The organism is Streptomyces roseofulvus (assembly GCF_039534915.1).
Classification (GTDB): Bacteria; Actinomycetota; Actinomycetes; order Streptomycetales; family Streptomycetaceae; genus Streptomyces; species Streptomyces roseofulvus.
Genome location: NZ_BAAAWE010000001.1, coordinates 3,679,634 through 3,735,316, shown reverse-complemented (window position 1 = coordinate 3,735,316; position 55,683 = coordinate 3,679,634). Strand labels below are relative to the sequence as shown.

Genomic DNA, 55,683 nt, shown 5'->3' with positions numbered 1-55,683 from the left:
GCCAGGGCGGCCGCCTTCGCCAGCGAGGTGAACCCCTGGTCCAGGTTGTTCTGGGCGATCGCGAGCACACCGAAGTACGTCGCGGAACCGGGCAGCAGCGGCCCGATCGCCGCCGTCACGTACGGCAGCGACGACGTGTGGTGGTAGCGGGCCATCAGCTGCCCGAACAGACCCACGAGCCCCGACGCCGCCGCCGTCGCCATCACCGCCGAACCCTCCGCGGTGATCGCGATCGACGCGTACACCACCCACGCCACCCCGCCGTTGAGCGTCGCGAACAGCACCGTCGCCCGCGACTGCTGCAGCAGGATGGCGAACGTCGCGCACAGCACCATCGACGACAGGATCTGCGTCACCGGCCGCTCGACCGGACTCAGCGCCCCCTCCGGATTGAGCTGGGCGTCGAACTGCACGGCGACGTACAGCACCGACAGCACGCCCACCACGATCGCCACGAAGAAGTACGCGACCTCCAGGAGCCGCGCCGAGGCCGTGATGTAGAAGCCGGTCAGACCGTCCTGCACCGCCGCGACCAGCGCCCGCCCCGGGATCAGCGCGAACAGGCCACCCGTGATCACCGCCGAGGGCCGCAGATCCGCGTGGAGCAGCGTGAGCAGCACCCCCATCGCGGCCGGCGGCATCGCCGCCACCAGGAACTGGTAGAACTCCGGCAGCCCGCGCCCCGCGCACAGCCACGCCAGCCGGTCGCCGAGCACCGCGCCCAGCGCCGCCACGAAGAAGACCCACGGCCCGCCGCCGAGCAGCGTCGAGGCCGCGCCCGCGAGCACGCCCGCCGCCGCCGTCAGCACCCAGCCGGGGTACGGGTGCCGGTTGCGCCGGATCTCCGCGAGCCGCCGGTACGCCTCCTCCGGCGACACCTCGTGCGCCGGCGCGTTGATGTCCGCGAGCAGCTGGTAGACCGCCGCCAGACGGGTGTAGTCGGTGCCCCGGCGCCGCACCGTCCGGTTCGCCGTCACCGGATCGTCCACCAGCGACGGCTGGTGGGTGATCGACAGCAGCGTGAACGTCACCGTCGGCTCGCAGCGGTCCAGACCGTACGAGCGGCAGATCGCGAACATCGCCGCCTCGACGTCCTCCGCGCCCTCCCCGCCCGCCAGCAGCAGCTCCCCGATGCGCAGGCTCAGGTCGAGCACGCGCGGCACCGACGGCCCCGTCTCGCCCTTCGCGTCGGCCGGCTCCGGCACCACCGGCCGGTCGCCCACGGGCAGCCGCAGCATCGTCCGCATCCGGTCCTGCCACGGCGCGTTGTGCGGCAGCCGCGACAGCGGCACCCCGTAGGCCGGGGTGAAGGCCGGCGGGGAGTCCTTCACGGAGTACGTCGACGGCGCGGCGAACGCCGAACCCTCGGGCTCCGGCGCCGGCTCGGGGGCCAGCCCCTCCGGCACCACGAACGCCGAGCCCTCCGGCTCGGGAGGCGGCTCCGGCACCAGCCCCTCCGGCAGCGCGAACTCCGAGGTCGCCTCGTCCGACAGGGGCTTCCGGTCCTCCGGAGCCTCCTCGGGGCCCTCCGGCTCCGCCACCACTCTCTCCGCCTCACACCCAGGGAATCGTGGATTCCAGTATGAGTCTCCGACGGACGTGCGAAAGGCGGATGCGCGAAAGGCGGTACGCCGGGGAAGCACGGAAGGCGGTGCACCCCGAAGGGTGCACCGCCTTCCGCGAAGTCCCGAGGACCAGGGGCGTCAGTGAGCGCCCTGCTCCTTCGCGCGCGCGATCGACTTCTCGATCTCGGCCTCGGCCTCGGCGCGGCCGACCCAGTCGGCGCCCTCGACCGACTTGCCCGGCTCCAGGTCCTTGTAGACCTCGAAGAAGTGCTGGATCTCCAGGCGGTCGAACTCCGGCACGTGGTGGATGTCGCGCAGGTGCTCCATGCGCGGGTCCGTCGCCGGCACGCACAGCAGCTTGTCGTCGCCGCCGGCCTCGTCCGTCATGCGGAACATGCCGATGGCGCGGCACTTGATGAGGCAGCCCGGGAAGGTGGGCTCGTCGAGGATGACCAGCGCGTCGAGCGGGTCGCCGTCCTCGCCGAGCGTGTTCTCCACGTAGCCGTAGTCGGTGGGGTAGGCCGTCGACGTGAAGAGGCGACGGTCCAGACGGATGCGACCGGTCTCGTGGTCGACCTCGTACTTGTTCCGCGATCCCTTGGGGATCTCGATGAGAACGTCGAACTCCACGGTGGGGCTCCTCCTGAATCAACACAAGTGAATGCTCGCGACGACGCGCGGTGATTAAGTGTCTCTCACGTACGTACGTGATCGCGAAAGGGGCTGGTCAGCAATGCCGGAGCCGAGGGTGTGGCAGCTCACGGCGGGCTCCGCCGTGCTCGGTCTGGCTCTCGCCGCCGCGGCGGCGACCGCGGCAGGCCCCTGGGACGGAGGCCAGCGTACGGCCGAGCGGGCCCGCGCCGCCGCCCCCGCGGCGGGTGGCGAGCGTCACCCCGGGCACCCCGCCCCGGCCGCCGCCCCCGCCGCCCCCGCCGCCCCGAAGCCCGCCGAGCCCGCCCCCGCGCCCAGCGCCCCAGGCGTCCTCGCCGCCCTGTCGGGACCGGCCGCCCCCGCCGCCCGCCCCGCCGACCTCGCCCGCACCCTCGTCCCCCTGCTGGCCGATCCCGGCCTCGGAACCGTGCGCACCGCCTCCGTCGTCGACACCGCCACCGGGAAGCAGCTGTACGGGGAGGGCGCCGGCACCCCGATGACCCCGGCCTCCACCGTCAAGATCGCCACCGCCGCCGCGGCCCTCTCCGCCCTCGGCACCGACCACCGCATCGCCACCACGGTCACCGCGACCCCCGACGGCACGGCGGTCACCCTCACCGGCGGCGGCGACCCCACCCTCGACGCGGCCCGGCTGAAGACCCTCGCCGCCGACACCGCCCGCGCCCTCGAGAAGCGCGGCCACACCTCCGTACGCCTCGCCTACGACACGAGCCTCTACCAGGGGCCCGTGCTCCACCCCATCGGGCCCAACGAGAACCTCGCCCCCGTCACCGCCCTCATGACCGACGAAGGGCGCCTCGACGACAGCGACAGCGGACCCGCCCCCCGCTCCGGCGACCCCGCCCTGGACACCGCCACCGCCTTCGCCGCCCACCTCGCCGACGCCGGCGTGAAGGTCACCGGCGCCCCCGCGCCCGGCCGCACCCCGAAGGGCGCCCCGCTCGCCCGTACCCACTCCGCCCCCCTCGCCGACCTCGTCGAGCGCACCCTCACCCACAGCGACAACGACCTCGCCGAGGCCCTCGCCCGGCAGACCGCGCTCGCCCGCGAGCAGCCCGCGTCCTTCCGCGGCGCCGAGAAGGCCGTCCGCGACCAGCTCGGCACCCTCGGCCTGCCGCTCGCCGGCGCCCGCTTCGCCGACGGCAGCGGCCTCGACCGCCGCGACCGCGTCTCCGCCGCCCTCCTCACCGGCCTCCTCACCCGCGCGGCCGACCCCGGCCGGCCCGAACTGCGCCCCCTCCTCACGGGCCTCCCCGTCGGCGGCTTCACCGGCACCCTCGCCGGCCGCTTCGGCCAGGCCCCCGCCGGCGCCGGACTCGTCCGCGCCAAGACCGGCACCCTCACCGGCGTCAACACCCTCGCCGGCACCGTCGTCACCGCCGACGGACGCCTCCTCGCCTTCGCCTTCCTCGCCGGCCGGACCCCCTCCCCGGACCTCGCCCAGCCCGCCCTCGACCGCCTCTCCGCCGCCCTCACCGGCCAGAAATGAGCCCCGCACCCGGCCGGAACCGCCCCCGCGCGACCCGCCGGACAGGGCCCGATCCGGCGCCGAACCCGTACGGTTGACGCATGACGAGCATCGGTGGTGCAGGCACGTCCGGAATGGTCGACTGGAACCTCGCGGTGGCGACCGCGACCAGGCTGGTCCGCCCCGGCCCCGACGTCGGCCGTGACGAGGCCCGCGCCGTCGTCGCCGAGCTCCGCCGGCACGCCAAGGCCGCCGAGGAACACGTCCGGGCCTACACCCGGATGCTCCCCGAGGGCGGCACGGACCACGACACGCCCGTCCTCGTCGTCGACCGGGCGGGCTGGATCAAGGCCAACGTCGCCGGCTTCCGCGAACTCCTCACCCCGCTCCTCGGCAAGATGCAGGAGCGCCGCGCCGCGGCTCCCGGCAGCGCCGTCCTCGGCGCCGTCGGCGGCAAGGTCACCGGCGTCGAGCTCGGCATGCTGCTCTCCTTCCTGGCCTCCCGCATCCTCGGCCAGTACGAGACCTTCGCCCCGGTCACCCGCGACCTCCCCGGCGCCCCCGAAGGCGGCGGACGGCTCCTCCTCGTCGCCCCCAACATCGTCCACGTCGAACGCGAACTGAGCGTCTCCCCGCACGACTTCCGCCTCTGGGTCTGCCTCCACGAGGAGACCCACCGCACCCAGTTCACCGCCGTCCCCTGGCTCCGCGACCACCTCCAGGGCGAGATCCAGTCATTCCTCGCCGCCACCGAGGTCGACCCCGGCACCTTCGTCGAACGCCTCCGCGACGCCGCCCAGACCCTCGCCGGCGGCCGCCCCGAGGCCGAGGAGGGCGACCCCGCCCCCTCCCTCGTCGAACTCGTCCAGACCCCCGAGCAGCGCGAGATCCTCGGCCGCCTCACCGCCGTCATGTCGCTCCTCGAAGGCCACGCCGACTACGTCATGGACGGCGTCGGCCCCCAGGTCGTCCCCTCCGTCGCCGAGATCCGCGAGAAGTTCCAGCAGCGCCGCGCCCGCGGCGCCTCCCGCCTCGACCTCGCCCTCCGCAAGCTCCTCGGCCTCGACGCCAAACTCCGCCAGTACCGCGACGGCGAACGCTTCGTCCGCGCCGTCGTCGACCAGGTCGGCATGGACGGCTTCAACCGCGTCTGGACCTCCCCCAACACGCTCCCCACCAAGAGCGAGATCGCCGCCCCCGCCGACTGGATCGCCCGGGTCCACCGCCGGGCCGACTCCTGAGGCGAGGCCGAACCGTAGGGCAGACTCCTGGGGCAGGAGCGCCGGACGGCACGACGACACCGGGGAACGCCTCACCAATCACCCATCCGAGGGACCCTGGGGGCGGGGTGAGGCGTGCAATGCTCGGGTAAGGGCCACGTTTCTGTCACCATCGACGCACTCTGAGTGACCGAACACCCCATTCCGACCGTTAAGACTCCGACCGAGGCACCCCACCCCATCCACGAAGGGCACCGAACCATGGGTCCCCATCCTGCGGTCGCGGCGATACGCCTGGCGGTCCGCCGCGTACTCCACGACGTCCTCACCGAGCACCCCACCGACCCCGCCGCCCCCCGCGACACGCACCCCCTCGTGCTCGTCGCCTGCTCCGGCGGAGCCGACTCCATGGCGCTCGCCTCCGCCCTCGCCTTCGAGGCGCGCAAGCTCCCCGTCCGCGCCGGCGGCATCACCGTCGACCACGGCCTCCAGGACGGCTCCACCGTCCGCGCCGACGAGGTCGCGGGCCGCATGACCGCCCTCGGCCTCGGCCCCGTCGAAGCCGTCTCCGTCACCGTCGGCCGGGAGGGAGGCCCCGAGGCCGCCGCCCGCGACGCCCGCTACGCCGCCCTCGACGCCGCCGCCGAACGCCACGGCGCCGCCGCGATCCTCCTCGGGCACACCCGGGACGACCAGGCCGAGACCGTCCTCCTCGGCCTCGCCCGCGGCTCCGGCATCCGCTCGCTCTCCGGCATGGCCGCCGTCTCGGGAACGCAGGGCCGCTACCGCCGCCCCTTCCTCCAGCTCGACCGCCAGACCGTCCGCAAGGCGTGCATCGCCCAGGAACTCGCCGTCTGGGACGACCCGCACAACAGCGACCCCGCGTACACCCGGTCCCGCCTCCGCCACGAAGGCCTCCCGGCCCTGGAGAAGGCCCTCGGCAAGGGCGTCGTCGAAGCCCTCGCCCGAACGGCCCAGCTCTCCCGCGACGACGCCGACGCCCTCGACACCTGGGCCGCCGACGCCGAGACCGCCGTACGCGACGAGGCCGGCGCCCTCGAATGCGCCAAGCTCCACGGACTGCCCCCCGCCGTACGCCGCCGCGTCCTGCGCCGCGCCGTGATCGCCGAGGGCGCCCCCGCCGGCTCCCTCTTCGCCCGCCACATCGAGGAACTCGACCGGCTCATCACCGGATGGCGCGGTCAGGGCGCCATCAACCTGCCCGGCCGCGTCGAAGCCCGCCGCCAGGGTGGCAGACTGGTCATCCGGCAAGGCTGACGCACGCTGCAACGAAAGTGACCCGGGTGAACGAGAAGGACATGGGCACCGACCTCCAGTCGGTGCTCATCACCAAGGAAGAGATCGACGCCAAGCTGGCCGAGCTGGCCGCGAAGATCGACGCGGAATACGCGGGCAAGGACCTGCTCATCGTCGGAGTCCTCAAGGGCGCCGTGATGGTGATGGCGGACCTGGCGCGCGCCCTGTCCACCCCCGTCACCATGGACTGGATGGCCGTCTCCTCCTACGGCGCGGGCACCCAGTCCTCGGGCGTCGTCCGCATCCTCAAGGACCTCGACACCGACATCAAGGGCAAGCACGTCCTGATCGTCGAGGACATCATCGACTCCGGCCTGACGCTGTCCTGGCTCCTGTCGAACCTCGGCTCGCGCGAGCCGGCCTCCCTGGAGGTCTGCACCCTGCTGCGCAAGCCGGAGGCCGCCAAGGTCGCCATCGACGTCAAGTGGATCGGCTTCGACATCCCCAACGAGTTCGTCGTCGGCTACGGCCTCGACTACGCCGAGAAGTACCGGAACCTCCCCTTCGTCGGCACGCTCGCCCCGCACGTCTACGGCGGCTGAGCGGTCCCCGTGTCCGGGGAACCCGCACCGCCTTCCCTCCGTTGAACCACGGGAAGGCGGTCGCGGGCGACGATGCTGAGGTACCGTCCGAAGAACAGCTTTTCTCACACCGCTTTTCACACCGCTTTTCTCACAGAGGCATTTACCTACGGGCAGGAGGGACGGGGCGTTCTCGCTCCGTATGGATGGACGTGAAGCGATACTTCCGTGGGCCGGTCATGTGGATCGTGCTGGCCGTCCTCGCCGTGGTCGTGCTGATGCAGGTCGTCGGCTCGTCCGAGGGCTACAAGACGGTGGACACCGGCAAGGTCGTCCAGGCGATCGACAAGAACCAGGTCAAGCAGGCAAAGCTCACCACCGGTGACGAGCAGTTGATCAAGATCGAGCTCAAGGGCGACGTCAAGATCAACGACAGCAGCAAGATCCAGGCCAGCTACATCGGCAGCCAGGGCGTCGACATCGCCGACAAGCTCCAGGAGAAGTTCGAGGCCGGACAGATCGAGGACGGCTACACCGTCTCCCCGACGAAGCAGTCGCCCTTCGTCTCGATCCTGCTCTCGCTCCTCCCCTTCGTCCTCATCGTGGTCGTCTTCCTCTTCCTGATGAACCAGATGCAGGGCGGCGGCAGCCGGGTCATGAACTTCGGCAAGTCCAAGGCGAAGCTCATCACCAAGGACACCCCGAAGACCACCTTCGCCGACGTCGCCGGCTCGGACGAGGCCGTCGAGGAGCTCCACGAGATCAAGGAGTTCCTCCAGGAGCCCGCCAAGTTCCAGGCCGTCGGCGCCAAGATCCCCAAGGGCGTCCTGCTCTACGGCCCGCCCGGAACCGGCAAGACGCTCCTCGCGCGCGCCGTCGCCGGCGAGGCCGGGGTGCCCTTCTACTCGATCTCCGGCTCCGACTTCGTCGAGATGTTCGTCGGTGTCGGCGCCAGCCGCGTCCGCGACCTCTTCGAGCAGGCCAAGGCGAACGCCCCGGCCATCGTCTTCGTCGACGAGATCGACGCGGTCGGCCGCCACCGCGGCGCCGGCCTCGGCGGCGGTCACGACGAGCGCGAGCAGACCCTCAACCAGCTCCTCGTCGAGATGGACGGCTTCGACGTGAAGGGCGGCGTCATCCTGATCGCCGCCACCAACCGCCCCGACATCCTCGACCCCGCCCTCCTGCGCCCGGGCCGCTTCGACCGCCAGATCGCGGTCGACCGTCCCGACATGCAGGGCCGTCTGGAGATCCTCAAGGTTCACCAGAAGGGCAAGCCGGTCGCGCCCGACGTCGACCTCGCCGCCGTCGCCCGCCGCACCCCCGGCTTCACCGGTGCCGATCTCTCCAACGTCCTGAACGAGGCGGCGCTGCTGACCGCCCGCTCGGACAAGAAGCTGATCGACAACCACATGCTGGACGAGGCGATCGACCGCGTGGTCGCGGGCCCGCAGAAGCGGACCCGGATCATGTCGGACAAGGAGAAGAAGATCACCGCGTACCACGAGGGCGGCCACGCCCTGGTCGCGGCGGCCTCGCCCAACGCCGACCCCGTCCACAAGATCACCATCCTGTCCCGCGGCCGCGCCCTGGGCTACACGATGGTCCTGCCGGACGAGGACAAGTACTCCACCACGCGCAACGAGATGCTCGACCAGCTCGCGTACATGCTGGGCGGCCGCGCGGCGGAGGAGCTCGTCTTCCACGACCCGACCACGGGCGCCGCGAACGACATCGAGAAGGCCACGGCCACCGCCCGCGCGATGGTCACCCAGTACGGCATGACCGAGCGGCTCGGCGCCATCAAGTTCGGCGGCGACAACACCGAGCCCTTCCTGGGCCGCGAGATGTCGCACCAGCGCGACTACTCGGAAGAGGTCGCCGCGCTGGTCGACGAAGAGGTCAAGAAACTCATCGAGACCGCGCACAACGAGGCGTGGGAGATCCTTGTCGAGAACCGCGACGTCCTCGACAACCTGGTCCTGGCCCTCCTGGAGAAGGAGACCCTGGGCAAGGAGGAGATCGCCGAGATCTTCGCCCCGATCGTCAAGCGCCCGGCCCGCCCGGCCTGGACCGGCTCCGCCCGCCGCACCCCGTCCACGCGTCCGCCGGTCCTCTCCCCCAAGGAGCTGGCCCTGACGAACAGCGCGAACGGCACGGCCCCGGTGGACACCACCAAGGGCATCGACATCGCCCCCGAGGACACCCCGGAGCCCTGAGCCCCGGCCCCCGGAATGGAAGCCGCGCCCCCACAGGTTCTAGCCTGTGGGGGCGCGGCTTTTTTCGCGCCATGTCAGACCAGACGGAACGAGGCACAGATGACCGACCCGGTGACGCTGGACGGCGAGGGCACGATCGGCGAGTTCGACGAGAAGCGCGCCGAGAACGCCGTACGAGAGCTCCTCATCGCGGTCGGCGAGGACCCGGACCGCGAGGGTTTGCAGCAGACGCCTGCACGCGTTGCACGTGCGTACAGGGAACTCCTGTCAGGGATGCGACAGGAGCCCGAGGATGTCCTGACCACGACGTTTGACCTTGGTCATGACGAAATGGTCCTCGTGAAGGACATTGAACTCGTAAGCTTCTGTGAACATCATCTCCTCCCGTTCCACGGGGTGGCCCATGTGGGCTACATCCCGGCGGAGAGCGGGAAGATCACGGGCCTGTCCAAGCTGGCTCGTCTGGTCGATGTCTATGCCCGCCGTCCGCAGGTGCAGGAACGTCTCACCACTCAGGTGGCGGACTCGCTGATGCGCATTCTCGAGGCGCGCGGGGCGATCGTGGTGATCGAGGCCGAGCACATGTGCATGTCGTTGCGCGGCATCCGCAAGCCGGGCGCGAAGACGACGACCTCGGCGGTGCGCGGGCAGCTTCGCGACGCTACCACCAGGGCCGAGGCCATGTCCCTGATTCTGGCACGTTAGGGGCGAACCGCCCGCCGTGCTCCCTACCGTCCGCGGTATGGGATACGGCCTTGCGAGCAAGATGCTCGTCAATCTGGTCGGAGGCCGCGTTCAGGCGAGGAACGTGGCCTCCGGTGACATCGTGTGGACCCTGGACGGGGACCGGACGGTGCGGACCACCGTCACCGGCGTGGCCGCCGTCAAGGCGCGCCACGCCGTCGAGGTGGTCACCGACCACACGGCGTTCCTCGCCGGCCCGGACCTGCTGCTGCGCACGCCGGACGGGTGGACCCATGCGGCGGACGCGGCAGGGGCGGCGGTCGCGTGGACGCCCGCGCGGAAGCTGTGCCGGGAGCGGCTGACGATCCGGCCGGGGTACGACTTCGGCTACTTCGTGGGTGCCACGTGCGCCGACGGTACGGTCGGCAAGAACTACGTCTCCCTCGTGGTGAACGAGGAAGCTTTCGCGAAGCGGTACGCGACCGCGCTGAAGGCCTGCACCGGGCTGCCCGCCCGTCTGGAGGCGGTCAGCCGGCCATCAGGCTTTCTGCAGCGGGACCTTCCCGGCTTCCGGGTCAGGGTGGTCTCCTCGTACCTCTCCGACGCTCTGCGCCACTACGTGGGCGGAGACGCTCACCACCTGCGGCAGGGTTTCCCCCGGGTGGTGCTCCGCGACATCGACACCTTCAACGGATTCCTCGACGGTTACGTCGAGGGCGACGGCTGCCGGATCAAGGCCTGGCCGGGCAGGATGATCGTGAGTGCCAACGCCCCCTTTCTGGCCGAGCTCGCCCGCGTCATCGGGGCGCGGTTCACTCCGAGGTCCCAGGGCGCCTCCCAGCTCGTGGTCTCGGACCGCTGGCAGACCCGTGGCACCTTCACGCCCGAGCACCACCCCCTGCACCCACCCGAGTCGTCCTGGGCCCAGATCCGCGAGGTCCGTCCTCGTCCCGCACTCGGCGCGAAACCCTTCACCTTCTACGGCTACCGCCTGGCCCCGTACCCCACCTTCCTGGTGAACGGGCACCTGGCCCGGGAGCCCTGGTAGGGGTCAGGCGGCGGGGGCGCGGCCCTTGTCGTCGTCCTCGGGGAGCTTGCAGACGCGTTCCAGGAAGAGGGCGGCGGCGATGACGCCGAAGGCGGCGACCACCGCGGCGGCGGCGTAGAGGGCCTGGTCGCGGCGGGCGGGGACGTCGAGGGAGCCGAGGAGGAAGACGCCCACGCCGCCGTAGAGGCCGGCGACGAGGGCGGCGACCAGGGCGCTGGCCTGGCCGAAGACGACCGCGCGGGCCGCCATCAGGGGTTCGACGCCCTTGGCGCCGGGGCGGCGCTCCCGCTGGGCCCTGAGGCGGGCCCGGATCGAGAGGGCGGTGGCGGTGAGGACCACCGCGATCACGGCGAGGACGACGGGCGCGGCGAGCGGCACGCTGGGGAGCGTGCCGACGGAGTCCCAGAGGCGCGCGGCGCCCCAGGAGAGGATGCCGGCGACCACGAAGAGTCCGGCGAGCACCTTGAGCCGCAGTTGTTTCACCGGGTGTCCTTCACGTGGTCGCGGGTGGTCTGCCACGTAGCGTAACGACTACTCGGGGAGACGGAGTTCCAGCTCGGTCCGGGGCGTCACGCCGGCGCGGTCGACGGCGGCCAGCAGGGCCGCCACGGGGCCGTGGCCGGGGAGCTGGGCCTCGGGGTCCACGTCGTGCCAGGGGGCGAGCACGAAGGCGCGCTGGTGGGCGCGGGGGTGCGGGAGGGTGAGGACGGGGTCGTCGGAGACCACGTCCGCGTACGTGATGATGTCGACGTCCAGCGTGCGGGCGCCCCAGCGCTCGTCCCGGACGCGCAGGAACGCTTCCTCGACGGCCTGGGCGCGCTCCAGGAGCGAGGAGGGCGGGAGGGTGGTCCGCACCACGGCGACGGCGTTGAGGTACGAGGGCTGGCTGCCCGGCTCGACGCCCCAGGGCTCGGTCTCGTAGACCGGCGAGACGGCCTTGACGCGCAGGCCGGGGGTGTCGGCGAGGGCGTCGACGGCTCCCTGGAGGTTCTCCAGGCGGTTGCCGAGGTTGGCGCCGAGGGCGAGGACGGCCCAGTGCGGGTTGGAGAGGGTGCTGTCGGCGGCGTCGACGGCCGCGACGACCGAGGCGGGTACGGGCTGGACGGTGGGGTCGCTCTGGGTCGGCTTCATCGTCGGCTCCGGGTGATCGTGACGGTGACGTCGTCGAAGGGGACGGTGATGGGGGCGTCCGGCTTGTGGACGACCACCTCCACCTCCTGGACGCCGGCGTGGCTGAGACACTGCTGGGCGATGCGCTCCGCGAGCGTCTCGATCAGATCGACGGGTTCGCCCTGGACGACGTCGACGACCTCCTCGGCGACGACGCCGTAGTGGACGGTCTTGGTGAGGTCGTCGTCGGCGGCCGCCGGGCGGGTGTCGAGGCCGAGGACCAGGTCCACGATGAAGGTCTGCCCCTCCTCGCGCTCCTTGGGGAAGACGCCGTGGTGACCTCGGGCCTTGAGGCCGCGCAGCGCGACACGATCCACGCGAATCACTCCTGCTGTCGTAGTTGCGGAGGCACGCAGCCGGGTGCGGACGGCCGGGTGTCCTCCATCGAATCTACCTGCGGGCACCGACAGCGCTTGCTGTCGGGGCTGTCAGGCGGAGGGTCCGGGGTCGGCGTCACCGGCCGCGGGGGGCGTGCCGTCGTCCGCTTCCGCGATGACGGGGGAGGCGTGGTGCGACCAGATCCGCCAGCCCTCGGGGGTCCGGCGGAAGGCGTTGGTGGCGACGACGAGCTGGCCGACGAGGGGGCCGAGCTCGGCGCCGTCCTCGGCGGGGCCGCCGCTGAGGATGTTCTCGGTGCAGGTGACGAGGGCGGTGTCGCCGGAGAGGGAGACGCGGACGTCGGTGAGGAAGAACTGGATGTAGTCGGTGTGCGCCATGATCAGCGCGTACGAGCGGAGCACCTCGCCGCGGCCGGTGAGGACCGGCCAGCCGGGGTGCACGCAGGAGATGTCGGTGGTGCCGTCGTCGAGCCAGAGCTGTTCGAGCCGTTCGAAGTCGCCTTCCTCCATCGCCGTGTAGAAGGCGGTGTTGGCGGCCTCCACGGCGTCCCGGTCGGCGGCGCGTCCGGGCTCGCGCCCGCCCGTCACCGGGCTCCTTCGACGGCGCGGGCGACGCGGACGGCGTCGGCGGTGGCCCGGACCTCGTGGACGCGGACGGCCCAGGCGCCCTCGTGGGCGGCGAGGGCGGAGACGGCGGCGGTGGCGGCGTCGCGCTCGCGGGCGGGCGGCGGGGTGGCGCCGGGTTCGCGGGTGAGGACGTGGCCGAGGAACCGTTTGCGGGAGGCGGCGACGAGGAGGGGGCGGCCCAGGGCGCGCAGCTCGGGGAGGTGGGCGACGAGGGCGAGGTCGTGGGGGGCGAGCTTGGCGAAGCCGAGGCCGGGGTCGATGACGATCCGCTCGGGGGCGATGCCGCCGTCGACGACGGCCTCCATCCGGGTGCGGAGCTCGGTGACGACCTCGGTGACGACGTCGTCGTAGACGGCGAGGCTGTTCATGTTCTCGCTGAAGCCGCGCCAGTGCATGACGACGAAGGGGACCTCGGCGGCGGCGACGGCGGGGACCATGCCGGGGTCGGCGAGGCCGCCGCTGACGTCGTTGACGAGGGAGGCGCCGGCCGCGACGGCGGCGGCGGCGACGGAGGCCCGCATGGTGTCGACGGAGACGGTGACGCCTTCGGCGGCGAGGCCGCGGACGACGGGGACGACCCGGCGGAGCTCCTCGTCCTCGTCGACGCGGGTGGCGCCGGGCCGGGTGGACTCGCCGCCGACGTCGACGAGGTCGGCTCCCTCGGCGACGAGGTCGAGGCCGTGCTTGACGGCGGCCGTGGTGTCGAACCAGCGGCCGCCGTCGGAGAAGGAGTCCGGGGTCACGTTGACCACGCCCATGACCGCGCAGCGGTCCCACTCGGGGAGGCCGAGGGGGGCGCCCCGGTCGATCGTCGTACTCATACGACCAGCGTAGGGCCCGTCGCGGTGAGGGGCGGTTTCAGGCCGCGCTGACCTCGTGCTCGCGGGTGCCGCGCGGGGTGACGACGTGGGCGCAGGGGCGGGGGGTCCTGGCGGGGCGGCGGCGGGCGAAGGGGCGCGGCAGGGCGAGGGTGAGGAAGCCTTCGGCCTGCATGGCGGCGAGGCCGATGCGGGGGAGGTCGCGGCCGGCGCGGTAGACGACGAAGCGGGGTTCCCAGCGCGGCTGGAACTTGGCGTTGAACTTGTAGAGCGACTCGATCTGGAACCAGCGGGAGAGGAAGAGGAGCAGGCCGCGCCAGACCCGGAGGACGGGGCCGGCGCCGATCCGTTCGCCGCGGGCGAGGGTGGAGCGGAACATGGCGAAGTTGAGGGAGACGCGCCGGATGCCGAGGGCGGGGGCGGCCTGGAGGGCGGCGACGATGAGGAGCTCGTTCATGCCGGGGTCGGCGGAGCGGTCGCGGCGCATGAGTTCCAGGGACATGCCGTCGGGGCCCCAGGGCACGAAGTGGATCATGGCTTTGAGGTCGCCGTAGGGGCCTTCGGGGCCGCCGTCCGGGTCGGTGAGGTGGGCGGTCGCTATGACGGCGTCGCCGTCGCCGGGGGCGCCGATGCGGCCGAGGGCCATGGAGAAGCCGCGTTCGGTGTCGGTGCCGCGCCAGTCGGCGGCGGCCCGGCGGACGAGGTCGAGTTCGTCGGCGTCGAGGTCGCGGACCCGGCGCACGCGCGTGGTGTAGCCGTTGCGTTCGATCCGCTTGACCATCTGGCGGACGTTGCGCATGGCGCGGCCGGAGAGGGAGAAGGCGTCGACGTCGATGACGGCCTCGTCGCCGAGTTCGAGGGCGTCGAGGCCGGTCTCGCGGGTCCAGACCTGGCCGCCGGTCTCGGAGCAGCCCATGACGGCGGGGGTCCAGGAGTGGGCGCGGGCCTCGTCCATGAAGCGTTCGATGGCGCCGGGCCAGGCCTCGACGTCGCCGATGGGGTCGCCGCTGGCGAGCATGACGCCGGAGACGACGCGGTAGCAGACGGCGGCCTTGCCGCTGGGGGAGAAGACGACGCCCTTGTCGTGGCGGAGGGCGAAGTGGCCGAGGGAGTCGCGGCCGCCGTGCCGGTCGAGGAGGGCGCGGAGGGCGGTCTCGTCCTCGTGGGTGAGGCGGGCGGCGGGGTGTTCGGGGCGGAGCGCGAGGTAGATCGTGGTGAGGGCGGTGAGCATGCCGAGGGCGCCGAGTGAGTAGCCGACGGTCCAGTCGGCGCCGTGGGTGTAGGCGACGGGGCCCTCGACGCCGAAGAGTCCGAGGAGGACGTGTTCGAGGCGGTCGGTGAGGCTGGGGTCGCCGACGACCCGGCGGGGGTGGGCGCTGACGACGACGAGGCCGAGGGCGAGCGAGCCGGCGCCCATGACGACGAAGTTGGCGAGGGCCCGCCAGCGGCTGCGGGGGTCGGGGAGGGCGGCGAACTGGTCGCGGTGGCGCAGCAGCAGGGCGAGCAGGGCCAGCGAGAGCAGCGAGCCGAGGACGGAGTGGCGCCAGACGAACTGGGCGGCGGCGCCGAGGGGGAGGAGCAGGACGACGGCCCGCCAGGCGCGGCGCTTGTGCCGCTTGAGGCCGTGGGCGAGGAGGAGCAGGAGGACGCCGGCGCTGAGCGAGACGGCTGCGGAGAGCGGCCCGAGGGTGCCGGGGAGGACCTCGGCGAGGGCGTGGACCCGGCTGGCGCGGAACCGGGGGAAGACCCCGGCGGCGATGTCGACGAGTCCGATCAGGGTGCAGGCCGTACCGACGAGGGAGGGGACCTTCTCGGGGGCCGGGCCGCTCAGAAATCGGCGGACCCGAACCGGAACCGATGATGTTTTGTCCCCATCTACCGTGACAGACATCGCTTCCCGCGCTTCCCGTTCTTCTGTGGTCGTTTTCCGGCCCTGTTCGGGGCTCCCCTTAGGACGGGGCTGCGCGGGGGCGGGTTCATTCGGGCACAGGAAAATTCTCAGGAAGTCGTCGGGACGTCCGGGAAGTCAGTCTCAGGAAGGTTCGGACGGCTCATGGGTCTCACCAGCGGCAAAGCCCTCGTCACGGCGGTGGCGGTGGCCGTCGCGCTGTTCTCGGTCACGGTGGTGCTGTGGCCCCGGCTGGCCCGGCGGGGGTGGCGGCCGGTCTGCGGCAGGGTGGGGCTGCTGCTGGCGACGCAGCTGGCGCTGTTCGCGGCGGTGGGCCTGGCGGCGAACCGTTCCTTCCTCTTCTACGGCTCGTGGGCGGACCTGTTCGGGCAGGAGCAGGAGATGGGGGTGGTCGTCGACCACGGCGCCGCCTCGAAGGACGTCCGGGTGGTGGGGACGCGCGCCCTGGACGTCCCGGGCGGCGCGCGGCCGGCGGTGGGCGGGCAGATCCAGCAGGTGGTGGTCCGGGGCGACCGGTCGGGGATCACCTCGCCGGCCTTCGTCTATCTGCCGCCGGAGTACTTCCAGGAGCGGTACGCGAAGCGGTCCTTCCCGGCGGCGGTGGTCCTGACGGGGTATCCGGGGACCGCGGAGAACCTGATCAAAGGGCTGAAGTACCCGCGGACGGCCTACCTCCAGGCGCAGGAGGGGAAGATGCAGCCGATGATCCTGGTCATGCTGCGGCCGACGGTGGCGCCGCCGCGGGACACCGAGTGCGTGGACGTGCCGGGCGGGCCGCAGACGGAGACCTTCTTCGCGGAGGACCTGCCGAAGGCGGTCTCGGCGGCCTACCGGGTGGGCTCGAAGCCGCGGAACTGGGGGTTCATGGGGAACTCGACGGGCGGGTACTGCGCGCTGAAGATCGCGCTGAACCACCCGGACCGGTTCGCGGCGGGCGCGGGCTTCTCGGCGTACTACAAGGCCGCGGAGGACGTGACGACGGGCGACCTCTTCCGCGGCGACCAGGGGCTGCGGCACCGGGCCGACCTGCTGTGGAGCCTGGACCACCGGCCGCAGCCGGCCTCGTCGTTCCTGGTGACGACGTCGAAGACGGGCGAGGGGAACCTGAAGGGGACCCGGGAGTTCATCCGGAAGGTGAAGAGCCCGGCGCGGGTCTCCTCGATCACGCTGGAGAGCGGCGGGCACAACTTCACCACCTGGAACCGGGAGATCCCGCCCGGCCTGGTGTGGATGAGCGGGAAGCTGCGGGCGGACTGACCCCTACGCGGCGGCGCGCCGCAGCGCCCGGTGCACCCCGGCGGGGGTGAGGGTGCCGAGCGGCCGCCCGTCCGCGTCGGTGACGGTCAGCCGGCCGGAGTCGTCCTGGAGGAGCAGCGCGAGCGCGTCCTTGAGGGTGGCTCCGAGCGGGACGCCGTGGGGTACGGGGGCGGGGGCGCCGTCCGTACGCGCGCGCGTGCCGGGCGTCCCGTCCGGGCTCCCGGCGGGGTCGTCCGGCAGCGGGTCGAGGTCGCCGGCCGTGACCGGGGTGACCGCCAGCCGCTTGAGGGCGCGGTCGCCGCCGACGAAGTCGGCCACGTACGGCGTGGCGGGGGAGGCGAGGACGGTGGCGGGGGTGTCGAACTGCTCGATGCGGCCCTGGCCGTAGACGGCCATGCGGTCGCCCATCCGGACGGCCTCCTCGATGTCGTGGGTGACGAGGAGAACGGTCTTGCGGACGGTGGCCTGGAGGGCGAGGAACTCGTTCTGCAGCCGTTCGCGGACGACCGGGTCGACGGCGCCGAACGGCTCGTCCATGAGGAGGACGGGCGGGTCGGCGGCGAGCGCGCGGGCCACGCCGACGCGCTGGCGCTGTCCGCCGGAGAGCTGCGCGGGGTAGCGGGGGCCGTGCACGGCCGGGTCGAGTCCGACGAGTTCGAGGAGTTCGGCGGCACGCGCGCGTGCGGCGGCCTTCTTCCAGCCGAGCAGGGCCGGGACGGTCGCGGTGTTGTCGAGGACCGTGCGGTGCGGGAAGAGCCCGACCTGCTGGATGACGTAGCCGATCTTGCGGCGCAGGGCGACCGGGTCGACCCCGGCGACGTCCCGGCCGTCGACGAGGACGCGGCCGGCGGTCGGTTCGACCAGCCGGTTCACCATCATCATCGTGGTCGTCTTGCCGCAGCCCGACGGGCCGACGAGCGTGACGAGCTCACCCTCGGCGACCTCGAAGGAGAGGTCGTCGACCGCGGTGGTGCCGTCCGGATAGCGCTTGGTCACCTGTTCGAACCGGATCATGCGCCCATTCTGGCCCCTCGTCACCCGGCGGGTGTGAAGGCGGTGTTGCGGGAGGGTGGCGGATCGGCGGCGCGGGCCCGGGATCGGCCCCGATCGTCGGTGGCGGCGGCTAGGGTCGCCATACACACGTTCTAACGGCGGCAACCTGGGGGAGGTCCGGATGAGCGCGCCGAACTGCCTGGTCGCCAACGACTGGATCTGCGCGGAGTACCTGCGCACCCGCCGCGAGGAGCTGACCGACGCCCTCGTCCAGCACATCGGCCTCACCGCCGCCTCGGTGGTGATCGCGCTGCTGGTCGCCGTGCCGCTGGCCCTCCTCGTCCGGGCCCGGCCCCGCCTGGCCGCCCCCGTCCTCGGGCTGACGACGCTGCTCTACACGGTGCCGTCGCTCGCCATGTTCTCGCTGCTGCTGCCCGTCTTCGGGCTCTCCTCCGCGCTCGTCGTCACCGGCCTGGTGCTGTACGCGCTGACGATCCTGGTGCGCAACACGCTGGCCGGCCTGGAAGCCGTCCCCGTGGAGACCCGGGAGGCCGCCCGCGGCCTCGGGTTCGGGCCCTGGCGGCTGCTCTGGCAGGTCGAACTGCCCCTCGCGCTGCCCGTCCTGATGGCCGGCCTCCGGATGGCCACGGTCTCCACGATCGCGCTCACCACCATCGGCTCGGTCGTCGGCCGCGGCGGCCTGGGCAATCTCATCGAGGACGCGCTGCCCACCTTCTTCAAGGCGCAGGTGCTCGCCGCGTCCGTGCTGTGCGTGCTGCTCGCCGTCACCGCCGACCTGCTGCTCCTGGGCGTTCAGCGGCTGCTCACGCCGTGGTCGCGGGCCCAGGGCGCGCCGGGAGGTGGCTGAGGTGGGGGTCGTGACGGACGCGTGGGCCTGGCTCACCACCGGTGCGCACTGGACCGGCGAGGAGGGCGTCGCCGCGCGCCTCGCCGAGCACGCGTACGTGAGCCTGCTGGCGCTGCTGATCGCCGGCGCGGTCGCGCTGCCGCTCGGTCTGTGGCTCGGCCATGTGGGGCGCGGGGGCGCGCTGGCGGTCAACGTGTCGAACGTGGGGCGGGCGGTGCCGGTCTTCGCCGTCCTCGCCCTCTTCATGGTCTCCCCGCTGCGGAACGCGGGCTATGTGCCGACCGTGACGGCCCTGGTCCTCTTCGCGGTACCGCCGCTGCTGACCAACGCGTACGTGGGCGTGCGCGAGGTCGACCGGGCGGCGGTCCGCGCCGCCCGTGGCATGGGGATGACCGGCGGCCAGGTCTTCCGCCGGGTCGAACTGCCGCTGGCCGCCCCGGTGGTGATGACCGGGATCCGGTCCGCCGCCGTGCAGGTGGTCGCCACCGCGACGATCGCGGCCATGGTCGGCCAGGGCGGCCTCGGCCGGATCATCACGGCCGGCTTCGCGCTCTACGACACCGCCCAGGTGGTCGCGGGCGCCGTCCTGGTGGCGCTGCTCGCGCTGCTGGTGGAGGGCGTGCTGATCGGCCTGGACCGGCTCCTCGTGCCGCGGGCGCCCCGCCCGCCCCGGACGTGACGTACTTCAGGACACCGAGAGCGAAGGACTGAACCCGTGAACAGGATCTCGCGCGCCGCCGGCGCGCTGCTGGGCACCGCCGCGCTGGCCGTCTCGCTCGCCGCGTGCGGCGGCGACAGCCTGGAGCAGGGCAAGGAGAAGACGTCCGGGGGATCCGGCGGCGGAAAGGGCTCGCTGGTCGTCGGCGCGGCCGCGTTCACCGAGTCGAAGGTGCTCGCCGAGCTGTACGCGCAGCTGCTGCGCGACGAGGGCTACGCGGTCTCGGTCACCACCGTGAAGAACCGGGAGCTGTACGAGCCCGCCCTGGAGAAGGGCGAGATCGACGTCGTACCGGAATACGCGGCGACGCTCGCGGAATTCCTCAACGCGAAGACGAACGGCCCCAAGGCGCCCGAGGAGAAGCCGGTCGCCTCCGGTGACGTGAACGCCACCGTGGCGGCACTGCGGAAGCTCGCGGAACCGCGCGGGCTGAAGGTCCTCGAAGCCGGGGAGGCGGTCGACCAGAACGCCTTCGCGGTGTCGAAGGAATTCGCGGAGAAGAACGGACTGAAGAGCCTTTCCGATCTCGGCGCGGCGAAGCTGAAGGTGAAGATCGCGGCGGGCGACGAATGCGCGGTCCGCCCCTTCTGCGCCCCGGGGTTGAAGAAGACCTACGGGGTCGACGTCGCCGGCGTCGACCCCAAGGGCGTCGGCACCCCGCAGGCCAAGCAGGCCGTCAAGGACGGCGTGGACCAGCTGGTCCTGACCACCACCACGGACGCCACCGTGGACGCCTTCGGCCTGGTCTTCCTGGCGGACGACAAGCACCTGCAGAACGCGGACAACGTGCTGCCGGTGGTGAACGCGAAGGAGGCCGGGGCGCCCGAGGTGGCCGCCGCCCTCGACAAGATCACCAAGGTGCTCACCACAGCGGATCTCGCCGAACTCAACCGCAAGGTCGACGCCGAGCGGGCCAAGCCCGAGGACGTCGCCGCCGCCTATCTCAAGGAGAAGGGGCTGGTCGGCAAGTAGTCGCCCGAGAGGGGAAGTCGGCCCGAAGCGGAAGCGGAACGCGGTCTCTCCGATTCCGTTGTCGAGAAGTGGCCAAGAGATTGCCGGGCCGACCCCCCACTCCGTGCCTACGCACGGTAAATTTCAGGCCATGCCACGTGGACGCCACCGCCATTCCCCGCCTCTGCACAAGCTGATGCCGCCTTCCGCGGTCGCCGGCGCCGCGGCCGTGTGCGCCGCGGCGGCCTGGATCCCCGGGGAACTCGTGGTCGTCCGGCTGCTCGCGACGGCGGCGGCGGCCGCCGCCGTCACCGGCGCCGTCCTCATGCGCGGCTGGGACCGCAGCGCCGGCCGCCAGGTCGCCGAGCTGACCCGGGCCCGCACCGCCGACCAGTGGAAGGCCGAGGAGCGCCTCGCCGAACTGGAGGCGGACCTGGAGGAGTCCCGCGCCCTGCGCATCCGCCTGGACGCCAAGCTCCGCGCCAAGCGCGTCGAACTGGCCGGGCTGCGCGGCGAGCACGCCGACCTGCTCCGCCGCTACGCCACCGCCGAGACCGAGCGCGCCAGCGCCCTGGAGGGTCAGCGCGTCCTGGCCCAGGCCAGTGCCGAGGCCCCCAAGGAGCTGCCCGCCGCCGGCTCGACGCCCACCCCGGAGGCGTACCGCCGCGCCGCCGAGGCCCTGCGCGACCTGCCCCGCAACGCCGCCGCCCAGCGGGCCCGGCGCACCGCGGAGGCGGCCCGCGCCCGCGACCTCGCCGAGCGCGCGGCCGAGACGGAGGAGCCGCGCGGCCGGCACGCCGCCGGCGAGCAGCACGCCCGTTCGGCGGGCCAGGACGCCCCTGCGGCCCTCGCCCCGGCCGCGGCACCCGCGAAGGCCCTGCCCGCGGCGGGCCCGGACCGGACCCCGGCCGTCCCGGCGGCCAGCGCGATCGTCCCGTACGCGGCCCGCAAGCCCGTCCAGCGCACCGAGGGCGGCTTCGACTTCTTCGGTACGCAGACCGGCACCCAGACCGGTACCCAGACCGGCTCCCGGAAGGCGGCCATCGAGGCCGTGCAGGACACCGACCTCGCCGACGTGGTGGGCGAGGAGGTCCTGGAGGAGGCCCGGGCGGCCGCCCTCCCGCAGGCCCCCGCCCTGACCCCGGTCCCGGCCGCGGCCTCGCTCCCGCAGCCGGCGACGGCCGGGGACGGCGACGACGAGCCCGTCGTGGTCCGCCCCTCCGCCGCCGGCCCGATCGGCCAGGTCATCGACCTGACCGCGCACGACGAGACCGAGCAGCTCGACCTCGCCGAGCTGCGCGGCGCCGTCAACCAGTGACCCACCGCCTCGGCCTCCTCCTCCCGGAGGAGGCACGGGACCGCCGCGACGAACTGATCGCGCTGTGCGCCCAGGCCTTCGCCGGCGCCCCCTGGCACGAGCCGCCGCTCGGCGCCGTCCGGACCGTGGACCGGCTGCTCGACTCCGCCGCCCGCCGCCCCGACTTCCACGCGGTGGCCGCCCTCGGCCCCGACGGCGAACTCCTCGGCCTCGCCGCCGGCTGGACCGACACGGCCCTCTCCGGCGCGGACCCCGCCTTCGAGCTCGCCGAACTCGTCGTCGCCCCCGCCCACCAGGGCCGCGGCCTCGGCCGGTCCCTCCACGACGCCCTGCTGGTGGTCGCCGAGGCCGGCCCCGCGCTGCTGATGACCCTCGACGTGCCGGAGCTGACGGACCGGTACGCGCGCTGGGGCTGGACGGTCCTCGACCGCCGCCGCCCCGCCCGGGAGACCCGGGACCACGTGGTGATGAGCAACCCCTGAGCCCGGCGCGGCGGGGTGCCCCGCCTACTTGTCGATGTCGCCGACGACGAAGAAGAACGACCCCAGGATCGCCACCATGTCCGCGACCAGCGTCCCCGGCAGCAGCTCCACCAGCGCCTGGATGTTGTTGTACGAGGCCGAGCGCAGCTTCAGCCGGTACGGGGTCTTCTCGCCCTTCGACACCAGGTAGTAGCCGTTCAGCCCCAGCGGGTTCTCGGTCCAGGCGTACGTGTGCCCCTCCGGCGCCTTCAGCACCTTCGGCAGCCGCTGGTTGACCGGCCCGCGCGGCAGCTCCGCCAGCCGGTCGAGACAGGCGTCCGCCAGCTCCAGGGAGTTGTGCGTCTGGTCGAGCAGGCACTCGAAGCGGGCCAGGCAGTCGCCCTCCTCGCGGACCACCACCCGCAGGGTGTCCTGGAGCTCCCCGTACGCCAGGTACGGCTCGTCGCGCCGCAGGTCGAAGTCGACGCCGGAGGCGCGGGCGATCGGCCCGGACACCCCGTAGGCGTGCACCGTCTCCGGGGCCAGGACGCCGACCCCGCGCGTGCGGGCGCGGAAGATCTCGTTGCCGAGGACCAGGCGGTCGTACACGTCCATCCGCGACCGCACGTCCGCGACCGCCTGCCGGGCCCGGCCGAGCCAGCCGGCCGGCAGGTCCTCCTTGAGGCCGCCGACCCGGTTGAACATGTAGTGCATCCGGCCGCCGGAGACCTCCTCCATCACCGTCTGGAGCTCCTCCCGCTCCCGGAAGGCGTGGAAGACCGGGGTGATCCCGCCCAGCTCCAGCGGGTACGACCCCAGGAACATCAGGTGGTTGAGGACCCGGTTCAGCTCCGCGAGCAGGGTCCGCAGCCACACCGCCCGCTCCGGCACCTCCATGCCGAGCATCCGCTCGACGCCCATCACCACGCCGAGCTCGTTGGAGAACGCCGACAGCCAGTCGTGCCGGTTGGCCAGCATGACGATCTGGCGGTAGTCCCGCGCCTCGAAGAGCTTCTCGGCGCCCCGGTGCATGTAGCCGACGACCGGCTCCGCGTGCCGGATCACCTCGCCGTCGAGCACGAGCCGCAGCCGGAGCACGCCGTGCGTGGAGGGGTGCTGCGGGCCGATGTTCAGCACCATGTCGGTGCTCTCCGCCGCGCCGCCGATGCCGACCGTGGTCTCCGTCATGCCGGACAGTATCCCCCGCCGCGCAGCCCGCCGACGGGCCAGGGCCCAGCCTGTGGACAACCCGCCGGCCGCCCTCCCCGCCCTGTGGACGACGGCTGTCAGACCCGCTGGCTCAGCCACAGGAAGTCGCCCAGACCGCCACGCGCGGTCAGCTCGGCCGCCTCCCCCGCGGCGGACAGCGCCCGCACGTACGCCACCGGGTCGGTCGAGGCGAGCGCCAGCGGCGGCCGGCCGCCGCAGACCCCCAGCCCGTGCAGCGCCTCCCGCTGGGTCGTCAGCTCCGCCGGCACGCGCGCGTGCACCGCCGCCGCGCAGGCGTCCAGGGCCACGTGCGCGGTGAGGTCGCCGGTGCCGTCCGGGACCGGTGCCACCTCGCGGCCCGCCCGGAAGCCGGTCAGCGTCCCGAAGGGCGGCCGGGAGCCCCGTACGTGCCCGTAGTCCACCGCCACCGCGCGGCCCGCCGCCAGCGAGCCGACCGCCGCCGCCCACGCCTCGTCGCGGGGCCGGCCGATCTCGGCCCGCTCGCCCGGCGCGGACAGCGGCCACCAGCGGGCCAGCCACTCCGCGTCCGGTCCCGTCACCGGCGCGCCCGGCCGCTCCGTGCCGTCGGCACGGACCTCCACGTACCGGACCGTGCCGTCCTCGTCCAACTCGGCCACGTCCACCGGCACGTTGTCCAGCCACTCGTTCGCGAAGAGGAGCCCGCGCACCCCCTGCGGCGGCCGGCCGGTCCACTCCACCCGGGGGTCGAGCCCCTCCGGCCGGGCGGCCCGCTCCACCGCGAACGCCCGCACCCGCAGCCCCGCCGGGACCGCCGCCAGCACCCCCGTCACCAGCTCGCCCCGGCCCGCGCCCATGTCCACCAGGGCGACCTCGTCCGTGTCCAGCTCCGCCGCCGTCGCGACGAGCAGCCGGGCCACCGCCCCGGCGAAGAGCGGCGAGGCGTGCACCGAGGTGCGGAAATGGCCCGCGGGGCCCTCGGGGCGCAGGAAGAAGCCCCCGGGGCCGTACAGCGCCCGCTCCGCCGCCTCCCGCCAGCCCCGCCACTCCTGCCCGCCGTCCGGCGGCAGGCCCGTCCCGTCCGTCACCTCATCCGTCACGCGCCCCAGTCTCCACCCCGGGGCGTACGGGTCCCGCCGCGAGGATCGACCCCACGGTTGATCCCCCGCCCGCACGCGTTCCCTACTCTGGGTTACGTGCAGCGCCTCTACGACTTCATCCGCAGTCACCCGACGGGCGTCGACGTCTTCTGGGCCGTCGCCCTCCTCGGGCTCTCCGCGCTGTGGATCGGGTCGGCGATCCCACCCCTCGACCACGCCGTCGGCTACGCGGTGGTCGCCACGCTCTTCTCCCTGGTCGTGGCGCTGCGGCGGAAGGCGCCCGAGCGGATGCTCGTCCTGGCGGTCGCCCTCGGCGTCGTCCAGCTGGTCTTCGACGTCGAGACCTTCATGGCGGACTTCGCCATGCTCGTCATCATCTTCACCGTCGCCGCCCACGACGGCCCCCGCTGGGCCTCCCGGCTCGCCCTCGTCGGCGGGCTCTTCGCGGCGCCGCTCTCCCAGCTGCGCTGGCCGCTGGAGGAGACCGTCTCGGTGCCCGCCCGGGTCTTCTTCACGGTGATCATGGCCGTGCCGTTCGCCCTCGCCTGGGTCCTCGGCGACTCGCTCCGCACCCGCCGCGCCTACTTCGCGCAGCTGGAGGAGAAGGCCGCCCGGCTGGAGCGGGAGCGGGAGGCGCAGGCCAAGGTCGCGGTCGCCGCCGAGCGGGCCCGGATCGCCCGCGAGCTCCACGACGTCGTCGCGCACAACGTCTCGGTGATGGTGGTGCAGGCCGACGGCGCCGCCTACGTCATGGACGCCTCCCCGGAGACCGCCAAGCAGGCCCTGGAGACCATCTCCACCACCGGCCGCCAGGCGCTCGCCGAGATGCGCCGGCTGCTCGGCATCCTGCGCACCGGCGAGCACCAGGAGGCGGGGGAGTACGTGCCGCAGCCCGACGTGGAGCAGATCGAGGAGCTGGTCGAGCAGGTCAGGGGCGCCGGCCTGACCGTCGACCTCACCGTCGAGGGCACCCCGCGCGCGCTGCCCACCGGCGTCGGCCTGACCGCCTACCGGATCGTCCAGGAAGCCCTCACCAACACCCGCAAGCACGGCGGCCCCGACGCCGGCGCCAGCGTCCGGCTCGTCTACTTCGACGACGGCCTCGGGCTGCTCGTCGAGGACGACGGCCGGGGCGCCCCCCAGGAGATGTACGAGGACGGCGGCGCCGACGGCGCCGGTCACGGCCTCATCGGCATGCGGGAGCGGGTCGGCATGGTGGGCGGCACCCTGGACGCGGGCCCGCGCCCGGGCGGCGGTTTCCGGATCAGCGCCCTGCTGCCGCTCAAGCCCGCACACTGAGAGCCCGAGCCCGTCCCCACTCACCGAAGGAACCGCATGTCCATCCGCGTGATGCTCGTCGACGACCAGGTGCTCCTGCGCACCGGTTTCCGCATGGTGCTGGCCGCCCAGCCCGACATGGAGGTCGTGGCGGAGGCGGGCGACGGGGCGGAGGCCCTGGAGGTGCTGCGGGCCACCAAGGTCGACGTGGTCCTCATGGACGTCCGGATGCCCCGCCTCGACGGGGTGGAGGCGACCCGCAGGATCTGTGCCGCCCCGGACGCCCCGAAGGTGCTCATCCTGACCACCTTCGACCTCGACGAGTACGCCTTCTCCGGCCTGAAGGCGGGCGCGAGCGGCTTCATGCTGAAGGACGTGCCCCCGGCCGAGCTGCTCGGCGCGATCCGCTCGGTGCACAGCGGCGACGCCGTGGTCGCCCCCTCGACCACCCGCCGCCTCCTCGACCGCTTCTCCCCGCTGCTGCCGTCCTCCGGACACGAGCCGGAGCACCGCGAGGTGGAGAAGCTGACCGACCGCGAGCGGGAGGTCATGCTGCTCGTCGCCCAGGGGCTCTCCAACGGCGAGATCGCCGCCCGGCTGGTCCTCTCCGAGGCGACGGTCAAGACCCACGTGGGCCGCATCCTCACCAAGCTGGGCCTGCGCGACCGCGTCCAGGTCGTCGTCCTCGCGTACGAGACGGGCCTGGTCCGCGCGGGCGGCGGCGCCAAGGGCTGAGCGCCCCGGCGGCTCAGCGCAGCACCGACTCCAGGAAGTCGCTGCCCAGGCGGACGACGACCGAGAAGTCCAGCTGGTGCAGGACGTAACGGCCGCGGCGCCGGGTGGTCAGCAGGCCCGCCCTGCGGAGGACGGCGAGGTGGCGGGAGACCTCCGGGGCGGTGATGCCGTACGCGTCGGCCAGCTCGCTCGTCGAGAACGGGCCGCGCGCCAGGCTGCGGCACATCCGCATCCGCACGGGATGGGCGAGCGCGTCCAGCCGGAGCTGCACGGTCTCCACCGTCTCCAGGCCGCCGACCTCGCGGCTCGCCGCCGGGTACATGATCACCGGCTGCCAGCCGGGCGAGTACACGGCGATCAGGTGCGGCCGGCCGAAGGCGCTCGGGACCAGGGTCAGGGCCCCGGCGCGGGCGTCCGCCCGCGCCTCCATCAGCTTGTCGACCACGATCCGGGTGCCGTCACCGTCCTCCTCCAGGGTGAGCGCCCGCGACGCGTCCGCCAGCGCCTCCGCCAGCCCCTTGTGGCGCATCAGCTCCGTCTTGTGGCGGGCGTCGGCGGCCAGCTGCACCCGGATCCGCCGCCAGGCGTCGGCGAAGAAGGCCTCGTCGCAGTCCTCCAGGAGCCGCCGGATCCACGCGCGCGTGGCGGTCGGCGCGGCGATCATCCGCTCGGCGAACGCCGCCTGACGCGGGCCGCGCGCGGCGGCCAGGTCCAGGGCCCGCCGCCGGGCCCCCTCGTCGACCAGCGGGGACGGTATGTCGCCCCGGACGGAGCGGGGACTGCACGAGATCTCCAGGGCGGCGCGGACGAACGTCTCGTCGTCCATCCGGTCCAGGTCGTCCAGCTCCTCGGCCAGGGTCTCGCGGGGCCGCGCGGGCAGCAGGAAGTCCGAGCGCGTCGACCGCCACATGAAGTCGGCCTCCAGGAGCCGGTCCGCGAGCTCCGGCTCCAGCGCGGCGGTGGTCGCCGTCGCCCACGCGTGGTGGCCGGGATGGTGGCCGGGCTCCGCCAGGACGTGGACGGCGTTGGCGAGTTCGGCCAGCGGCGAGGGGCAGAAGAGGATCCGCTCGGCCGGCACTCCGGTGATGTCGATGGTCACGCTCACGCCCCCATGGTGCGGGACGCACCCGGGAGCCCGTCGCTCCGATTGACGAGCCCCGTCAATCGTCGGGCGGGGCGGCCCGGCGCGGCCCCAGGGTGAGTCCATGGACGCGCTGCAGCAGCACCTCTTCGACAGCTACCGGGCCGCGCGGCGGGGCGAGCCCGCGCCGCCCGCCCCCGGCACCCACGACGTGGCCGTGCTGCGCGGGCTGCGGGACCGCCGCCGCTTCGAGCGGGTGGTGGCCGGCCGGCCCGCGACCGGCCGCCTCCGCGCGGCCCTGGCCCGGGCCGCGGCCCTCCTCGGACGCCGCTGACGCCGCCGGCTCCGCTCAGGCACCCCGGGCCCGCGGCGGGGCGCTCAGCCGCGGACGAGCGCCAGGAAGTCCCGTACGGCCGTCCTGACGTCCTCGGCCGTCCACTCCAGGCCCGCCTCGGCCACCGTCACCTCGGTGGACGCGGTCCCCGGCGGACCGCCCGCGCCCGGCGCGAACCAGCGGCGGAACAGACAGACCCCGGTCCGCTCGGTCAGCGCGAGCGACGCCGCCGTCAGGACGTCCGGCCCGTACGGCAGCCACACCTGGAACTGGTGCGTGTGCGGCACCTCGGGGTGGACCCGGAACCAGCCCGGACCGCCCTCCTCCGCCAGCGCCTCGCGGAGCGCGCCCGCCACCACGCGCGCGTGGGCCACGTACGAGGGCAGCCGGGGCAGCTCGGTGTCCAGGCCGCGCAGCGCCGAGAGCGCCGCCGGGTACTGCTGGAAGACCTGGCCCCCGTACCGGTGCAGCCACACGCGCGCCTCCGCCACCAGCTCCTCGGGCCCGGCCAGCACGGCCCCCGACATCCCGCCGAGGGACTTGTAGAACGACACGTACACGCTGTCCGCGAGCCCGGCGATCTCCGCGAGCGGACGCCCGAAGTGCGTCGGGCACTCCCACAGCCGGGCGCCGTCGAAGTGGACCACCGCGTCCCGCTCCCGGGCCGCCTCGACGGTCGCGGTCAGCTCCTCCCAGGACGGCAGCACGAAGCCCGCGTCCCGCAGCGGCAGCTCCAGCATCAGCGTCCCGAAGGGCTCCGGGTGGTCCCGCACCTCCGCGGCCGTCGGCAGCCGGGGCGCGTCCGTCGGGTGGACGGTCCGCAGCCCCGACACGGTCCTGAAGGCGTCGTCCTCGTGGACCTCGGGGTGGGCGAGCGGGTGGAGCGCGACGACCGGGCTGCCGGTGCGCCCGGCCCAGCAGCGCAGCGCCACCTGCTGGGCCATGGTGCCGGTGGGGAAGAAGACGGCGGCCTCCATCCCCAGCTCCTCGGCGACCCGCCCCTCCAGGACCTCCACGAGACCGTCGCCGTAGACGTCCGGGAGCGCGTCCGCGAGCTCCACCGCCTCCACCCAGTCGGCGAGCTCGCGCAGCCGCCCGCCGACCGTGCCGTCCACCGGCGGACGCCACAGCGACCACGCGGCGCCGCCCCACACCTGGGTCCGGTACCGGCGCGCCGCGTCCTCGCCGGGGGCCTCCGCGGCGGCCCCGCCCGACACCTCCGCGGTCGCCTCTCCGGTCACCTCTCCGGGCGTCTCCGGTGGCAGCTGATGCGTATCCATGGAGAGATCATCACACCGCCACCGGCACCCCCGCCTGCGGGTTTCGGGCGGCCGGGAGGAGGGACGAAACGCTGGCGTAGCATGGCCAGAAATCGTCCGGTACCCGCCGAGGACTGGAACGGAAGGCCCGTACCACCGTGAACGCACCAGCAGCGCCAGAGCCCAGGGCCGAGGACCGGCCCGCCCGGCTCACCGTCGGAGTCGTCGGCGCCGGCCGCGTCGGCCCCGCCCTCGCCGCCTCCCTCCGGCTCGCCGGGCACCGCCCCGTCGCCGTCTCCGCGGTCTCCGACGCCTCACGGCGCCGCGCCGCCGAACTGCTGCCGGACGTGCCGGTGGTGGAGCCCGCGCGCGTGCTCGCGCTCGCCGACCTCGTCCTGCTCACCGTCCCGGACGACGCCCTCCCGGGCCTCGTCGAGGGGCTCGCCGGGACCGGGGCGGTCCGGCCCGGCCAGCTGATCGTCCACACCTCGGGCCGGTACGGCGCCCGGGTCCTGGACCCGGCCCGCCGCGCGGGCGCCCTCCCGCTGGCGCTGCACCCGGCCATGACCTTCACCGGCACCGCCGTCGACGTGCAGCGGCTGGCCGGCTGCTCCTTCGGAGTGACCGCCCCCGAGGAGCTGCGGCTCGCCGCCGAGGCGCTGGTCATCGAGATGGGCGGGGAACCCGAGTGGATCGCCGAGGAGGCCCGGCCGCTCTACCACGCGGCCCTCGCCCTCGGCGCGAACCACCTGGTCACCCTGGTGGCCCAGTCGATGGAGCTGCTGCGCACGGCCGGCGTCGCCGCCCCCGACCGGATGCTCGGCCCCCTCCTGGGCGCCGCGCTCGACAACGCGCTGCGGTCCGGCGACGCCGCCCTGACCGGCCCCGTCGCCCGCGGCGACGCCGGCACGGTCGCCGCCCATGTGGCCGAGCTCCGCAAGCACGCGCCCGGCACCGTCGCCGGCTATCTGGCGATGGCCCGCACCACCGCCGACCGGGCGCTCGCGCACGGTCTGCTCAAGCCGGAGCTGGCCCAGGACCTGCTGGGCGTCCTCGCCGCCGAACCCGCCGCCGACACGACCGGCCCCGCCGACGGGCCGCGAGGAGACGACCGATGAGCCCGTTCGACCGGAAGAGCCCCGCGCCGGCGGACCTGGTGTCCACCGTCCAGGACCTGGCGGACGTGCGCGCCCGCCGCGGCGGCGAGCCGGGGCGGAACGCCGTCGTGATGACCATGGGCGCCCTTCACGAGGGCCACGCCACCCTGATCCGGGCCGCCCGCGAGCGGGTCGGCGCGAACGGCTTCGTCGTCGTCACCGTCTTCGTCAACCCGCTCCAGTTCGGGGCGGGCGAGGACCTCGACCGCTACCCCCGCACCCTCGACGCCGACCTGGAGCTGGCCTCCGCCGCCGGCGCCAGTGCCGTCTTCGCCCCCTCCGTCGACGAGGTGTACCCCGGCGGGCAGCCGCAGGTCCGGATCACCGCCGGTCCCATGGGCGACCGCCTGGAGGGCGCCTCCCGCCCCGGCCACTTCGACGGCGTCCTCACCGTCGTCGCCAAGCTGCTCCATCTCACCCGGCCCGACCTGGCCTTCTTCGGCCAGAAGGACGCCCAGCAGCTGGCCGTCATCCGCCGCATGGCGACGGACCTGAACTTCCCGGTCGAGATCGTCGGCGTCCCGACGGTCCGCGAGACCGACGGCCTCGCCCTGTCGAGCCGCAACCGCTACCTGTCGGACGCCGAGCGGCGCACCGCCCTGGCCCTGTCCCGGGCCCTGTTCGCCGCCCGCGAGCGGCTCGCCGCGCAGGAGGCGCTGCACGCGCGTGCCCTCGCCCTGCCCGGCGCCCAGGGGCGGGCCGAGACCCGCGCCGAGGCGTTGTCCCGGCTCGGCGAGGCCCGGGCCGCCGCCGACACCCACGCCGTCGCGCAGGCCGCCGAGGGCGCCGGGGCCGAGGCCGTGCGCGCGGCGGCGCGGGCGGTGCTCGACGAGGCCGCGAAGGCCGAGCCGCCGCTGGTCCTCGACTACCTGGCCCTGATCGACCCTGCCGACTTCACCGAGGTCGAGGACACCCACCGGGGCGAGGCGATCCTCGCGCTCGCCGCGCGCGTGGGCACCACCCGCCTCATCGACAACATCCCGCTGACCTTCGGACCCACCCAGGGAGCCGCCTCGTGACCGGAATACGGCTGCACGCCCCCGAACCGGGCTGGGCCATCGACGCCGACGTGGTCGTGGTCGGCTCCGGCGTCGCCGGGCTGACGGCCGCGCTGCGCTGCACCGCCGCCGGGCTCCGTACGGTCGTCGTCACCAAGGCCAACCTGGACGACGGCTCCACGCGCTGGGCCCAGGGCGGCATCGCCGCCGCGCTCGGCGAGGGCGACACCCCCGGCCAGCACCTGGACGACACCCTCGTCGCCGGCGCCGGGCTCTGCGACGAGCCGGCCGTCCGCCTCCTCGTCACCGAGGGCCCGGACGCCGTCCGCCGCCTGATGGCCACCGGCGCGGACTTCGACCGCACCGACGACGGCGAGATCGCCCTCACCCGCGAGGGCGGCCACCACCGCCGCCGGATCGCCCACGCGGGCGGCGACGCCACCGGCGCGGAGATCTCCCGTGCCCTGGTGGAGGCCATCCGCCAGCAGGGCGTGCGGACCATCGAGCACGCGCTCGTCCTCGACCTCCTCAAGGACGACGAGGGCCGGACGGCCGGCGTCACCCTGCACGTCATGGGCGAGGGCCAGCACGACGGCGTCGGCGCCGTCCGCGCCCCCGCCGTGGTCCTCGCCACCGGCGGCATGGGGCAGGTCTTCTCCGCCACCACCAACCCGTCCGTCTCCACCGGCGACGGCGTGGCCCTCGCCCTGCGGGCCGGCGCCGAGGTCTCCGACCTGGAGTTCGTCCAGTTCCATCCGACCGTGCTCTTCCTCGGCGCCGGCGCCGAGGGCCAGCAGCCGCTGGTCTCCGAGGCGGTACGCGGCGAGGGCGCCCATCTGGTCGACGCGGACGGGGTCCGCTTCATGCTCGGACAGCACGAGCTGGCCGAGCTGGCGCCCCGGGACATCGTCGCCAAGGCGATCACCCGCCGCATGCAGCAGCAGGGCGCCGAGCACATGTACCTCGACGCCCGGCACTTCGGCGCCGAGATGTGGGAGCACCGCTTCCCGACGATCCTGGCCGCCTGCCGGGCGCACGGCATCGACCCGGTCACCGACCCGATCCCGGTCGCCCCGGCCGCCCACTACGCCTCCGGCGGCGTCCGCACCGACCTGCGCGGCCGCACCACCGTCCCCGGCCTGTACGCGTGCGGCGAGGTCGCCTGCACGGGCGTGCACGGCGCCAACCGGCTCGCCTCGAACTCGCTCCTGGAGGGCCTCGTCTTCGCGGAGCGGATCGCTGCGGACATCGCCGAGCACGGGCCGCACCGCGAGGGCGTGCCGCACACCGAGCCCCGGGGCACGGTGCTGGCGCTGCTCGCGCCCGAGGTCCGCCGGGAGATCCAGCGGGTGATGACCCGGGACGCGGGCGTGCTGCGCTCGGCGGCCTCCCTGACGGCCGCCGCCGACGCCCTCGAAGCGCTCCGGCAGGACGCCGAGGAGGAAGGCAAGGCGGCCGAGCCGGGCGTCGACGCCTGGGAGACCACCAACCTGCTCTGCGTGGCCCGGGTCCTGACCGCTGCCGCCCTGGCGCGCGAGGAGACCCGCGGCTGCCACTGGCGCGAGGACCGCCCGGACCGGGACGACGAGCGGTGGCGCCGCCACCTGGTCGTCCGCCTCACGCCCGACCGCCGGCCGGTGGTGCGCACCACCGAGACCGCGGACTTTCCGCCCGTAACCCCCGAAGCCCCCAGGGAGCCGCAGCCGTGAGCACGCCCGAGGAAGCCCGTCCCGAGCCCGTGGACGTCCCTCTCATCCAGATCAGCTCGTACGAGGAGTCCGGCGGCTGCGGCGACGGCTGCGGCTGCGGCGACGCGGAGGAGTACGAGTGCGGGCTCGACCCCGCGCTCGCCCAGCTGCTCGCCGACGCCGGCCTCGACCCCGTACAGGTCGAGGACATCGCCCACCTGGCGATCGCCGAGGACCTCGACGGCGGCGTGGACGTGACGACGGTGGCGACCGTCCCCGAGGACGCGGTGGCGACCGCCGACTTCGTGGCCCGCGAGGCCGGCGTGGTCGCCGGTCTGCGGGTGGCGGAGGCTGTCCTGTCGATCGTCTGCACCGAGGAGTTCGAGGTCGAGCGGCACCGCGAGGACGGCGAGCGCGTCGAGCCCGGCGACCTGCTGCTCAGCGTCACCGCCCGCACCCGCGACCTGCTCACCGGCGAGCGCAGCGCCCTGAACATCCTGTGCCGCCTCTCCGGCATCGCCACCGCCACGCGCGCGTGGGCGGACGCCCTGGCGGGCACCAAGGCCAAGGTCCGCGACACCCGCAAGACGACGCCGGGGCTGCGCGCCCTGGAGAAGTACGCGGTCCGCTGCGGCGGTGGCGTCAACCACCGGATGTCGCTCTCGGACGCCGCCCTGGTGAAGGACAACCACGTGGTGGCGGCCGGCGGGGTCGCCGAGGCGTTCAAGGCCGTCCGGGAGGCCTTCCCCGAGGTGCCGATCGAGGTCGAGGTCGACACGATGCACCAGGTCCGCGAGGTGATCGACGCGGGCGCCGACCTGATCCTGCTGGACAACTTCACCCCGGACGAGACCGAGGAGGCCGTGACGCTGGTCGCCGGCCGCGCGGTCCTGGAGTCCTCCGGCCGGCTGACCCTGGAGAACGCGGCGGCGTACGCGGCGACCGGCGTGGACTACCTGGCGGTCGGCGGCCTCACGCACTCCTCCCCGATCCTCGACATCGGTCTCGACCTGCGCGAGGTGCGCGGCTGATGCTGCTCACCATCAACGTCGGCAACACGCACACGGTCCTCGGGCTCTTCGACGGCGAGGAGATTGTCGAGCACTGGCGGATCTCCACCGATCCCAGCAGGACCGCCGACGAGATGGCGGTCCTGCTGCAGGGCCTGATGGGCATGCACCCGCTGCTCGGCGCCGAGCTGAGCGACGGCATCGAGGGGATCGCGATCGCCGCGACGGTCCCCTCGGTCCTGCACGAGCTGCGCGAGGTGACCCGCCGCTACTACGGGGACGTGCCGGCGGTCCTGGTGGGGCCGGGCGTGAAGACGGGCGTGCCCATCCTCACGGACAACCCGAAGGAGGTCGGTTCGGACCGGGTCGTCAACGCGGTCGCGGCGGCGGAGCTCTACGGCGGTCCGGCGATCGTGGTGGACTTCGGCACGGCGACCACGTACGAGGCGGTCACCGCGCGCGGGGAGTACGCGGGCGGCGCGATCGCCCCCGGCATCGAGATCTCGGTCGAGGCGCTCGGCGTGAAGGGGGCGATGCTCCGCAAGGTCGAGCTGGTCCGGCCGCGCAGCGTGATCGGGAAGAACACGGTGGAGGCGATGCAGTCCGGCATCGTCTTCGGCTACGTCGGCCAGGTCGACGGGGTGGTCGCGCGGATGCGGCGGGAGCTGGTCGGGCCGGACGGCGACCCCTCGGACGTCACGGTGATCGCCACGGGCGGGCTGGCGCCGGTGGTCCTGCCGGACTCGCGGGAGATCGACGAGCACGAGCCCTGGCTGACGCTGATCGGCCTGCGCCTGGTCTACGAGCGGAACGTCTCCCGCAGGTGACCGGGCGGGTGGTCGCGACCGCGACCGCCCCACGCGCGCGTGGGGCGGGAATCCGCAGGTGGCGGGCGTCCGGTACCGACGCGCCGGATGATCGCTAAGGGAAATTTGTCCGATTAGCGCGTATCGTCGCCCCATGCCCACGCCATACGGATCCCGCGGCGGCATGGCGTTCAGCGCGGACGAGCTGCGTGTGCTCCGACGCGCCCTCGCCAACGCCCTCCACCCCGCCCCCCTCCCGGACGAGGACGTCCGCGACGCCCTCCGCCTGGCCGCTTCCGTGGACGAGGCCGTGCGCGAGGCCGGGCGGCTGCGCGCCTTCCTCCTCGACGACCTCGCCCGCTACCGCGAGGCCCTCCCCGGCTCGCTCCCCGGCTACCTGGGCCTCCTGGAGGACGCCCTGGCCGACGGGTACGACCCCGCCGCCGACGACCTCGCCGCCCTGCGCGCCCTGCGCGGCAACCCGGCCGCCGCCCGGCTGCTGGCCCGCTGCCAGGTCCTCGCCGAGCGTTCGGTCCGGGCCCGCCTCGCCCGGGTCTCCCAGGCCACCGCGAGCGCCCCGGCCGTCTCCCGGGCCCGGCTGCTCGCCCTGCCCGGCGGGCGCGCCGCCGAGGAGCCCCGGCCCAAGCCGCCGACGCCGACCCCGGCCGAGCGTCCGGTGCCCAAGCCCTCCGAGGTCTTCCCGCCACGCCGGCGCCCGGTGCCTCCGCCCCCGCCCGAGGAACGGGTCGCGGGCTAGCTAGGCTGGTCGCCATGGACTACGTATCCGCGCTTCTGCCCCCCGTCGTGATGGCCGCGTTCTTCATCGCCCTGATCGTCGTGATCGTCAAGACCCAGGGCGGCCCGAACAAGGCCAAGGAGGACGCCGCCGTCGACGCCGCGCTCGCCCGCGCGGAGTCCGCCCGCCAGGCGGACGGCACCGACGCGTAGCAACCGCGGACCCCGAGGGGGCGCACGACCGTCTGCGGTCGGCGCCCCTTTTGTCATCTTCTGGCATCACTTCGCCCATCAATGGGCGTTATTTCCGGTTTCTCGCACTAGGCTGAGTCCGTGCCCCGCCCCCTGGGAGAACTCGAAGACGCCGTCATGACGCGCGTCTGGCAATGGAACCGCCCGGTGACCGTCCGGGAAGTCCTGGAAGACCTCCAGCAGGAACGCTCCATCGCCTACACGACCGTCATGACCGTCATGGACAATCTTCATCAGAAGGGCTGGGTGCGCAGGGAAGTCGAAGGCCGCGCCTATCGATATACGGCGGTCTCCACCCGCGCCGCCTACTCGGCCGCACTCATGAACGAAGCCTGGGCGCAGAGCGACAACCCCGCGGCCGCCCTGGTCGCCTTCTTCGGGATGATGTCCCCGGAACAGCGCGAGTCCCTGAACGACGCCATCCGCATCGTGCAGCGCGACAACCCCCTTCCCGCGCCCGAGGAGGGCGGCGGGGAGGCGGCGGCCTCCTAGCGGTACCGTCCCCCCATGTCGAAAGCCGTCACCGTACGCCGTGCCCGCACCTCCGACGTCGCCGCCGTGCGACGCCTGGTCGATCCGTACGCGCGCCGAGGCATCCTCCTCGACAAGGCGACGGTGACGTTTTACGAGGCCATCCAGGAGTTCTGGGTCGCGGAACGCGACGAGGACGCCGAGGTCGTCGGAGTCGGCGCCCTGCACGTCATGTGGGAAGACCTCGCGGAAGTCCGCACGCTCGCCGTCGATCCCGAGTTCAAGGGCGCCGGCATCGGTCATCAGCTGCTCACCAAGTTGTTGCAGACCGCGCGCTGGCTCGGGGTGCGCAGGGTTTTCTGCCTCACCTTCGAAGTCGACTTCTTCGCGAAGCACGGCTTCGTCGAGATCGGCGAGACCCCGGTCGACGGAGATGTCTACGCAGAGCTCCTCCGTTCCTATGACGAGGGCGTCGCCGAGTTCCTCGGTCTCGAACGAGTGAAGCCGAACACCTTGGGCAACAGCCGGATGCTTCTGCACCTGTGACCGGAAGCCCGGCGGAAGCCGGACGGAACCCCTGGCGGAACCCTATGTCCGAATCGCGCACGTTTCCCGCGTTGCCGGGCTTCTGAACCTCTGCCAGGGGTTTGTGTTTTTCCGGGAAAAGCGGTTTCCTTTCCGCGTACTGCATTTTCGATGAAAGGAAATCCGGTGGCACAGAAGGTTCAGGTCCTTCTTGTCGACGACCTCGACGGCGTCGAGGCGGACGAGACCGTGACGTTCGCGCTGGACGGCAAGACCTACGAGATCGACCTCACCACCGCCAACGCGGAAAAGCTCCGTGGCCTGCTCGAGCCGTACACCACGAACGGGCGTCGCACCGGCGGCCGCACCACCACGGGCCGCGGCAAGGGCCGCGTCGCCGCCTCCGGCAGCCAGGACACGGCGAAGATCCGCGCGTGGGCCAAGGAGAACGGCATGGAGGTCAACGACCGCGGCCGCGTCCCCGCCCACGTCAAGGCGGCCTACGAGGACGCGAACCGCTGAGGCGTCGTCCCCCGCTGAGCAGCCGGCCCACCGGCCCGGGCGTTCAGCAGTCGCAGCCGATGGCACTCCACCGCGGCCGCGGCGACCAGGCGCGTCAGGCACGGGGCCTCCGCACGGCCCCACGGCCCGGACCTCGGCGCCGGCAGCGAGGACTCCACCTCGCGCCCCGGCTCGGGGGCCCGCAGCCACACGGCGGCGCCCGGCGCGCCGGAGCCACCCCGCCCAGGAGGCAGGGGAGCGGTGATCCGGCCGTCGGCGCCCAGCGCCGCGAGATCCAGTGAGATCCCGCCCCACTCCAGCCATTCCAGCAGGCCGGGAAGGTCCTCCGAGGCCCCCGCGGCCACCAGGAACCGCATCCGGCGCCCCATCAGCGCCACCGGACCGGTCGCGGCGCCCACCCGGCGCAGCACCCCCCGGCCGGCCGCCGCGGGCAGCTCCAGCACGTCGAAGCGGAGCCCCGTCACCAGCTGCACCGGCGGTCCCGGCACCGTCGCCCAGCCGAGCTCCCGCTCGTACCAGAGCGCGAGCGCCCGTCCGCCGTCGAGCGGCGAGCGGGGAAGCGGGACGGTGAAGGCCATGCCCGGGGAACTCCGGGGGAGCCCGGTTGGTTACGGGCCCGGGCGGCACCGGTGACGTAACGTTCCGGTCCGGGGACCCGAGGTGTCCGGTAATGGGGCGTACGAGTGCATTCGACGACGCAACTGTGTTCGCTGGTAGCGGAGGGACCCCGGGTGCGCCGCATGGAGTGTCGGACCCTACGGGTAAGACATTCCTAGTGGAGAGGGGTGACTCGTACGGCCGGGCCGTCTCACGTTCGCCATCGGCGTACTCAAGGCGGGGGTAACTACTTGGCCTGCGGGAACATCGTCTCGCACCATCGAGTTGGAGCATTTGTCGGCTGTTCGGCAGCGGGACACCCCAGCGACAAGGGGGTGATCCGGACGGATGTCGGCAGTTGGAATGAGCGGTCCCCGCTTGCGGGACTAAGCTGCGGAAGGACAGGGAGGGGATCGACCCCTAACTGACTGACCGCTCTGAGGAGCGATTAACGATGTTCGAGAGGTTCACCGACCGCGCGCGGCGGGTTGTCGTCCTGGCTCAGGAAGAAGCCCGGATGCTCAACCACAACTACATCGGCACCGAGCACATCCTTCTGGGCCTTATCCACGAGGGTGAGGGTGTCGCCGCTAAGGCCCTGGAGAGCCTCGGGATTTCGCTCGAGGCGGTCCGCCAGCAGGTGGAGGAGATCATCGGCCAGGGCCAGCAGGCCCCGTCCGGGCACATCCCCTTCACCCCTCGTGCCAAGAAGGTCCTGGAGCTGTCGCTCCGCGAGGCCCTCCAGCTCGGCCACAACTACATCGGCACCGAGCACATCCTGCTCGGCCTGATCCGCGAGGGCGAGGGCGTCGCCGCCCAGGTCCTCGTGAAGCTGGGCGCCGACCTCAACCGGGTGCGGCAGCAGGTCATCCAGCTGCTCTCCGGCTACCAGGGCAAGGAAGCCGCCACCGCCGGCGGTCCTGCCGAGGGCACCCCCTCGACGTCCCTGGTCCTCGACCAGTTCGGCCGCAACCTCACCCAGGCGGCCCGCGAGTCCAAGCTCGACCCGGTCATCGGGCGCGAGAAGGAGATCGAGCGGGTCATGCAGGTGCTGTCCCGCCGCACCAAGAACAACCCGGTCCTCATCGGCGAGCCCGGCGTCGGCAAGACCGCCGTCGTCGAGGGCCTGGCGCAGGCCATCGTCAAGGGCGAGGTGCCCGAGACCCTCAAGGACAAGCACCTCTACACCCTGGACCTCGGCGCGCTGGTCGCCGGCTCCCGCTACCGCGGTGACTTCGAGGAGCGCCTGAAGAAGGTCCTCAAGGAGATCCGCACCCGCGGCGACATCATCCTGTTCATCGACGAGCTTCACACCCTGGTGGGTGCGGGCGCCGCCGAGGGCGCGATCGACGCCGCCAGCATCCTCAAGCCGATGCTGGCCCGCGGTGAGCTCCAGACCATCGGTGCCACCACGCTCGACGAGTACCGCAAGTACCTGGAGAAGGACGCCGCGCTGGAGCGCCGCTTCCAGCCCATCCAGGTCGCCGAGCCGTCGCTGCCGCACACCATCGAGATCCTCAAGGGTCTGCGCGACCGGTACGAGGCGCACCACCGCGTCTCCATCACCGACGAGGCCCTCGTCCAGGCCGCGACCCTGGCCGACCGGTACATCTCGGACCGCTTCCTCCCGGACAAGGCGATCGACCTGATCGACGAGGCCGGCTCCCGGATGCGCATCCGCCGGATGACCGCGCCGCCGGACCTCCGCGAGTTCGACGAGAAGATCGCCGGCGTCCGCCGCGACAAGGAGTCCGCGATCGACTCGCAGGACTTCGAGAAGGCCGCGTCCCTGCGCGACAAGGAGAAGCAGCTCCTCGCCGCGAAGGCCAAGCGGGAGAAGGAGTGGAAGGCCGGCGACATGGACGTCGTCGCCGAGGTCGACGGCGATCTGATCGCCGAGGTCCTCGCGACCGCCACCGGCATCCCGGTCTTCAAGCTGACCGAGGAGGAGTCCTCGCGTCTGCTCCGCATGGAGGACGAGCTCCACAAGCGCGTCATCGGCCAGAAGGACGCCGTCATCGGCCTCTCGCGCGCCATCCGGCGTACGCGGGCCGGCCTGAAGGACCCGAAGCGTCCCGGCGGCTCGTTCATCTTCGCCGGTCCGTCCGGTGTCGGTAAGACCGAGCTTTCCAAGGCGCTCGCCGAATTCCTCTTCGGCGACGAGGACGCGATGATCTCCCTCGACATGTCGGAGTTCAGCGAGAAGCACACGGTTTCCCGCCTCTTCGGTTCGCCGCCCGGATACGTCGGCTACGAAGAGGGCGGCCAGCTCACCGAGAAGGTGCGCCGCAAGCCGTTCTCCGTCGTCCTCTTCGACGAGGTCGAGAAGGCCCACCCCGATATCTTCAATTCCCTGCTCCAGATCCTGGAGGACGGTCGCCTGACCGACTCCCAGGGCCGGGTCGTGGACTTCAAGAACACGGTCATCATCATGACGACCAACCTCGGGACCAGGGACATCTCGAAGGGCTTCAACCTGGGCTTCGCCGCCCAGGGCGACACGAAGTCCAACTACGAGCGGATGAAGGCGAAGGTCAGCGAGGAGCTGAAGCAGCACTTCCGCCCCGAGTTCCTCAACCGTGTGGACGACGTCATCGTCTTCCCGCAGCTGACCCAGGACGACATCCTCCAGATCGTCGACCTGATGATCGGCCGCGTGGACGAGCGCCTGAAGGACCGGGACATGGGCATCGAGCTCTCCCAGTCCGCCAAGGAGCTCCTGGCGAAGAAGGGCTACGACCCGGTCCTGGGTGCCCGCCCGCTCCGCCGGACGATCCAGCGCGAGATCGAGGACACGCTGTCCGAGAAGATCCTCTTCGGCGACCTCCGTCCCGGCCACATCGTGGTCGTGGACACCGAGGGCGAGGGCGAGGAGCGGAAGTTCACCTTCCGCGGCGAGGAGAAGTCGGCGCTGCCGGACGCTCCGCCGGTCGCGGCGGGCGACTCGGGCCCGAACCTCTCCAAGGACGCGTGACGCACGCGCTGAGCGTGTAGCAGCCTCAAGGGGCGGCCCCGGAACCAGACGGTTCCGGGGCCGCCCCTTTTCCGTCGTCCGGCCCGGAACGCCGCCGGCCGGGCGCCCCGCTCACGCGCGCCCTCGGGACGACCGCAGGCCCGGGAGCCCGGCCTGCTGAGGCCCCGGCCCGGAACGGCCCCCGGCAGGCCCCCTCGCGGCGCCGAGCGCCCTCGGGGCGGGGCCCGAGGCGCCGTCGCGCCCGGTTCTCTACGCCGAACCCCACCCCGTGGTCCTCCGGGCCCTGCGCGCCGCCCCCGACCGGCCGCACCTCTGGCGGACGCTCCCCCCCCCCGGAACTGTGAGCCCGGGCGGCCCCTGGCCGGGCCTCGGGACGGCGTCGGCGCGCCCTCCCTGGCGGCCAGGGCCCTCCGGCCGTGACTCTCGGGGCGTTCCCAGACGGTCCGGACCCGCAAGGCGGCTCGGCGCCGCGGCCGCCGCGGGCGGGCTGCGAGCGCCCTCGGGGCGGCCCCGAGGTGCCTTCTGAGCGGGTTCCAGGCGCCCTGCGGTCCCGACAAGGCGCCCTCCGGGCGTCTTCCGGACGGCCTGGCCCTGCCACCCGGGCCCCTCGGGGAAGCCCGGTCCCCGCGCGGGCCGGCCCAGGGAATCTCCGGGCGCCCCGGGCGCCCCTTCGGCGTCCCTCCAGACGCCCCCGCCGCGCCCTCCCGACGGGCTTCCCAGGGTTCCGGTTGCGTGACCCAGGTCGCAATGGCAGGGGGTGGGCGGTGACAAGGCGCACAGGGGTTTTGGAGGGTACTAGACGGGATCGTAGCGCCGATAAGGGGTGAATCGGGACGTTCATGCGTCAACTACCAGGACCTAGGTCCCGAGTGGGCCGAATCGGGCGCGGCGTCCTCTTTCGGGGCTTTCCCGGCCCCGGTGGCGTGCGGTTAAGCCCGGAAGGTTGGGTTGGTATGTCCGATTTCGCGGACGGTCTCCGTAGGTGTCAAGGGCCGTATTCCTGCGGAGATCGCTACGACCTGGTGTCGTAGATGGGGTGTTTTGGGATGACCTGGGTGCCGGGTTACCAAGGAACAGCCAGCCCGGCGCAACGCACCGATCGCGTCGGGTCCCGTTCTGTCCGGAGGTCTTCCCCCGTATGTCGAAGCGCGTCATGAACCCCGCCGTCCGAACCACCGCCGTCGCCCTCGCCACCGCGGGTCTGGGAGCTTCGCTGGTGGCCGGAGCCGGGTCCGCCTTCGCCGCCGAGAGCAAGGCCGCCCCGGTCGCCGGTACCGCGGCCGCCGCCGTCGAGGCGCAGGCCGTCACCCAGGCCAAGGTCGCCGCCCAGGCGAAGGCCGCCAAGGCCGCCAAGGCCGCTCAGGTGAAGGCCGCGGCCGCCAAGGCCGCCGCCAAGCCCGCTGCCGCGAAGAAGGCCAAGGGCTGGGTCAAGCCGGTCACCTCGTACACCCTCACCGCCAGCTACAACCAGGGCGGCGCCATGTGGTCCCACAAGCACTCCGGCCAGGACTTCGCCGTCCCGGTCGGCACCACGGTCAAGGCCGCGGGCCCGGGCACCGTCGTGAAGGCCGGCCCGAACGGCGGCGGCGACGGCCCCGCGTACGGCAACGCCATCGTGGTGAAGCACGCCAACGGCACGTACTCGCAGTACGCCCACCTGTCGAAGATCAAGGTCCACATCGGCCAGAAGGTCGCCGCCGGCCAGAAGATCGCCCTCTCGGGCAACACCGGAAACTCCTCCGGCCCGCACCTGCACTTCGAGATCCGTACGACCCCGAACTACGGCTCCGCCGTCAACCCGGCCGCCTTCCTGCGGACCCACGGCGTGACCATCTGACGCTGACGCGTGTCAGGCCCGGTGGGCCTGCTCGATCAGATCGAGGGCGACTTCGAGGACGGCTTCCCGCTTCTCCTCGGGGTCGTCCTCGTCCGTGTTCTGCAGGAAGAACGTGCCCGCGTGCAGGGTGAAGATCGAGCTCATGGCGCGGACCCGGTCCTTCAGGGGCGCCTCGGGCTCCTGCACGTACTCGTAGAGCGCGAGCAGCCGCTCCTTGAAGGTGAGGCCGATGCTGAGCTCGCGCACGGTCGCCTGGTTCTCGTGCATGAAGCGGAACAGCGGGGCCGCGGCGAGCAGGCAGACCTGGTAGCGGCGCAGGATCTCCCGCTTGGTCTCCAGGGTGCGCGGCTGCTCGGAGGCCCAGGCGAGCAGCTCGTCCATCGGGCGCGTCAGATCCTGAAAGATCCCGATGATGATGTCTTCCTTGGTCTTGAAGTGGTAGTACAGCGCGGCCTTGGTGACGTCGAGGCGTTCCGCGATCTCCCGCAGCGAGGTCTTCTCGTAGCCCTGCTCGGCGAAGAGTTCGAGAGCCACGTCCTGGATGCGCTGGCGGGTATTGCCTCGGGCCATGGCTGTTCACTCCCACTTTCCACAAAACTTACTTGACGACCGGCAAGTGATACGCCTACCGTCCCCAGTGTAGTAACTAGCCGGGCGGCAAGTAAGGGACGGCCATGACGGACACCGCACCACCGAAACAGGCGCAGGAGCAGCCGGAAGCGCAGCGCAGCGTGCGCGTGGTCCTCCTCGCCCTCATGATCGCGATGCTCCTCGCGATGCTGGACAACATGATCATCGGCACCGCGATGCCGACCATCGTCGGCGAGCTCGGCGGCCTGGAGCACCTCTCCTGGGTCGTCACCGCCTACACCCTGGCCACCGCCGCCTCCACGCCCATCTGGGGCAAGCTCGGCGACATGTACGGCCGCAAGGGCGTCTTCCTCACCTCGATCGTGATCTTCCTGATCGGTTCGGCGCTCAGCGGCATGGCCCAGGACATGGGCCAGCTCATCGCCTTCCGCACCGTGCAGGGCCTCGGCGCCGGCGGTCTCATGGTCGGTGTGATGGCGATCATCGGCGACCTGATCCCGCCCCGGGAGCGGGGCAAGTACCAGGGCATGATGGCCGGCGTGATGGCCCTCGCCATGATCGGCGGACCGCTGGTCGGCGGCACCATCACCGACCACTGGGGCTGGCGCTGGTCCTTCTACATCAACCTGCCGCTGGGCGCCGTCGCCCTCGCCATGGTCACCGCCGTCCTCCACCTGCCGAAGAAGCAGCGGGCGGCCGGCACCCGGATCGACTTCCTCGGCGCCGCGCTGCTGACCGTCGGCATCACCGCGATCGTCCTCGTCACCACCTGGGGCGGCACCGAGTACGCCTGGGGCTCGGCCACCATCGTCGGCCTCGCGGTCGCCGGCGCGGCCGCCCTCGCCGCCTTCCTGTATGTGGAGACCCGCGCGAGCGACCCGATCATGCCGCTGCACATCTTCCGCAGCCGCAACTTCACGCTCATGTCGCTGATCGGCTTCATCACCGGCTTCGTCATGTTCGGCGCGGTCCTCTACCTGCCGATCTTCCAGCAGTCCGTACAGGGCGCCTCGGCCACCAACTCCGGCCTGCTGCTCCTGCCGATGCTGCTGTCGATGATGGTCGTCTCGCTGGTCGTCGGCCGCGTCACCACCAGCACCGGCAAGTACAAGATCTTCCCGCTGGCGGGCGGCGCCCTGATGATCGTGGGCCTCTTCCTGCTCTCCACGATGGACACCGGCACGACCCGCCTGGTCTCGGGGCTCCACATGGCGCTGCTCGGCGCCGGCATGGGCTTCCTGATGCAGATCACCATGCTCGTCGCGCAGAACAGCGTCGAGATGAAGGACATGGGCGTGGCCTCCAGCTCCACCACCCTCTTCCGGACCCTCGGCTCCTCCTTCGGCGTCGCCATCATGGGCGCGCTCTTCACCAGCCGGGTCCAGGACGAGATGGCCGCCCGCGGCGGCTCCGGCCTCACCGAGCGGACCGCCCAGCTCGACGCCGCGAGCCTGGCCAAGCTGCCGGAGGCGCTGCGCGAGGCGTACCAGCACGCGGTCGCCGCCGGCACCCACTCCGCCTTCCTCGTCGGTTCGGCGGTCGCGGTGATCGGCTTCGTCCTCGCCTTCTTCGTCAAGGAGGTGGCGCTGCGCGGCGCCGGCCCCGCGACGCCGGAGAAGCCGGCGGACGAGGGCACGGCCAAGGTCGCCGAGACGGTCTGACGGCTGTCGCACGCGCGCGTGGGGCCGGGTTTCCGACGAAACCCGGCCCCACGCGCGTACCCCCGCCCCGGCTACTCCGGCAGCCGCAGGATCGGGAAGCTGCCCGTGTTCGTCGGCGCGTGGTCCGGCAGCCACAGCACCGCCACGGCCCCGCCGACCCCCTCGGGCGCCGCCTCGGAGGCCACGTTCCGGAAGGTCAGCCGGGCGCCCAGGACCCGCGCCTGGCCGGCCGCGATGGTCAGGCCCAGGCCGTGGCCCTGCCCCGCCCGGTCGCTCGTGCCGGTACGGAAGCGGCTCGGGCCCTCGCGGAGCAGCGCCTCGGGGAAGCCGGGGCCGTGGTCCCGTACGCGTACCACCCGGCCCTCGACGGTGACCTCCACCGGGCCCTTGCCGTGCTTGGCCGCGTTGGCCAGCAGATTGCCGAGGATCCGCTCCAGCCGGCGCGGGTCGGTCGACACCCAGGACTCGTGCACCACCCGGATCTCCGCGTCCGGGAACGTCGACCGCACCCGGCGCTCCACGAACTCCCCGAGCGCGATCTCCTGGAGCTCCGCCCGCTCCGAGGCGCCGTCGAGCCGCGCCACCTCCAGGACGTCCTCGACCAGCGTCCGCATCGCCTGCGCCCGGTCCCGCACCAGCTCGGTCGGTCGGCCGGGCGGCAGCAGCTCGGCCGCCGTCAGCAGCCCGGTCACCGGGGTGCGCAGCTCGTGCGCGATGTCGGCGGTGACCCGCCGCTCGGCCTCGATCCGCTCGTGGAGGGCGTCGGTGAGCGCGTCGATCGCCCACGCGAGGTCGTCGGTCTCGTCCCGTACGACTCCGCCGACGGCGTCCCGCACCCGGACGTCGCCATTGCCCTGGGCGACCTTCCCGGCCGCCGCCGCGGCCTTCCGCAGCCGCCGGGAGAGCTGCCCGCCGACCAGGATGCCGAGGGCGCAGCCGCCGAACACCACCGAGACCGAGCCGATGACCAGCGCCCGGTCGAGGTCCTTCATGATCGTGGCGCTGCGGTCGGCGAAGGGGATGTGCAGCGACAGCACGTCGCCGTTGGCCAGCGGAACCGCCGCCCACACGTCCGGCGGCCCGCCGTGCCGGTGCTCCTGCACGTACGTGCCCCGCCGCTGGTCGCGCATCAGCTGGTCGAGCTGGTCCGGCAGCGCCGGGTCGTTGAGCTTGGCGCCGAAGCGCGGCTCCTTCGGCTTGGAGGTCTCGTACAGGCGCTGGGCGAAGAGCAGCCGCTCCATCTGCACCTCGCGCGCGTTGTCCAGCATCGAGATGCGGGCGGCGTTGTGCACGACGACGCTCAGGGTGACCGCGATCAGCGCGCCGACCGCCGCGATGGCCAGGGCGATCTTCCAGCGGACGCCGGTGCGGAGCGGGAGCGCTCTCACCGATCAGCCCCTGAGCTTGTAGCCGAAGCCGCGGACCGTCTCGATCCGGTCCTGGCCGATCTTGGCCCGCAGCCGCTGCACGTGGACGTCGACGACCCGGGTGTCGCCGCCCCAGCCGTAGTCCCAGACCCGCTCCAGGAGCTTGTCCCGGGAGAGCACGGTGTTCGGCGCGGACGAGAACTCCAGGAGCAGCCGCATCTCGGTCGGCGTCAGCGCCACCGGCGCCCCGCCCCGCCGCACCTCCATGCCCTCGGTGTCGACCTCCAGGTCGCCGCCGCCGAAGACGAGCGGCCCGCCGTCGCCCGCGCGCTCCGCCGTCCCGTCGCCCGCCCCGCTGCCGGCCGCGTGGCCGAACCGGCGCAGCACGGCCCGGATGCGGGCCATCAGCACGGCGCCGTCGAAGGGCTTGGTGACGTAGTCGTCCGCCCCGGCCTCCAGGCCGAGGACGACGTCGATCGAGTCGGCGCGCGCCGACAGCATGATCACCGGGACGGTCGACTCGTCGCGGATGCGCCGGCAGAGGCTGACCCCGTCCATGCCGGGCAGCATCACGTCCAGCAGCGCGATGTCCGGGCGGTGGGCGCGGAAGGCGTCGAGCCCGGAGAGCCCGTCGGGCATGGCGGTGACGCGGAAGCCGTCCCGCTCCAGGGCGAGCTGGGTGGCCTCACGGATGACGTCGTCGTCCTCGACGAACAGGACATGGGTCTCGGCCATCGTGCGGGGGTCCTTCGGTGTGTGGTGGGGGGATGGGGGCTCGGCCGCCGGGACGGCGGGCTCAGCCGGCGGCGGACGGTTCCGGCGCCGGCTGGGGCGGCTCGGTGGCGCCGTCGCCCTCGCCCACGGCCCGGCTGTAGTCGTTGTGCACCCAGTCGTGCTGGGTGAACCTGTTCCCCGACCAGCGGTACGTGATGACGTCCTCGCCCGACGGGTAGGCGACCGGGTCGTCCTCCGCGTACACCTGCTTCGTCACGATCAGGTCGCCGCGGTCGATGGTGCTGTAGACCGCCGCGTCCTCGGCCATGAAGACGTTCTCGTAGCCCTCGGCGGTGGCCGAGTCCCGGTCGGTGCTCCCGCCCGGCTGCTTGCGGTAGACGTAGGTGCCGATGCCGACCGCGTCCCCGCAGGTCATGACGTTGACGACGACGTCGGGCGCGGTGCCGTTCGTGAGGTTGCCGTACGAGGTGTCCACCGGGTACGCGTCGGCCACGCACGGCTTCAGGTCGGCCTTCACCCGCGCGCCGATCTTCGGGTCGCCCTTGAGCAGCGCGATCGGGTCCACCCGCTCGGCCTCCTTCGCCGAGCCCGAGGCCGCGGCGGGCGGGGTGGGGGCGGCGGCGGCCGTCGCGTCGGCGCGCGCCGCGCCCTCGTCGCGCGAACCCGTGCCGCCGGTCGAGCACGCGGCCACGAACAGGCCGAGGGCGGCGAGTCCGGCCACCGCCGTGACACCCGCCGCCTTCGTGCCGGACCCGCGGGGCGAACCGCCCCCGGTCCCGGCTCCCGCCCCGACGCCTCCTCGGGCCGTGCCGCCGATCCGGTCGCCGGCTCTTCCGCCGGCAGCTCCGCCGGCTCTTCCGCCCGTTCTGCCGTCGCCGACTTCGCCGTCGCCGTCGCCGTCGTCTAGGCCGCGCACCGCTCGCGCCCTCCCTCGTCACCTCGCACGCCGGCCGCCGCCGGCCGCTGCCCTCCGGTCCGCTCCACGGGCCGCCCCAGGGCGAGGGCGTTCAGGTCCCGGCTCTCCAGCTCCTGGCGGAGCCGGGCGAGCGCGCGGTGGAGCGTCGACTTCACGGTACCCGTCGACATGCCCAGCGCCGCCGCGGTCTCCTCCGTGCTCATCTGCTCCCAGTGCCGCAGCACCACGACGCTGCGCTGCTTGGGCGCCAGCACCCGCAGGATGTCCATCAGCAGCGCCCGGTCGGCGTGCTGCTCGGTCGGGTCCTCCACGCTCGCGTCCGGGAGCTGCTCGGTGGGCACCTCCTCGAGACGGCGCGCCCGCCACCACTCCGTGCGGGTGTTGATCATGACCCGCCGCAGGTAGGCGTCGGCCAGCGACTTGTCCGCGATCCCGTCCCACCGGCCGTACGTCCGGACCAGGGCGGTCTGGAGGAGGTCCTGCGCGTCGACCGGGTCCGGGACGAGCCGGCGGGCGCTGCGCAGCAGCGCGTCCTGCCGTGTGCGGACGTACTCCTCGAAGTCGAGCACCTCGCCCTGGCTCATCCCAGCCGCCTCCACATCCCCGTGACCTGCTTGTTCTCCGTGTCGACGACGACGCTACGGAGCGGTTGTCACGGGGGTGTGCGGGGCAGCCGTCGGTGGACGCACGGCTACCCATCGGTTGTGTAACAGCCGGGGCGCTCAGGTCAGGGGCAGCCGGTACCGCCCGCCGTCCAGCGGCTCCACCAGCCCGTCCGAGACCAGACCGTCCAGGGCCCGGCCGCGCTGGACGGGCTCGTCCCAGACGGCGTCCAGCGCGGACTGGGGGACGGGGCCGGGGGCGTCGCGGAGGACGGCGAGGAGCCGGCCGCGGACCTGGCGGTCGGTGCCGGCGTAGGTCTGGCCGCGCCGGGGCGGGCCGTCATGGGCGGGCTTGCCCGACCGCAGCCAGGCGCAGCGGTCGGCGATGGGGCAGCGGCCGCAGTCCTCGTTCTTCGCCGTGCACACCAGCGCGCCCAGCTCCATCGAGGCGGCGGCCCAGCGGGCCGCGGTGCCCTCGTCGTCGGGGAGCAGCGCGCGGGCGAGGCGCCGCTCGGCGGCGGTGGTGGCGTTCGGCGGGTACTGGACGCCGCTCGCCGCGCGGGCGAAGACCCGGCGCACGTTGGTGTCGAGCACGGCGTGCCGCTGGCCGTACGCGAAGGAGGCGACGGCCGCGGCGGTGTACTCGCCGATGCCGGGGAGGGCGAGCAGCTGCGCGTGGTCGCTCGGCACGTCGCCGCGGTGCCGGTCCCTTATCGCGACGGCCGCCGCGTGCAGCCGCAGGGCGCGGCGCGGGTAGCCGAGCCGGCCCCAGGCACGGACGGCCTCGCCGGGCGGCTCGGCGGCCAGGTCGGCCGGGCGGGGCCAGCGCGCGAGCCACTGCTCGTACACCGGCAGCACCCGGACGACGGGGGTCTGCTGGAGCATGAACTCGCTGACCATGACGCCCCAGGCACCGGCCTCGGGGTGGCGCCAGGGCAGGTCGCGGGCGTGCCGGTCGAACCAGGCGAGGACCGGCCCGTGGAGTGCGGCCGGGTCGACGGCGGACGGGGCCGCACCGGTGGGGACGGACAGGGAGGCGGGGGCATCGATGGAAGTCATGGCACCCCCGATCCTGGCACGTCCGGGGAGCGATCAGTACGCGCCGTGGCGGGCCCGCGAACGGCGCTCGGGGCGCGCGGAGGCGTGCGCCGGGGTCGCGGGCCCCCGCCCCGCGCACCACACGACCGCCGCGCTCCGGCTGGACCGGGCCGTCTCCACCAGTGCCGCCACCGGCCGGCGCGCGGCCCGCATGACGAGGAAGGCGACGAGGCCGCCGAGGAGCAGGCCGGCGGTGACGTCGTGCGGGTAGTGGACGCCGACGAAGACGCGGGAGAAGGCCATGAGGATCGCCATGGGCACGGTCAGCCAGACGATCCCGCGCCAGGAGAGGGCGAGCGCGACGGCGGCGGCGCCGGCGATGGCGGAGTGGTTGCTGGGGAAGGACCAGTCGCCGTAGGCGGGGCAGTCGATGAGCGCGGCGGGCGCCCCGGCGACGGCCCGGCACGGCCGCTCCTCGTCGATCAGCGACTTCAGGCCCTCGCTCACCACGTAACCGAAGGCGGTGGCGAGGGGGGCGAGGAGCGCGAGGGTCATCGCCTGGCTCGATCCGGTCCGCGAGCGCCACCACCCGGCCAGGAACAGCGCGCCGAAGAGCAGCAGTCCGAGCTCCGTCCAGACTTCGGCGAGCCACTGGAACCAGTGCGGTGTGGTGTGCGCGAAGTCGAGGATGTCGAGATAGAGCCGGTCGGAGAGGTCGAGGAGGTTGTCCATGGTGCATGACGCTAACCGGAATCCGGACCGTCGTGCCCCGGGCCAAGGAACGAGACGACCCCTGACGAAAGTGGGGGAGGGGCGGACGGAGGGGCGATTTCCGGCCGCGGCGGGGAGAGTTCCCGTCTCCGGAGGATGTGATCATCGGCAAAACTTGGGCTCTAGGGCGGCGGGTGGGGCGGGAGTTGGGCCGGATCTCTCGTAAGGTTCGGGGCGTGGGATCTTTGCGCAATCCGGTCGGGCCGCTTCCCTCCACCATCTACTGGCGACGGAGGGCGGTCGCGCTGTGCCTGATCGCACTGCTCGCCCTGCTCACGCTATGGGCCGTCACCTCCGGTGACGGGGGCGGGAAGAAGTCGAACGACGCCGCCAACGGCTCGGCCCCCGCGCCTTCCATCACCCCCGGCCCCGCCGGAACCGGACCGGCCATCAGCCAACAGCCGGGCGGCCGCGACGAGTCGGGCGACTCCGGCGGCGCGGGCGACACCGGCGACGCCGGTGCGGGCGACGGCGCGGGTTCCGGCTCCGACGGCGGCTCCGGTTCCGGTACGGACGCGGGTGCGGGCTCCGGCGAGGGCGACGGCTCCGGTTCGGCCGGTTCCGGTACGCCGGGCAAGAACGGCGACACCGACGGCGCGGGCGGCGACGGCGGCGCCGGGGCGGGTGCCGGACAGCGCGTGCCGGCCGGTTCGCCGCTCCCGAACTGCCCCTCGGGCTCCCTGGAGTTGACGCTGCGCAGCGCCAAGCTCACGTACGAGCCCGGCGAGAAGCCGCGCTTCCACCTCGTGGTCAAGAACACCTCGGACGCCGACTGCAAGGCCGATCTCGGCCCCCGCGCCGCGGTGCTGAAGATCAGCGACCCGAGGAACGAGCGGCTGTGGGCCTCCGACGACTGCCCGCGCCCCGGCGACCCGGTGCTGCTGAAGGTGCCCGCGGGCGCCACGATCACCCACACCGTGGAGTGGGACCTGCGCCGCAGCGCCCCGCAGTGCGCCACCGCCCCCGCGGGCGAGGCCGGTCCGGGCAACTACCTGGTCGAGGCGACCGTGCCGGGGGAGAAGACGGTCGCGGCGCCGTTCGCCCTCGCCAAGGACTGAGCGGCGCCCGGGGACCGTCGCCGGGCGCTCTGCCCGGTCGTCGTCCGTCGGACGCGGGCCGTCAGACGTACGGTCGTCGGTCGTCGGACGCGGTGCGTCCGTCGGGCGTGGTCCGTCAGCCGTACGGTCGTCGGACGCGGTCCGTCCGTCGGGCGTGGTCCGTCAGGCGTTCAGACGTGGCCCGTCGGTCGGGCGTGGGCCGTCAGACGTTCAGACGTGGCCCGTCCGTCGGGCGTGGGCCGTCAGACGTACCGCTCCAGGATCGACGACTCCGCCAGCCGCGACAGGCCCTCGCGGACGCTGCGCGCCCGGGCCTCGCCGACGCCGTCGACGGTCTGGAGGTCGTCGACGCTCGCCGCGAGCAGCTTCTGCAGCCCGCCGAAGTGCTCCACCAGGCGCTCGATGATGGCGCCGGGCAGCCGCGGCACCTTGGCCAGCAGCCGGTAGCCGCGCGGCGAGACCGCCGAGTCCAGGGTCTCGGGGGAGCCGCTGTAGCCGAGGGCCCGCGCGACGACGGGGAGTTCGAGGAGCTCGGTGTGGGAGAGCGCGTCCAGCTCGGTCAGCGCCTCCGCGACCGTGCGGGAACGCTTCGCCGTCGGCTCCGGCACGTAGTCACGGATCACCAGCTCGCGCTCCGGCTCCACGCCCGCGATGAGCTCGTCGAGCTGGAGCGAGAGCAGCCGCCCGTCCGTGCCGAGCTCGACCACGTACTCCGCGATCTCGGTGGCGATCCGGCGGACCATCTCCAGGCGCTGGGCGACGGCGGTGACGTCCCGGACGGTCACCAGGTCCTCGATCTCCAGCGCGGAGAGCGTGCCGGCCACCTCGTCGAGGCGGAGCTTGTACCGCTCCAGCGTCGCGAGCGCCTGGTTGGCCCGGGACAGGATCGCGGCCGACTCCTCCAGGACCCGCCGCTCGCCGTTCACGTACAGCGCGATCAGGCGCATCGACTGCGAGACGGAGACGACGGGGAAGTTGCACTGCTTGGAGACCCGGTCCGCGGTGCGGTGGCGGGTGCCGGTCTCCTCGGTGGGGATGGAGGCGTCCGGGACCAGCTGCACGCCGGCCCGGTGAATCTTGGTGATGTCCTTGTCGAGGACGAGCGCCCCGTCGAGCTTGCACAGCTCGCGCAGGCGCGTCGCGGCGAACTCGACGTCGATGACGAAGCCGCCGGTGCACATCGAGTCGACCGTCTTGTCCATGCCTAGGACGATCAGACCACCGGTGTTCCCGCGGAGGATCCGCTCCAGGCCGTCGCGCAGGGCGGTGCCGGGCGCGACCGCGCTCAGCGCCGCGCGCATCAGCGCTTCGTTGCCGGAGCCCGCGCCGGACTTTCCAGGAGCTGCTGCCCCGTCCTTGGCTGCCACTGCACTCCTCCGGCTCGTACGGATGGGCGAGACCAGGGCAAAGTCTAGCGACACCACCCCGCCGCCCTGGGCCGCACGCCGGTCCGGGGTGCTCCGGGCGGGCACCCGCCGGGGCGGCCCGGTCGCGATCCGCCCTACCCGCCCGGCCGCGCGCCTACCCCTCCGCGACCCCACCGGAGTACCCGGGCGCCGCCCCGGAGGCCCTGACGGCGCCCGCCCGGAGCGCCCTCACCGCGCCCGCCCGGGGCGCCGCCGGGGGCTCCGCCGTCAGCCCCCGGACTCCTCCGTGCGCCGGGCCGCGCGGCGGCCGGCCGGCAGGACCCGCAGGGCGTCCCCCATGTCCGCGACCTCCGTCACCTTCATGCCGGGCGGCACCTTCCCCGGGTCGCCGGGGACCAGCGCGTGGGTGAAGCCGAGCCGGTGCGCCTCCGCGAGGCGGCGCTGGACGCCGGTGACCCGCCGCACCTCGCCCGCGAGGCCGACCTCGCCGATCGCGACCAGGTTCTTCGGCAGCGGGGTGTCGCTGGCGGCGGAGGCCAGGGCGAGCGCGATCGCCAGGTCGGCGGCCGGCTCGGAGAGCTTCACCCCGCCCACGGTGGCGCTGTAGATGTCCCGCTTGCCCAGTGCGCTGATCCGCCCGCGCTGCTCCAGGACCGCGAGCATCATCGAGACCCGGGAGGTCTCCAGGCCCGAGGTGGTCCGGCGCGGGGAGGGGATCTGGGAGTCCACGGTGAGCGCCTGCACCTCGGCCACCAGCGGCCGCCGGCCCTCCAGGGTCACCGTCAGGCAGGTGCCGGGCACGGCCACGTCCCGGCGGGTCAGGAACAGCCCGGACGGGTCGGCGAGGCCGGTGATCCCCTCGTCGTGGAGCTCGAAGCAGCCCACCTCGTCCGTCGCCCCGTACCGGTTCTTCACGCCCCGGACCAGCCGCAGGCGCGCGTGCCGGTCGCCCTCGAAGTGGAGGACGACGTCGACCAGGTGCTCCAGGAGCCGGGGACCGGCGATCGCCCCGTCCTTCGTCACGTGGCCGACGAGGAGCGTGGACATCCCGCGCTCCTTGGAGGCCCGGATCAGCGCGCCCGCGACCTCGCGGACCTGCGCCATGCCGCCGGGGGCGCCGTCGATCTCCGGCGAGGCGACCGTCTGCACCGAGTCCAGGATCAGCAGCGAGGGCTTGACCTCGTCCAGGTGGCCGAGGACCGCGGAGAGGTCGGTCTCGGCCGCCAGGTACAGGTGGTCGCTGAGCGCGTTGATCCGGTCCGCGCGGAGCCGGACCTGGCTCGCCGACTCCTCGCCCGTCACGTACAGCGTGCGGTGCGCGTCGCTCGCCGCCTTCGCCGCCACGTCGAGCAGCAGCGTGGACTTGCCGACGCCGGGCTCGCCCGCGAGCAGCACGACGGCGCCGGGCACCAGACCGCCGCCGAGGACCCGGTCCAGCTCGTCGACCCCGGTCGTGCGGGCGGTCGCCTGCCGGCCGTCGACCTGGGCGATGGGGAGCGCGGCGGTGGAGACCCGGCCGGCGGCGGTGGTCCGGACGGCGGGCGCGCCGTACTCCTCGACCGTGCCCCACGCCTGGCATTCGGGGCATCGACCGAGCCACTTGGCCGTCTGCCAGCCGCATTCGGTGCAGCGGTAGGACGGACGGTCCTTGGTGGATTTCGTACGGGCAGCCATGCCCCACACCGTAGCCGCCGCCACCGACAGCGGACCGCCGCCCGCTTCCGGCCTGTGGACGGACGGGGCGCGACCTGTGGACAGTCCGCCGCCATGGCAGCGGAACACCTCGCTCCTGTCCCCTTTCGAGTGATGGCTTCACCCGTAAGGCTGAGAACAGCGGATCCGGTATGAAGAGTGCCCCCCTCCGCGCCTACGGTCGCCCAGTGACGAGCAGCAGGCTGGACTCCTCCCGCACCCCGGGCGCCCACCGGGCGCGCCGCGGCCCGCAGCAGGGACCGCGCACGCTCGGCCAGCGACCCCCCGCCCGCTACGAGGCCGCCCTCGACGGGCTCTTCACGTACTGCCTCTCGGTCCTCTGCGACCACGACACGGCCACCGCCGTCCTCGGCGACGTCCTCGCCGCCGCCGAGCGCCACCACGGCCGCTGCCCCTCCGACGCGGAGGGCCGCACCGCCTGGCTGTACGCGCTGGCCCGCTGGGCCTGTCTGCGCAGCCTCGGCGAGCAGCGCCGCCGGCGCCAGGGCGCGCACACCGGCCGTCCGGCCGTCACCCCGCCCGCCCCGCCGCCCGTCTCCGCCGAGACCGCCGAGCGGCGCCGCGCGGAGCTGGCCACGCTGGCCTGGCCCGAGGCCGCCGGCACCACCCCGGAGCAGCGCGAGGCGCTCGAACTGGCCGTCCGGCACGGGCTGAGCCCGCGCCAGGTCGCCGCCGTCCTCGCCCTCGACCCGTCGGCCGCCCGCGAACTGCTCGCCACCGCCGCCTGCGAGGTCGAGCGCACCCGCGCCGCGCTCGCCGTGGTCTCCACCGGCAGCTGCCCCACCGTCGCCCGGCTCCTCACCGGCGACCGGCAGCTGATCCTCTCGGCGGCGCTGCGCGCCGAACTCGTCCGGCACGTGGACGACTGCCCGGTCTGCCGCCGCACCGCCGAGCGGGTCGGCGCCACCGCCCCCTGGCCGGGCGGCGGGGCGCGCGCCGTCCAGGACCGGCTGCCGCTCGTCGAGGCGCCCCGGGCCGCCGCCTACATGGCGATGCTGCACGTGCCGCGCGCGCGTGCCGGTGCCCCCCGGTTCGCCCCGACCGGCTTCCCGATCGACCCGAAGGACCTCGTCGCCCGCCGGGACCGGATGCGGGCCCGCGCGGTCACCACCACCGTGGTCGCCGCCCCGGTGCTCGCCCTGTGGACCTCGTACCGGGGCGTCCCCGCCGGCGCC

General features: G+C 73.4%; 54 protein-coding genes and 1 pseudogene (2 of these 55 only partly in view). 32 read left to right on the top strand and 23 right to left on the bottom strand.

Annotation, left to right across the window (positions count from 1 at the left end; translation table 11 throughout):
- Together ABFY03_RS17100 and ABFY03_RS17095 are read right to left on the bottom strand one after the other, a co-directional pair.
- On the bottom strand, window positions 1-1,544 hold the 5' portion of the coding sequence (locus ABFY03_RS17100; RefSeq protein ID WP_319009026.1) for a threonine/serine exporter family protein. It extends 112 nt beyond the left edge of the window; the window shows 1,544 of its 1,656 coding nt (coding positions 1-1,544); it begins with the start codon at window positions 1,542-1,544; the stop codon falls past the left edge of the window.
- 159 nt (window positions 1,545-1,703) lie between these two features.
- Window positions 1,704-2,195 (bottom strand): inorganic diphosphatase, encoded by a 492-nt coding sequence (locus ABFY03_RS17095; RefSeq protein WP_030495855.1) that lies wholly within the window; start codon window positions 2,193-2,195, stop codon window positions 1,704-1,706.
- Between the two features lie 103 nt (window positions 2,196-2,298).
- Between ABFY03_RS17095 and dacB the strand changes: the two genes are divergently transcribed.
- From dacB to ABFY03_RS17060, 7 genes are all read left to right on the top strand, one after another.
- Window positions 2,299-3,726, top strand: coding sequence for a D-alanyl-D-alanine carboxypeptidase/D-alanyl-D-alanine endopeptidase (dacB, locus tag ABFY03_RS17090; RefSeq protein ID WP_346170268.1), 1,428 nt, complete (start codon window positions 2,299-2,301; stop codon window positions 3,724-3,726).
- Between the two features lie 80 nt (window positions 3,727-3,806).
- Window positions 3,807-4,946: a zinc-dependent metalloprotease gene (locus ABFY03_RS17085; protein ID WP_319009024.1), complete on the top strand. Its 1,140-nt coding sequence runs from the start codon at window positions 3,807-3,809 to the stop codon at window positions 4,944-4,946.
- Between the two features lie 240 nt (window positions 4,947-5,186).
- A complete protein-coding gene (tilS, locus tag ABFY03_RS17080) occupies window positions 5,187-6,203 on the top strand; it encodes a tRNA lysidine(34) synthetase TilS (protein WP_319009023.1) in 1,017 nt (338 codons plus the stop codon).
- A 41-nt stretch (window positions 6,204-6,244) separates the two neighbouring features.
- A complete protein-coding gene (gene hpt / locus ABFY03_RS17075; protein WP_030219931.1) occupies window positions 6,245-6,784 on the top strand; it encodes a hypoxanthine phosphoribosyltransferase in 540 nt (179 codons plus the stop codon).
- 185 nt (window positions 6,785-6,969) lie between these two features.
- The gene (ftsH, locus tag ABFY03_RS17070; RefSeq protein ID WP_346170267.1) at window positions 6,970-8,982 is read left to right on the top strand and encodes an ATP-dependent zinc metalloprotease FtsH; all 2,013 of its coding nucleotides are present in this window, start codon (window positions 6,970-6,972) and stop codon (window positions 8,980-8,982) included.
- Window positions 8,983-9,081: 99 nt separating this feature from the next.
- Window positions 9,082-9,687, top strand: a complete 606-nt coding sequence (gene folE / locus ABFY03_RS17065) for a GTP cyclohydrolase I FolE (RefSeq protein ID WP_346170266.1) — start codon at window positions 9,082-9,084, stop codon at window positions 9,685-9,687.
- Window positions 9,688-9,724: 37 nt separating this feature from the next.
- A complete protein-coding gene (locus ABFY03_RS17060) occupies window positions 9,725-10,714 on the top strand; it encodes a hypothetical protein (RefSeq protein WP_346170265.1) in 990 nt (329 codons plus the stop codon).
- Window positions 10,715-10,717: 3 nt separating this feature from the next.
- Here ABFY03_RS17060 and ABFY03_RS17055 read toward each other — a convergent pair whose 3' ends face one another.
- The 6 genes from ABFY03_RS17055 to ABFY03_RS17030 all read right to left on the bottom strand — a co-directional run bounded on the left by ABFY03_RS17055 (window position 10,718) and on the right by ABFY03_RS17030 (window position 15,558).
- The gene (locus ABFY03_RS17055) at window positions 10,718-11,197 is read right to left on the bottom strand and encodes a DUF3180 domain-containing protein (protein ID WP_346170264.1); all 480 of its coding nucleotides are present in this window, start codon (window positions 11,195-11,197) and stop codon (window positions 10,718-10,720) included.
- 48 nt (window positions 11,198-11,245) lie between these two features.
- Entirely contained in the window at window positions 11,246-11,845 is a 600-nt protein-coding gene (gene folK / locus ABFY03_RS17050) for a 2-amino-4-hydroxy-6-hydroxymethyldihydropteridine diphosphokinase (protein ID WP_346170263.1), read from the bottom strand.
- Window positions 11,842-12,201: a dihydroneopterin aldolase gene (folB, locus tag ABFY03_RS17045; protein WP_030495863.1), complete on the bottom strand. Its 360-nt coding sequence runs from the start codon at window positions 12,199-12,201 to the stop codon at window positions 11,842-11,844. The genes folK and folB overlap by 4 nt, the downstream gene beginning before the upstream one ends.
- Window positions 12,202-12,312: 111 nt before the next feature.
- A complete protein-coding gene (locus ABFY03_RS17040; protein ID WP_319009018.1) occupies window positions 12,313-12,810 on the bottom strand; it encodes a nuclear transport factor 2 family protein in 498 nt (165 codons plus the stop codon).
- A complete protein-coding gene (gene folP / locus ABFY03_RS17035) occupies window positions 12,807-13,670 on the bottom strand; it encodes a dihydropteroate synthase (protein ID WP_346170262.1) in 864 nt (287 codons plus the stop codon). The genes ABFY03_RS17040 and folP overlap by 4 nt, the downstream gene beginning before the upstream one ends.
- Window positions 13,671-13,707: 37 nt before the next feature.
- Complete coding sequence (locus tag ABFY03_RS17030; protein ID WP_319009016.1) at window positions 13,708-15,558, bottom strand: phosphatidylglycerol lysyltransferase domain-containing protein; 1,851 nt, start codon at window positions 15,556-15,558, stop codon at window positions 13,708-13,710.
- Between the two features lie 162 nt (window positions 15,559-15,720).
- On the opposite strand from ABFY03_RS17030, the gene ABFY03_RS17025 reads away from it, so the two are divergent.
- Window positions 15,721-16,833, top strand: a complete 1,113-nt coding sequence (locus ABFY03_RS17025) for an alpha/beta hydrolase (protein WP_346170261.1) — start codon at window positions 15,721-15,723, stop codon at window positions 16,831-16,833.
- 3 nt (window positions 16,834-16,836) lie between these two features.
- On the opposite strand, the gene ABFY03_RS17020 is transcribed toward ABFY03_RS17025, so the two are convergent.
- Window positions 16,837-17,847, bottom strand: a complete 1,011-nt coding sequence (locus ABFY03_RS17020) for an ABC transporter ATP-binding protein (RefSeq protein WP_319009014.1) — start codon at window positions 17,845-17,847, stop codon at window positions 16,837-16,839.
- Between the two features lie 160 nt (window positions 17,848-18,007).
- On the opposite strand from ABFY03_RS17020, the gene ABFY03_RS17015 reads away from it, so the two are divergent.
- The 5 genes from ABFY03_RS17015 to ABFY03_RS16995 all read left to right on the top strand — a co-directional run bounded on the left by ABFY03_RS17015 (window position 18,008) and on the right by ABFY03_RS16995 (window position 22,163).
- On the top strand, window positions 18,008-18,694 hold the full coding sequence (locus ABFY03_RS17015) for an ABC transporter permease (RefSeq protein ID WP_319009013.1): 687 nt from the start codon (window positions 18,008-18,010) through the stop codon (window positions 18,692-18,694).
- Window position 18,695: 1 nt separating this feature from the next.
- Window positions 18,696-19,373 (top strand): ABC transporter permease, encoded by a 678-nt coding sequence (locus ABFY03_RS17010; RefSeq protein WP_346170260.1) that lies wholly within the window; start codon window positions 18,696-18,698, stop codon window positions 19,371-19,373.
- A gap of 36 nt (window positions 19,374-19,409) precedes the next feature.
- Window positions 19,410-20,384 carry an ABC transporter substrate-binding protein gene (locus tag ABFY03_RS17005; RefSeq protein ID WP_346170259.1) on the top strand — a complete coding sequence of 325 codons (975 nt, stop codon included), beginning with the start codon at window positions 19,410-19,412 and terminating at the stop codon, window positions 20,382-20,384.
- A gap of 130 nt (window positions 20,385-20,514) precedes the next feature.
- Complete coding sequence (locus ABFY03_RS17000) at window positions 20,515-21,681, top strand: coiled-coil domain-containing protein (RefSeq protein ID WP_346170258.1); 1,167 nt, start codon at window positions 20,515-20,517, stop codon at window positions 21,679-21,681.
- On the top strand, window positions 21,678-22,163 hold the full coding sequence (locus ABFY03_RS16995) for a GNAT family N-acetyltransferase (RefSeq protein ID WP_346170257.1): 486 nt from the start codon (window positions 21,678-21,680) through the stop codon (window positions 22,161-22,163). The genes ABFY03_RS17000 and ABFY03_RS16995 overlap by 4 nt, the downstream gene beginning before the upstream one ends.
- A gap of 24 nt (window positions 22,164-22,187) precedes the next feature.
- Here the strand turns inward: ABFY03_RS16995 and ABFY03_RS16990 are convergent, their stop codons facing one another.
- The gene (locus tag ABFY03_RS16990; RefSeq protein WP_346170256.1) at window positions 22,188-23,330 is read right to left on the bottom strand and encodes an NADH-quinone oxidoreductase subunit D; all 1,143 of its coding nucleotides are present in this window, start codon (window positions 23,328-23,330) and stop codon (window positions 22,188-22,190) included.
- A 98-nt stretch (window positions 23,331-23,428) separates the two neighbouring features.
- A complete protein-coding gene (locus tag ABFY03_RS16985; RefSeq protein ID WP_346170255.1) occupies window positions 23,429-24,430 on the bottom strand; it encodes an SAM-dependent methyltransferase in 1,002 nt (333 codons plus the stop codon).
- A gap of 96 nt (window positions 24,431-24,526) precedes the next feature.
- Here ABFY03_RS16985 and ABFY03_RS16980 point away from each other — a divergent pair, with 96 nt between their 5' ends.
- Both ABFY03_RS16980 and ABFY03_RS16975 read left to right on the top strand, forming a co-directional pair.
- Window positions 24,527-25,729: a sensor histidine kinase gene (locus ABFY03_RS16980; RefSeq protein ID WP_346170254.1), complete on the top strand. Its 1,203-nt coding sequence runs from the start codon at window positions 24,527-24,529 to the stop codon at window positions 25,727-25,729.
- A 36-nt stretch (window positions 25,730-25,765) separates the two neighbouring features.
- The gene (locus ABFY03_RS16975; RefSeq protein ID WP_319009005.1) at window positions 25,766-26,443 is read left to right on the top strand and encodes a response regulator transcription factor; all 678 of its coding nucleotides are present in this window, start codon (window positions 25,766-25,768) and stop codon (window positions 26,441-26,443) included.
- Between the two features lie 13 nt (window positions 26,444-26,456).
- Here ABFY03_RS16975 and ABFY03_RS16970 read toward each other — a convergent pair whose 3' ends face one another.
- Window positions 26,457-27,542 (bottom strand): DUF5937 family protein, encoded by a 1,086-nt coding sequence (locus ABFY03_RS16970; protein ID WP_346172259.1) that lies wholly within the window; start codon window positions 27,540-27,542, stop codon window positions 26,457-26,459.
- Between the two features lie 106 nt (window positions 27,543-27,648).
- Here ABFY03_RS16970 and ABFY03_RS16965 point away from each other — a divergent pair, with 106 nt between their 5' ends.
- Entirely contained in the window at window positions 27,649-27,858 is a 210-nt protein-coding gene (locus ABFY03_RS16965; protein WP_319009003.1) for a hypothetical protein, read from the top strand.
- Window positions 27,859-27,902: 44 nt separating this feature from the next.
- Here the strand turns inward: ABFY03_RS16965 and ABFY03_RS16960 are convergent, their stop codons facing one another.
- Window positions 27,903-29,138: a threonine aldolase family protein gene (locus ABFY03_RS16960; protein WP_346170253.1), complete on the bottom strand. Its 1,236-nt coding sequence runs from the start codon at window positions 29,136-29,138 to the stop codon at window positions 27,903-27,905.
- A gap of 137 nt (window positions 29,139-29,275) precedes the next feature.
- On the opposite strand from ABFY03_RS16960, the gene ABFY03_RS16955 reads away from it, so the two are divergent.
- From ABFY03_RS16955 to ABFY03_RS16910, 10 genes are all read left to right on the top strand, one after another.
- Window positions 29,276-30,235, top strand: coding sequence for a Rossmann-like and DUF2520 domain-containing protein (locus ABFY03_RS16955; protein ID WP_319009001.1), 960 nt, complete (start codon window positions 29,276-29,278; stop codon window positions 30,233-30,235).
- A complete protein-coding gene (gene panC, locus ABFY03_RS16950; RefSeq protein ID WP_319009000.1) occupies window positions 30,232-31,293 on the top strand; it encodes a pantoate--beta-alanine ligase in 1,062 nt (353 codons plus the stop codon). The genes ABFY03_RS16955 and panC overlap by 4 nt, the downstream gene beginning before the upstream one ends.
- Complete coding sequence (locus ABFY03_RS16945; protein WP_319008999.1) at window positions 31,290-32,981, top strand: L-aspartate oxidase; 1,692 nt, start codon at window positions 31,290-31,292, stop codon at window positions 32,979-32,981. Before panC ends, ABFY03_RS16945 begins: the two co-directional genes overlap by 4 nt.
- Entirely contained in the window at window positions 32,978-33,991 is a 1,014-nt protein-coding gene (nadC, locus tag ABFY03_RS16940) for a carboxylating nicotinate-nucleotide diphosphorylase (RefSeq protein ID WP_319008998.1), read from the top strand. Before ABFY03_RS16945 ends, nadC begins: the two co-directional genes overlap by 4 nt.
- The gene (locus ABFY03_RS16935) at window positions 33,991-34,797 is read left to right on the top strand and encodes a type III pantothenate kinase (protein WP_319008997.1); all 807 of its coding nucleotides are present in this window, start codon (window positions 33,991-33,993) and stop codon (window positions 34,795-34,797) included. The genes nadC and ABFY03_RS16935 overlap by 1 nt, the downstream gene beginning before the upstream one ends.
- 163 nt (window positions 34,798-34,960) lie before the next feature.
- Entirely contained in the window at window positions 34,961-35,533 is a 573-nt protein-coding gene (locus ABFY03_RS16930) for a hypothetical protein (protein WP_319009093.1), read from the top strand.
- Between the two features lie 14 nt (window positions 35,534-35,547).
- The gene (locus ABFY03_RS16925) at window positions 35,548-35,724 is read left to right on the top strand and encodes a hypothetical protein (protein ID WP_031006421.1); all 177 of its coding nucleotides are present in this window, start codon (window positions 35,548-35,550) and stop codon (window positions 35,722-35,724) included.
- Between the two features lie 120 nt (window positions 35,725-35,844).
- A complete protein-coding gene (locus tag ABFY03_RS16920; RefSeq protein WP_319008996.1) occupies window positions 35,845-36,255 on the top strand; it encodes a BlaI/MecI/CopY family transcriptional regulator in 411 nt (136 codons plus the stop codon).
- 15 nt (window positions 36,256-36,270) lie between these two features.
- Window positions 36,271-36,780, top strand: a complete 510-nt coding sequence (locus ABFY03_RS16915) for an amino-acid N-acetyltransferase (protein WP_031006417.1) — start codon at window positions 36,271-36,273, stop codon at window positions 36,778-36,780.
- A 165-nt stretch (window positions 36,781-36,945) separates the two neighbouring features.
- Window positions 36,946-37,281 (top strand): histone-like nucleoid-structuring protein Lsr2, encoded by a 336-nt coding sequence (locus ABFY03_RS16910; RefSeq protein ID WP_031006415.1) that lies wholly within the window; start codon window positions 36,946-36,948, stop codon window positions 37,279-37,281.
- On the opposite strand, the gene ABFY03_RS16905 is transcribed toward ABFY03_RS16910, so the two are convergent.
- Entirely contained in the window at window positions 37,260-37,859 is a 600-nt protein-coding gene (locus ABFY03_RS16905; protein ID WP_346170252.1) for an SCO3374 family protein, read from the bottom strand. The genes ABFY03_RS16910 and ABFY03_RS16905 overlap by 22 nt on opposite strands.
- Window positions 37,860-38,332: 473 nt before the next feature.
- Between ABFY03_RS16905 and ABFY03_RS16900 the strand changes: the two genes are divergently transcribed.
- The 3 genes and pseudogenes from ABFY03_RS16900 to ABFY03_RS16890 all read left to right on the top strand — a co-directional run bounded on the left by ABFY03_RS16900 (window position 38,333) and on the right by ABFY03_RS16890 (window position 42,689).
- Window positions 38,333-40,852, top strand: a complete 2,520-nt coding sequence (locus ABFY03_RS16900; RefSeq protein ID WP_319008994.1) for an ATP-dependent Clp protease ATP-binding subunit — start codon at window positions 38,333-38,335, stop codon at window positions 40,850-40,852.
- 241 nt (window positions 40,853-41,093) lie between these two features.
- A pseudogene (locus ABFY03_RS16895) lies at window positions 41,094-41,180 on the top strand (transglutaminase); the annotation flags it as partial.
- Between the two features lie 810 nt (window positions 41,181-41,990).
- Window positions 41,991-42,689 carry a M23 family metallopeptidase gene (locus tag ABFY03_RS16890; RefSeq protein WP_319008993.1) on the top strand — a complete coding sequence of 233 codons (699 nt, stop codon included), beginning with the start codon at window positions 41,991-41,993 and terminating at the stop codon, window positions 42,687-42,689.
- A gap of 12 nt (window positions 42,690-42,701) precedes the next feature.
- Here the strand turns inward: ABFY03_RS16890 and ABFY03_RS16885 are convergent, their stop codons facing one another.
- Window positions 42,702-43,259: a TetR/AcrR family transcriptional regulator gene (locus tag ABFY03_RS16885; RefSeq protein WP_346170251.1), complete on the bottom strand. Its 558-nt coding sequence runs from the start codon at window positions 43,257-43,259 to the stop codon at window positions 42,702-42,704.
- Window positions 43,260-43,363: 104 nt separating this feature from the next.
- Between ABFY03_RS16885 and ABFY03_RS16880 the strand changes: the two genes are divergently transcribed.
- A complete protein-coding gene (locus ABFY03_RS16880; RefSeq protein ID WP_319008991.1) occupies window positions 43,364-44,941 on the top strand; it encodes an MDR family MFS transporter in 1,578 nt (525 codons plus the stop codon).
- 71 nt (window positions 44,942-45,012) lie between these two features.
- On the opposite strand, the gene cseC is transcribed toward ABFY03_RS16880, so the two are convergent.
- The 6 genes from cseC to ABFY03_RS16850 form a co-directional block, all read right to left on the bottom strand.
- Window positions 45,013-46,329 (bottom strand): two-component system sensor histidine kinase CseC, encoded by a 1,317-nt coding sequence (cseC, locus tag ABFY03_RS16875; RefSeq protein ID WP_319008990.1) that lies wholly within the window; start codon window positions 46,327-46,329, stop codon window positions 45,013-45,015.
- Between the two features lie 3 nt (window positions 46,330-46,332).
- On the bottom strand, window positions 46,333-47,043 hold the full coding sequence (cseB, locus tag ABFY03_RS16870) for a two-component system response regulator CseB (protein ID WP_319008989.1): 711 nt from the start codon (window positions 47,041-47,043) through the stop codon (window positions 46,333-46,335).
- Between the two features lie 61 nt (window positions 47,044-47,104).
- A complete protein-coding gene (locus tag ABFY03_RS16865; protein WP_386723692.1) occupies window positions 47,105-47,860 on the bottom strand; it encodes a hypothetical protein in 756 nt (251 codons plus the stop codon).
- Window positions 47,861-47,946: 86 nt separating this feature from the next.
- The gene (locus ABFY03_RS16860) at window positions 47,947-48,543 is read right to left on the bottom strand and encodes a SigE family RNA polymerase sigma factor (protein ID WP_319008987.1); all 597 of its coding nucleotides are present in this window, start codon (window positions 48,541-48,543) and stop codon (window positions 47,947-47,949) included.
- Window positions 48,544-48,681: 138 nt separating this feature from the next.
- Entirely contained in the window at window positions 48,682-49,620 is a 939-nt protein-coding gene (locus ABFY03_RS16855) for an HhH-GPD family protein (RefSeq protein WP_319008986.1), read from the bottom strand.
- Window positions 49,621-49,653: 33 nt separating this feature from the next.
- On the bottom strand, window positions 49,654-50,331 hold the full coding sequence (locus ABFY03_RS16850; protein WP_319008985.1) for a phosphatase PAP2 family protein: 678 nt from the start codon (window positions 50,329-50,331) through the stop codon (window positions 49,654-49,656).
- A gap of 215 nt (window positions 50,332-50,546) precedes the next feature.
- On the opposite strand from ABFY03_RS16850, the gene ABFY03_RS16845 reads away from it, so the two are divergent.
- A complete protein-coding gene (locus ABFY03_RS16845) occupies window positions 50,547-51,428 on the top strand; it encodes a hypothetical protein (protein WP_319008984.1) in 882 nt (293 codons plus the stop codon).
- A 242-nt stretch (window positions 51,429-51,670) separates the two neighbouring features.
- On the opposite strand, the gene disA is transcribed toward ABFY03_RS16845, so the two are convergent.
- Both disA and radA read right to left on the bottom strand, forming a co-directional pair.
- A complete protein-coding gene (gene disA, locus ABFY03_RS16840; protein WP_030497825.1) occupies window positions 51,671-52,795 on the bottom strand; it encodes a DNA integrity scanning diadenylate cyclase DisA in 1,125 nt (374 codons plus the stop codon).
- A gap of 267 nt (window positions 52,796-53,062) precedes the next feature.
- Window positions 53,063-54,469 carry a DNA repair protein RadA gene (radA, locus tag ABFY03_RS16835; protein WP_319008983.1) on the bottom strand — a complete coding sequence of 469 codons (1,407 nt, stop codon included), beginning with the start codon at window positions 54,467-54,469 and terminating at the stop codon, window positions 53,063-53,065.
- A gap of 206 nt (window positions 54,470-54,675) precedes the next feature.
- Between radA and ABFY03_RS16830 the strand changes: the two genes are divergently transcribed.
- A protein-coding gene (locus ABFY03_RS16830) for a BACON domain-containing protein (RefSeq protein ID WP_346170250.1) crosses the window boundary here: on the top strand, window positions 54,676-55,683 show its 5' portion. 813 nt of this gene lie beyond the right edge of the window; 1,008 of the gene's 1,821 nt are visible here — the first part of the coding sequence; the start codon lies at window positions 54,676-54,678; its stop codon lies off the right edge, out of view.

Coding starts and splice junctions, on each gene's coding strand:
- ABFY03_RS17060 (WP_346170265.1), top strand. CDS start 9,725: ATGGGATACGGCCTTGCGAGCAAGATGCTCGTCAATCTGGTCGGAGGC.
- ABFY03_RS17000 (WP_346170258.1), top strand. CDS start 20,515: ATGCCACGTGGACGCCACCGCCATTCCCCGCCTCTGCACAAGCTGATG.
- ABFY03_RS16915 (WP_031006417.1), top strand. CDS start 36,271: ATGTCGAAAGCCGTCACCGTACGCCGTGCCCGCACCTCCGACGTCGCC.
- cseB (WP_319008989.1), bottom strand. CDS start 47,043: ATGGCCGAGACCCATGTCCTGTTCGTCGAGGACGACGACGTCATCCGT.
- ABFY03_RS17025 (WP_346170261.1), top strand. CDS start 15,721: ATGGGTCTCACCAGCGGCAAAGCCCTCGTCACGGCGGTGGCGGTGGCC.
- radA (WP_319008983.1), bottom strand. CDS start 54,469: ATGGCTGCCCGTACGAAATCCACCAAGGACCGTCCGTCCTACCGCTGC.
- ABFY03_RS16975 (WP_319009005.1), top strand. CDS start 25,766: ATGTCCATCCGCGTGATGCTCGTCGACGACCAGGTGCTCCTGCGCACC.
- ABFY03_RS16900 (WP_319008994.1), top strand. CDS start 38,333: ATGTTCGAGAGGTTCACCGACCGCGCGCGGCGGGTTGTCGTCCTGGCT.
- ABFY03_RS17085 (WP_319009024.1), top strand. CDS start 3,807: ATGACGAGCATCGGTGGTGCAGGCACGTCCGGAATGGTCGACTGGAAC.
- folE (WP_346170266.1), top strand. CDS start 9,082: ATGACCGACCCGGTGACGCTGGACGGCGAGGGCACGATCGGCGAGTTC.
- hpt (WP_030219931.1), top strand. CDS start 6,245: ATGGGCACCGACCTCCAGTCGGTGCTCATCACCAAGGAAGAGATCGAC.
- dacB (WP_346170268.1), top strand. CDS start 2,299: ATGCCGGAGCCGAGGGTGTGGCAGCTCACGGCGGGCTCCGCCGTGCTC.
- panC (WP_319009000.1), top strand. CDS start 30,232: ATGAGCCCGTTCGACCGGAAGAGCCCCGCGCCGGCGGACCTGGTGTCC.
- ABFY03_RS17030 (WP_319009016.1), bottom strand. CDS start 15,558: ATGTCTGTCACGGTAGATGGGGACAAAACATCATCGGTTCCGGTTCGG.
- ABFY03_RS17020 (WP_319009014.1), bottom strand. CDS start 17,847: ATGATCCGGTTCGAACAGGTGACCAAGCGCTATCCGGACGGCACCACC.
- ABFY03_RS16880 (WP_319008991.1), top strand. CDS start 43,364: ATGACGGACACCGCACCACCGAAACAGGCGCAGGAGCAGCCGGAAGCG.
- ABFY03_RS16850 (WP_319008985.1), bottom strand. CDS start 50,331: ATGGACAACCTCCTCGACCTCTCCGACCGGCTCTATCTCGACATCCTC.
- ABFY03_RS16990 (WP_346170256.1), bottom strand. CDS start 23,330: ATGACGGAGACCACGGTCGGCATCGGCGGCGCGGCGGAGAGCACCGAC.
- ftsH (WP_346170267.1), top strand. CDS start 6,970: ATGGACGTGAAGCGATACTTCCGTGGGCCGGTCATGTGGATCGTGCTG.
- ABFY03_RS16860 (WP_319008987.1), bottom strand. CDS start 48,543: ATGAGCCAGGGCGAGGTGCTCGACTTCGAGGAGTACGTCCGCACACGG.
- ABFY03_RS16935 (WP_319008997.1), top strand. CDS start 33,991: ATGCTGCTCACCATCAACGTCGGCAACACGCACACGGTCCTCGGGCTC.
- ABFY03_RS16905 (WP_346170252.1), bottom strand. CDS start 37,859: ATGGCCTTCACCGTCCCGCTTCCCCGCTCGCCGCTCGACGGCGGACGG.
- ABFY03_RS16925 (WP_031006421.1), top strand. CDS start 35,548: ATGGACTACGTATCCGCGCTTCTGCCCCCCGTCGTGATGGCCGCGTTC.
- ABFY03_RS16885 (WP_346170251.1), bottom strand. CDS start 43,259: ATGGCCCGAGGCAATACCCGCCAGCGCATCCAGGACGTGGCTCTCGAA.
- ABFY03_RS17015 (WP_319009013.1), top strand. CDS start 18,008: ATGAGCGCGCCGAACTGCCTGGTCGCCAACGACTGGATCTGCGCGGAG.
- folK (WP_346170263.1), bottom strand. CDS start 11,845: ATGAAGCCGACCCAGAGCGACCCCACCGTCCAGCCCGTACCCGCCTCG.
- ABFY03_RS16965 (WP_319009003.1), top strand. CDS start 27,649: ATGGACGCGCTGCAGCAGCACCTCTTCGACAGCTACCGGGCCGCGCGG.
- ABFY03_RS16930 (WP_319009093.1), top strand. CDS start 34,961: ATGGCGTTCAGCGCGGACGAGCTGCGTGTGCTCCGACGCGCCCTCGCC.
- ABFY03_RS16960 (WP_346170253.1), bottom strand. CDS start 29,138: ATGGATACGCATCAGCTGCCACCGGAGACGCCCGGAGAGGTGACCGGA.
- ABFY03_RS16855 (WP_319008986.1), bottom strand. CDS start 49,620: ATGACTTCCATCGATGCCCCCGCCTCCCTGTCCGTCCCCACCGGTGCG.
- ABFY03_RS16890 (WP_319008993.1), top strand. CDS start 41,991: ATGTCGAAGCGCGTCATGAACCCCGCCGTCCGAACCACCGCCGTCGCC.
- folP (WP_346170262.1), bottom strand. CDS start 13,670: ATGAGTACGACGATCGACCGGGGCGCCCCCCTCGGCCTCCCCGAGTGG.
- tilS (WP_319009023.1), top strand. CDS start 5,187: ATGGGTCCCCATCCTGCGGTCGCGGCGATACGCCTGGCGGTCCGCCGC.